The sequence below is a fragment of the Nocardioides antri genome (assembly GCF_008373765.1).
Lineage (GTDB): Bacteria > Actinomycetota > Actinomycetes > Propionibacteriales > Nocardioidaceae > Nocardioides > Nocardioides antri.
The window spans coordinates 1-56,991 of sequence record NZ_VUJW01000011.1 but is presented as its reverse complement, the minus strand read 5'-3'; the positions used below and the strand labels follow the sequence as shown (position 1 = coordinate 56,991).

Genomic DNA, 56,991 nt, shown 5'->3' with positions numbered 1-56,991 from the left:
CGTCGTACGACGCGGCGATCGCCGCCTGCAGGTCGGGCAGCCCGGCGGGGTAGTAGCCGTGGTTGCCGAGGTGGGCGGGGATGGCTGCCGCGGCCTCGGCGTAGACGGCGGCGATGCCGGGCGGGGCGGTCGCCGCCGCGCAGACCAGGTCGATCACGCCGGAGCTCACGTTGGTCGGCCACAGGGCGCGGTCGTGCGCGCGGGTCGGCCCGCCGGGGAGCCGGGTGAACGTGCCCGAGCCGTGCCGCGCCTCGGCGTAGCCGCTGTCCCGGAGCGTGGCGTAGGCCCGCGTGACCGTGGTGCGTGAGACGCCGAGGGCCGCAGTCAGGTCCCGCTCGCTCGGCAGCCGGGTCCCGTAGCCGATCCGCCCGTCGCCGATCAGCTCCCGCAGCGCGTCGGCCAGTCCGACGTACGCGGGGGAGCGGGGGAAGTCTCCGACGAGAGTGGACACCCGGGCGGCAGAAATGGACTGCGACATGCAGTCCAGTAGATCACAAGTGGCTATTTGAGACCAGACCACTGGCCGCCATGCTGGTGGGCATGACGACCGTTGCCGCCCACCCCCCAGCACGGGTCCTCGCCGACCTCGGCCCCGTCGCGCAGCTGCGCGCCGGCCGCCTGGGACGTCGGCTCCCGCAGCTGGTGATCGGCCTGGTCCTGTACGGCGTCAGCCTCGGCCTGATGGTGCGCGGCAACGTCGGCCTGGCGCCGTGGGACGTGCTGCACTCCGGCCTCATCGAGCACCTGCCGATGACGCTCGGCCAGGCCGTCGTGGTGATGAGCTTCGTCGTGCTGCTGCTGTGGATCCCGCTGCGCGAGCAGCCCGGCATCGGCACCATCGCCAACGCGCTGCTCGTCGGGCTCTCCGCCGACGCGACTCTCTGGGTGCTCGACGAGCCGTCCGCGCTGGCCGCGCGGATCGGCCTCATGGTGGGCGGGGTCGTGCTCTGCGGCCTCGCGACGGGCCTCTACATCGGCGCCCAGCTCGGCCGCGGCCCACGCGACGGGCTCATGACCGGCCTGCACCGCCGTACCGGCCTCTCGCTGCGGCTGGTCCGTACCCTGCTCGAGGTCGCGGTCGTGCTCGTCGGGCTGCTGCTGGGCGGCGTCCTCGGCGCCGGCACCGTCGTGTACGCCCTCACGATCGGCCCGCTCACGCAGCTGTTCCTGCCGTGGTGCCTGGTCGACATCGACGCGCCGGACCTGGGCGCCGCGCCGACCCTGGACTAGACCTGTTCGTTCTTCGGGGTGAGGTCGTGGCTTTCCCCGGTGTGCGTCGTGGTCCAAGTGGTTAGGCTCACCAGCATGACCACCGATGGTTCCGCTGCAGCACCCGAGCCGAGCCCGCTCGCTCCCCCTGAGCCCGTGCTGACCCTCACCGTCCCCGAGGCCCCCAAGCCCGTCGTCGAGACGCAGGCGCCGAAGATGGCGCCCCAGGTGTCGCCCGAGATGGTTCCCGAGCTCGACTCCAAGGTCGACAGCTTCCTCACCGCGCTCAGCAGCGAGCCGGTCGGCAGTCCGGGGTTCGCCGCCCAGGCCGAGAACGTCCGCACCATGGGCGACGCCGACATCCGGCGCGCCGCCGAGACCTCCAACCGGATGCTCGACAAGCCGGTGTCCGCGCTCAAGAACGGCGCGATCTCGCAGAGCTCCGACGTCGGAAAGACCTTGCTCGCGCTGCGCCGCACGGTCGAGGACCTCGACCCCGGCCAGGCCAAGGGCGCGAAGAAGTTCTGGGACATGCTCCCGTTCAACGACAAGGTCGAGGACTACTTCCGCAAGTACCAGTCGTCGCAGAGCCAGCTCAACGGCATCCTGCACAGCCTCCGCAGCGGCCAGGACGAGCTGACCAAGGACAACGTCGCGCTCAACCTCGAGAAGACCAACCTCTGGGCGGTGATGGGTCGTCTCAACCAGTACATCTACGTCGCCGAGCGGCTCGACGCGAAGCTCTCGGCGAAGATCGCGGAGATGGAGCTGACCGACCCCGAGGGAGCCAAGACGCTGAGCCAGGACGTGCTGTTCTACGTCCGGCAGAAGCACCAGGACCTGCTGACCCAGCTCGCGGTCTCGATCCAGGCCTACCTGGCGATCGACATCATCATCAAGAACAACATCGAGCTGATCAAGGGCGTCGACCGGGCGACCACGACCACCATGTCCGCGCTGCGGACCGCGGTCATCGTGGCGCAGGCGCTGACCAACCAGAAGCTGGTCCTCGACCAGATCACCGCGCTCAACACGACGACGTCGACGATGATCCAGCGGACCTCGGAGATGCTCAAGGAGAACTCCGCGAAGATCCAGGAGCAGGCCGCCTCCTCGACGATCGGCATGGAGCAGCTCCAGGCGGCGTTCGCCAACATCTACGCGACGATGGACTCGATCGACGAGTTCAAGCTCAAGGCGCTCGACACGATGTCGACCACGATCGGGGTCCTCGAGACCGAGGTCGAGAAGTCGAAGTCCTACCTCGAGCGGGTGCAGCGCCACGACCAGCGCAACGCTGCCGGCACCCTCGACATCCAGGCCTGACGAGTGGGTCTTGGGTCGTGGTTCCGGAAGCTCCGCGGCGAGGACGACAACAACGGTGCCGCCGGGTCCGCGGAGTACGTCGTCCCGCCTCCGCCGACCGACAAGGACATCCTGGCGGCCCTCAACCGCGTCAACGCGATGCTGCGTGAGGGCAACGCTCCACCGGTGGTGATCTCCCGGGTCGTGAAGATCGCGCGCACCATCCACCAGACCCTGCCGCGGCTGGACGACCTCGGCCTCGGCAGCCAGGACGGTTACTCGCTGATGGCGACGGCGACGGAGTACCTCCCCGAGGCAGTCGGTGGCTACCTCCGGCTGCCCCGAGAGTGGGCCGACACCCGGCCGATCGACGGCAACAAGACGTCCCTGATGGTGCTCATCGAGCAGCTCGAGCTGCTCGGGGTGACGATGGACAAGATCTTCGACGCCGCCAACCGCGCCGACGCCCAGGCGTTGATCGCGCACGGCCGATTCCTCGAGGCCAAGTTCGGCCACACCGCCGACGGCGGCCACGACCTCACCCTGGGAGCTCCGTGAACGCCTCGCTGGCCGACTGTCTGAACGCGCTCGTCGCCGCCGCCCGTGAGGCCGGTGTCGACGAGGCGACCGCCCGCGCCGAGGGAGAGGCCCTCGCCGCGACCGTCGCCGAGCGGTCCAAGGGCGCGTTCGTCGACTGGTGCGAGCAGACCGGGCGGCCCGGCGCGACGGAGGAGTTCTTCGTCGCGGCCAAGCAGGGCAACCGGTTCCGCGCCGGGCCGACACCGGCGATGTCCCAGCTCCACCTCGAGAAGTCGCCCCACGCGGCGTCGTACGCCGGTGCGCTCGCCGACGTCGCGCTCGCCGCCAGCCGTCTCGGCCAGGCCGGTCCCGACGCCGTCGGCGCCGCCGCCACCGTCACCACCGCCCAGCTCGGCAGCGGCGCCAACCTGTCGACCGGGCTGCCGCCGTCCGGCGGGGCATTCGACCTCCCCACCCGCCAACCGGTCCCCGGCGTCGGCGACGAGATGCTCGACCAGGTCCGCCGGGTGGGCGACCAGGTACGCCGCCAGCTCGAGGCGATGGGTGGGGCCAACCTGCCCGGGACCGGTGCCCCGGCCGGCGACGCGCCCACCTCCGACGCCCCTGCGCCGGGCGTCGAGACCGCCGGTGCCGACAACACCCGGACGGCGACGCAGGAGCCCGACAAGCCGACGGCCGAGGAGCCGAAGCCCGAGGAGCCGACCAAGACCGTCGAGGAGCTGCTCGCCGAGCTCGACGCGCTGATCGGACTGAAGAACGTCAAGGACGAGATCCACCGGCAGGCCGCCGTGCTGCGGGTCGAGGGGCTGCGGAAGAAGGCGGGCCTCGACACCCCGACGATCACGCGGCACCTGGTCTTCAACGGCAACCCCGGCACCGGCAAGACCACCGTCGCGCGGCTCGTCGCCGGCATCTACCGCGCCCTCGGGCTGCTCTCCAAGGGGCAGCTGGTGGAGGTCGACCGGTCAGAGCTGGTGGCCGGCTACCTCGGCCAGACCGCACAGAAGACGGCCGAGGTCGTGAAGTCCGCCGAGGGCGGTGTGCTCTTCATCGACGAGGCCTACTCACTCGCCGGCGACCAGTACGGCAAGGAGGCCATCGACACCCTGGTCAAGGAGATGGAGGACAAGCGCGACGACCTCGTCGTGATCGTCGCGGGCTACCCGCTGCCGATGGCTATCTTCATCTCCGAGAACCCGGGTCTCGAGAGCCGGTTCCGCACGATGATCGAGTTCCAGAACTACACCGACGACGAGCTGGTCGCGATCTTCGAGCAGATGGTCGGCAACGCCGACTACGACGCGGGGGAGGAGGTCCTCGCCCGGCTGCGCGAGATCCTCGCGGACGCGCCGCGAGGTCCGTCGTTCGGCAACGCCCGCTTCGTGCGCAACATGCTCGAGGCGGCCATCGGCCACCACGCCTGGCGGCTGCGCGACATCAAGGAGCCGACCCTCGAGCAGCTGCGGTCGCTCGAGGCCGACGACCTCGTCGTACCCGATGACGAGCCGGAGGAGCCCGCCGTCGAACCCGTCGCGGAGGACGGCACCCTGCTGCCGCCCGACGACGCGGAACCTGCCGAGGTCGTCGACGCGTTGGAGCCGGTAGCGGACGCGCAGGAGTCGCAGGAGGAGACCTCATGACCCAGCTCGCAGCGGCGCCTTCGCCGCGGATGAAGCCGGCGCCCGCCCGGTCCCGCCAGGGTTTCTGGCCCGCGCCCACCGGCAAGCCGGTGGGCGCCGGTGTCGAGGACACCCCTTCCCTCCTCAACCGGCTGCAGATCATCGGCATCGCGACCGTCCTGGCCTTCGGCCTGCTGAGCGCCCTCATCCAGTTCCTCTCCTACCAGTCCGACGGGCGCGCCGCCGACGACACCGAGCAGCTCGTGCGGGTGCAGGAGATCCAGTCCACGCTGCTGCGTGCGGATGCGATCGCGACCAACCTCGCCCTGATCGGTGGTTCGGGCGATCCGGAGCAGATCGCCGACCGGGACACCGAGTACGACGCCGCGATCGCGCGGGTCTTCACGCTCATCGCCCAGGCAGCCGAGGCCCAGCCGGCAGACGAGAACGCGCTGGCGGCGCTCAACGTCGAGGTGAGCGCCTACGCGACCGCCATCGCAGAGGCGAGATCGAACCTGCGTCAGAACTGGCCTGTCGGCAAGGAGTACCTGAGCGGAGCCAGCGCGGCGCTCAGGGCCGACGCCCTGCCGATCCTCGAGAACCTGGTCACGGCGAACTCCGAGCGCGCCGACGACTCGATGGGAGGCCAGCATCCGTTCTGGTTGCTGCTCGTCGGGCTCGCGGCCGTGGGGGTGCTCGTCTGGTTGAACCTGCAGCTCGCCCGACGGTTCCGCCGGTACGTCAACGTCGGCGTCGCCGTCGCGGGCGTGATCGTGGTCGTGACGACCCTGGTCGCAGCAATCGCCGCGTGGCGTGCTGACAGTCAGAACGACGGCCTCCAGGACGAGGAGCTGCGGATGGCGGTCGACCAGGCAGAGGCGCGGACGGCCGGCAACGACGCCAAGGCCTACGAGAGCCTGCGGTTGGTGAAGCGAGGGTCCGGCGCGACCTACGAGCCGTTGTGGCAGGAGTCCGCCGAGGTGGTCACCGACGTCGCCGATCGGTCGATCCTCGACGAGTGGGAGGCCTACGTGGCCAAGCACGAAGCCATCGTCCGGAGCGACAACGAGGACCTCCGAGGTCCCGCGCTCCGAGTCGCGACCGCGGCCGGTGCGAACGGCTCGAACGCGCCGTTCGATGCGTTCGACGCGGCCGCGCAGAAGCTCGTCGACGACAACGCCGCCACCACCACCGACGAGCTGCGCGCGGGCCGCACCCTGGCGTTGATCGGCTCTCTTCTCACCGTGGTCCTCGGTTTCGCCGCCGCCGTCGCCGTCGCCCGAGGAATCGGCGCGCGAAGGAGGGAGTACGCATGAGACTTTCGGCGAAGGTGGCCGCTGCGACCGCGGCGGTGGCGCTGCTCGTGTCCGCATGCGGATACGACGAGACCCCCCTCCCTGAGGAGAAGAAAGCGGTGGCTCCGGAAAGCAAACCGGACTGCGAGACGCCCGACGAGTCCGGTACCGATCCGGTCGCCTCCTACAACCCGGGCGAGGGCGTTCCCACCGGGCCGAAGCTCGACGAGATCCGTGGCCGCGAGCGGCTGATCGTCGGTGTGTCTGCCGACACCTACCTGATGGGTTCTGAGAACCCCGAGCTCGGCAACCGGATCGAAGGCTTCGACATCGAGTTCGCGAAGGCGATCGGTCGCGCCATCTTCGGCGACGAATTCGAAACCGGCCGCAACCTCGAGCTACGGGTGATCACGGCTGCTCAGCGGATCCCGCTGCTGGAGGAGGGCGAGCTCGACCTCGTGATCCGCAACTTCACGATCAACAGCGAGCGGTGGGGCTGCATCGCCTTCTCGGCGGAGTACTACCACGCGAGCCAGAAGGTTCTCGTCGGCACGTCGCTCGCCGACGGTGACGAGGAGAACGGGGAGTACCACGACCCCTCGGACCTGGCTGGTCTGCGGGTGTGCGCACCGACCGGGTCGACCAGTCTCAGCAGGATCCAGGATCTGGAGCCCGACGCGATCACCGAGCCCGCGTCCAACCACACCGGGTGCCTCGTGAAGTTCCAACGTGGCGAGGTGGACGCGATCACCGGTGACGACACGGTCCTGGCGGGACTCGCGGCACAGGACCCCTACGCCGTCGTGCCCGAACAACAGCCGCTGAGCGCCGAGCCGTACGGGATCGGGGTCAACCAGAACGACGTCGACCTGGTGCGCTTCGTCAACTACGTGCTGGAGGAGATGCAGACCGGAGCCTGGGACGCCGCCTACCGACGGTGGCTGCAGCCGTTGCTCGACCCCGAGCGTGACGACGACGTCGAGCAGCCGACGCCTGTCTACGGACGATAGGACCCACGAACGCTCCCATGACCACCGCACCCACCGCTCCCGGACGGCTCGGCGAGGCCATCGAGCCGGCGCTCATCCAGCGCTACCTCGCCGAGCTGGACTCCTGGCTGCGCACCCGCAAGGACGAGCTCGACGAGCTCGACCGGGCGGCGCTCGCGGCGGGGCGGGGTGAGGAGCTGGTGGGCGACATGTCGCTGACACTGGCTCTGTGGAAGGCGATCCACGACCGCTACCAGCTGGTCTTCGCCACCTGGGACGGCGGCCGGGTGCTCCAGCAGGAGCGGGAGCGGATCTCGACCCTGATCTGGGGGCGGCTCGACGGCGCGTCGGGCATGCCGGGCGGGCTCGCGGTGTCGCTGCCGGAGGCGTGCCGTCTCAACGACGCGCTCACCGGGCAGCTGCGCACCAAGCTGGCGCTGGCGCACGACGCGACCGAGCAGGTCGCCCGGATCCGTGCGCTGCGTGCGCAGCTGGAGCGGATCCGGGACCAGGTCGGGCTCGAGCCGGCGACGACCCGCGACCAGGCCGTGGACAGGCTCGCCGGCCTGATGGCGCGCCTCGCGCAGATCAGCGACCGCGCCGAGCGCGGCGCCGACGTCGGTGGCATGCTCGGCCCGCTCGAGATGGACGCGACGACGTACGAGCGCGACCTCATCGTCGGCAACGCCCGCCGCCGCGACGCGCGGTCCAAGGTGCTCTCGGCGCGCGAGCTGCGGACGGACCTCGAGGCCCGCGAGCAGGCCCTCGAGAAGCTCGCCGCCACCTGCGTGACGACCGTCGACACTGCGCCGCGCTACGCGATCCCCGACGTCGAGGCGCTCGGCCCGGTGCCGGTCACGCCGGACGAGATCGACGGGTACCTCCACCGGCTGGACCGGGTCTCGCAGGCGCTGGAGCTCGCGCAGCACAAGTACGCCGACGCGCTCGCCGAGCACACCGAGCTGGTCGCACTGCTCGACGCCTACGTCGCCAAGGCGAAGGCGCTGGGAGTGGCCGGCAAACCCGACCTGGTCGAGAGCGAGAAGCAGGCGCGCGCCGTGCTCGCCCGACGGCCCGCCCCCATGACCGTGGCCCACCAGCTGGTGGCGACCTACCAGACCTGGCTTCAGAAGGAGACTTCCCAGTCATGAGGCACCGATGAGCAGCTGCACGCAGCCGGGATGCACCGGGAGCATCCTCGACGGCTACTGCGACGTGTGCGGGGCGCCCGGTCCTGTTGGCGGGGCCGTCGGCGCCGCCACCAGCAACGTCCCCACCGCGACCGTGGGCGCCCCGGCGACCGGCGTCACGACAGGCCCGGCCACCGCTGGCCCGTCCGTCCGCAACGGCACGCCGTGCGCGCAGCCGGGCTGCAGCGGCAAGATCCTCGACGGCTACTGCGACGTCTGCGGTACGGCGGCCGGAGCGCCGGTCTCGACAGGCTCGACCAACGTCGGGGTGGAGGCGGAGCCGGTGTCCCAGGTCGAGGGCTCGGTCGCGACCTCGGCGAGCCGCGTCCAGTCGGCCGCGATCGGGTCCAAGCGCGCCGGCACCACCGGCACCGGCTCGACCCGGCGCACCCGCACCGGGTCGCAGCGGATGCGTGCGGCCCGGCTCGGCGCGGGCCTCACCACCGTCCCACCTGCGCCGCCGGTCGACGCCGCCAAGGCGATCATGCCCAACCCGCAGGTCCCCGAGGAGAAGCGCAGCTGCTCGCGGTGCGGCAACAAGGTCGGTCGCAGCATCGACGGCCGGCCGGGCCGGAGCGAGGGCTTCTGCCCTCACTGCGGCCAGGAGTTCTCCTTCACGCCGAAGCTCCAGGGCGGCGACCTGGTGGCAGGGCAGTACGAGGTCGCCGGCGCGCTCGCCCACGGCGGCCTCGGCTGGATCTACCTCGCCCGCGACCGCAACGTCTCCAACCGCTGGGTGGTCCTCAAGGGCCTGCTCAACTCCGGTGACCCGGACGCACTCGCGGCCGCGATCGCGGAGCAGCAGTTCCTGGCGCAGGTCGAGCACCCGGCGATCGTCGAGATCTACAACTTCGTGACCCACGAGGGCGCCGGCTACATCGTCATGGAGTACGTCGGCGGCAAGTCGCTCAAGCAGATCCTCAAGGACCGGATGCGGGCCAACAACGGGGCCTACGACCCGCTGCCGGTCGACCAGGCGCTCGCCTACATCCTCGAGCTGCTGCCGGCGTTCCAATACCTCCACGACCTCGGCCTGGTCTACTGCGACTTCAAGCCCGACAACATGATCCAGGTCGGCGACGCGATGAAGCTGATCGACCTCGGCGGGGTTCGGCGGATCGACGACCAGGAGTCGGCGATCTACGGCACGGTCGGCTACCAGGCGCCCGAGGTGGCGGAGGTCGGCCCGTCGGTGGCCTCCGACATCTACACGATCGGCCGGACGATCCTGGTGCTGACCATGGAGTTCCGCGGCTACCAGGGCACCTACCTGCACAGCCTGCCGCCCGTGGAGTCGACGCCGCTCTTCCAGCAGTACGACTCGCTCTACCACCTCGTCGCCAAGTGCTGCGCGCCCGACCCGGCCGACCGGTTCGCCTCGGTCGACGAGCTGCGGACGCAGCTCCTCGGCGTGCTGCGCGAGGTCGTGGCCCGGCGGCGCCAGGGGACGGCGCTCACGTCCGCCGCCTCCGTGCTCTTCGAGGCGCCGGCGGTCGCCCGCGCGATCGCGAGCTGGTCCCACCTGCCCGAGCTGCGCGAGGACACCACCGACCCGCAGTACGGCTGGCTCTCCACGATCAGCAGCGACGACCCGCGCCAGCGGCTCAAGGACCTCGACGCGGCGCCCGAGGACACCGCCGAGGTCTGGCTGGCCCGCTGCAAGGCTGCGCTGGAGCTGGGCGAGGCCGCCGCGGCGCGGAGCTACGCCGGCAACCTCCTCGCCGACGACCCGTGGGAGTGGCGAGCGCTCTGGATGGAGGGTCTGGCGGCCGTTCAGCAGGACGACTGGGAGACCGCGAAGGCGTCGTTCAACGCGGTCTACCAGCAGGTGCCCGGGGAGCTCGCGCCCAAGCTGGCGCTGGCGTTCGCGTGCGAGATGGGCGGCCAGCCCGAGGTCGCCGAGGGCCTCTACCAGACCTGCGCGGCGACCGACGCGACGTACGTCGCCCCGTCCGCCTTCGGGATGGCGCGGGTCCGGGCCGACCGCGGTGACACGGCCGGCGCGGTCGCCGCGCTCGACCTGGTGCCGACCACCAGCCGCGGCTACACCGAGAGCCGCCAGCAGCGGGCCGAGGTGATGCTCGCCGGCAGCGCGATGGACCTCGTGGTGCTGGACCAGGCACTGACCACCATCGAGAGCTCGTCGGTCGACGGCTCGACCCGCCAGCGCTACACCGTGCGGATCCTCAAGGAGGCCCTTCCGGTCGTGGCGAAGAACCCGCCCCGCAAGGGCGTGCGCATCGGCTCGATCCCGGCGTCCGAGCCGGACATCCGGAACGGCCTGGAGAACGCCCTGCGCCTGCTCGCCCGCGACGCCCGTGACCTCGACGAGCGCGTGGACCTGGTCAACCAGGCGAACGCCGTACGGAACTGGAGCCTGACATGACGGAGTCGACCACAGCGCCCGAGACCGCCTGCCCGTCCTGCGGAGCGGGGGTGCCCGGCGGCGCCCGCTTCTGCGAGTCGTGCGGCGCCCAGGTCGCGGCCGCCGCGCAGCCGCTGACGCCGCCGACGATGGTGCCGGCCGACGACCTCGGCGACGCACCGATCAGCGCGCCGACCCGTCGCCCGGTCGACGCGCTGCCGGACCCGCTGCCCGACCCGGGCCGGCGGCCGTGTGCCAACTGCGGGGGAGAGGTCGGGCCCGACCTCTACTGCCTCTCGTGCGGCACCAAGGCCCCGAGCGCGCGCGACCACTTCCGCGAGGACCCCGCGTCCTGGGTGGCCGGCGTGTGCGACAAGGGCGTCAAGAAGAGCCGCAACGAGGACGCGATGGCGCTGCTCGCCGGCGAGCAGCCGGGCTCGCGCGCCGTCCTGGTCGTGCTCGACGGGGTCTCGAACTCGATCGACTCCGACGTCGCCTCCCTCGCCGGCGCCCGCGCCGCACGCGAGGTGCTGCGCACGCCGCTCCCGGCCGGGATGGGCACCCCGCAGAGCCGCGAGGCGGCCGTGGCGAAGGTGCTGCAGGACGCGGTTGCCGCTGCCCAGAACGCGATCCTCGCCGTCACCGACCCCGACTCGCCGAACCCGGCCTCGGCCACCTGCACGATCGCGGTCCTCGAGGGGACCCGGATCTCCCACGCGCAGATCGGCGACTCCCGGGCCTACTGGTTCCCGGACGACGGGCCCGCCGTGAAGCTGACGGTCGACGACTCGATCGCCCAGCAGCAGATCTCCGAGGGCGTCGCGAAGGAGGTCGCCGAGACGGGGGAGTTCGCCCACGCGATCACCAAGTGGCTGGGCCGGGACTCCCACGACTTCGTCCCGACCGTCGGCTTCCTCGACATCGAGGGACCGGGCTGGCTGCTCGCCTGCTCCGACGGGCTGTGGAACTACGCGTCCGACCCGGCGGCCCTCGCGGCCCAGATCGCCGCCGCCGGGCCCGCCAACCCGGGGGACCTCGCGCTCAGGCTGGTGGCGTTCGCCAACGCGGCCGGCGGGCACGACAACATCACCGCCGCGCTCGCCCGCGTCGGACCGCTGCCCGAGCCGGCACCGGCCACCGTGGAGACGGCGGCCGCTCCGCCTCCGCCGCCGCCGACATCGGCCACGACCGGGCCCGCCACGCCGACCGAGCCCACGGGCGCCGTACCCCCGCCCCCACCGTCGGTGCAGAATGCCGGTACGCCGAACCAACCGACGTCCGCAGCAGGAGAGGGAGGGCCCACCGATGGCTGAGTTCACCACCGCCGTCTTCCAGAACGAGTTCCTGCCGGACGGCGGGACTGACGTCAACGCGATCGTCACCATCAGCTGCAAGGGCGCGGGCACCGCAGGCCAGTCGGGGAGCGGTGACGCCGGCGAGATCATCATCGTCGACACGTCCGGCTCGATGGGCCCCGCGACGATGGCGGCGGCCAAGGACGCAGCCCAGGCCGCGTTGGCCGAGATCGTCGACGGCACCTGGTTCGCCATCATCGCCGGCGCGGACCGGGCGATGCTGGCCTACCCGCCCGTGACGAGCGGGCCGGCGCTGGTGCAGATGACCCCCGAGGCCCGGCAGCAGGCGTCGGCGTCGATCGCCCGGTTCGTCGGCAGCGGCGGTACGGCGATCTCCACCTGGCTCGACCTCGCCGGCCAGGTCTTCGCCTCCGTCCCGCAGGTGACCCAGCGTCACGCGCTGCTGCTCACCGACGGAGAGAACCGCGAGCGGCCGGGCCGTCTCGACGAGGCGATCAACCGCGCGACCGGCTACTACCAGTGCGACTGCCGCGGCGCGGGCACCGACTGGCAGGTCGCCGAGATCCGCCGCATCGCCCAGGCGCTGCTGGGCACGGTCGACATCATCCCCAGGCCCGAGGAGATGCGGGCGCAGTTCCAGGAGATCATGCGGGCCTCGATGGCGCGCGGCGTCGCCGACGCCAAGCTCCGGGTCTGGACGCCCCAGGGCGCGCAGGTGCTGTTCGTGCGCCAGGTCGCGCCGACCCTGGAGGACCTCACCGACCGCGGGATCCCGGTCAACCCGCTGACCCGCGACTACCCGACCGGCGCGTGGGCCGACGAGTCGCGCGACTACCACGTCGCGGTCCGGGTCGCCGCCAAGGCGCTCGGCCAGGAGCAGCTCGCCGCCCGCGTCCAGCTCGCGCTCGGCGACAACGTGGTCACCCAGGGCCTGGTGAAGGCCACCTGGTCCAACAACTCCGAGCTCACGACGCGGATCGACAAGCAGGTCGCGCACTACACCGGCCAGACCGAGCTCGCCGCCGCGATCCAGGAGGGCCTGGCGGCGAAGGCCGCCGGCGACGAGGCGACGGCCACGACGAAGCTCGGGCGCGCGGTGCAGCTCGCCGCGGAGACCGGCAACGAGGAGGCCACCGCCAAGCTGCGGAAGGTGGTCGACGTCGACAACGAGGCCGAAGGCACGGTGCGGCTCAAGCGCGCGGTGGAGAAGGCCGACGAGATGGCGCTCGACACCGCCTCGACGAAGACGACCCGCGTCCGCAAGGGGTGACGAGAGTGGCCACCTGCCCGTCCGGGCACACCTCCGACTCCACCGACTACTGCGACGTCTGCGGACTGCCGATCCCGGCCGGGGGTGTCGCCGCTGCGCCCGATGAGCCGCAGCCCGCCGCCCAGCCGGCCGAGTCGACGGACCCGGGGCCGGCGGGGCCGACGGAGCCGGCTCCGCCGACCGCCGCGACCTGCCCGAACTGCGCGGCGGTCAACCCTGAGAACGCGCTCTTCTGCGAGGCGTGCGGCTATGACTTCACGACCGGTCAGGCGCCCCGGGCCGCGACGCCGTCGCCGCTCGACCTGGACGCGCCGGCGGACGGCGGTGGCAGCGGTACGGCGACGAGCCTCGACCCGCCGACGGCGGAGGCCCAGCAGTCGATCGCGCCGCCGCTCGCGGACGCGTGGGTGGCCGAGGTGTGGATCGACCCGGACTGGTACGCCGACCAGGACTCGTCCGACCCGCTCCCCTCGGCGGGGGTGCCGGTCGTCGTACCCCTCAGGGCGACGTCGGTCCTCGTCGGCCGCACCTCCCGCAGCCGCAACATCCATCCCGACATCGACCTCGCGACCGACAACGGCATCAGCCGCCGGCACTGCCAGTTCACGACCGACGGCCAGCGCTGGTGGGTCGAGGACCTGGGATCGTCCAACGGCACCTACGTCGGCGGACCGCTGGGCCCGCTCCCGACGACTCCGCTGAACCCGGGGGAGAAGCGGGAGGTCGCGCCGGACGAGCGGGTCTACCTCGGTGCGTGGAGCCGGATCGTCATCCGCCGTGCCTCGCCCGGCGAGGTGACCTGACGCCGGTCAGGGCGACCCAGGCGTCGAACATCCGCTCGCCGAGGGTCTGGAGGGCGCGGCCGTCGAAGTGGGCGGCGTCGCCGGTGTGGTCCAGGCCCTCCGACGACACGACGGCGTCGTAGGGGCCGTTGAGCGCCCCTGCGGTGTAGAAGTCGTTGCGCTGCGAGAGCCACCCGTCGCGCACCAGCTCGCCGGCGATGAACCGGGTGTCGTCGGCCCACCACGGCTGCCGCGCCAGCGTGGCCCGCATCCGCCCGAACGCCGCTCGGTAGTCCGCCAGCGTGGTGAGGCGCGGCCACGGCACCATTGTCGCGCCGGGCTCGTCGGTCTCGCCCTGGTGCCACAGCATCGTGTCGACGTGGTCGATACCGGCCGACCGGAGCTCGTCGCTGGTCAGGGCGTGGGTGCACTCGAGGATCAGCCGCCCCAGGTTGTCGGCGGTCTCGTCCTGCCACGACAGGATGCTGCTCCCGTTGACCGCGTGGCCCACCAGGTAGACCGGCTCGCCGGTCCGCTCCGCGAGCCGGACGGCGAAGTGGAGCGCGGCGTTGTTGGGCCGCTCGCCGACGGGGTTGAACGGCGCCCGGCCCAGCTCCGCGGGGTGCCAGCGGCCGCCGGGGCCGCTGTTGTCCCACGCGAGGACGTACGGCGACGTCGGCTTGTCGCCCTCCGTCGCCAGCCGGTGGCCGAGCATGTTCGACTGCCCGCCGAACAGAACCAGGCGTCCCTGCGCGCGACGGTCAGTCATCGTCCTCGCCGTCGGCGGAGTCGGTCTGCTGGCTCTCGAGCTTGTCGTGCCAGTTGCGCTCCTCCGGCGGGAGCAGCTGGAAGACGTCGATCGGCGGACGGGTGTCTCCGCGTCCCACCCACTGGAGCGGGCGCATCTTGGTGTAGATCGTGCCGTCGTAGCCGTGGAAGATCCGACCGGTGACGTTGGCCCGCATCGCGTCGATCGAGTTGTCCTCGATGCCGAAGGCCGGGAACAGGGGCTCGTCGACGAAGAAGGCGTTGCAGTTCGTGACCGCGACGAGCTCGTAGCGCTTCCGCTTGCCGAGCTCGACCATCGCCGCGAGCGATGCTCCCTGGTGGACCGCCAGGTCGCGGTCCTGCACGAACACGACGTCGTTGGGGACGGTCGGGTTGAACTCGATCACCACCACCCGGGGTCGGTACGCCTTCATCGACTGCCACAGGAAGTAGTCGGCGCCGTCGACGTCGATGCTGGCCAGGTCGGGCGCGTGGGGGCAGTCGGTCCCGGCCAGGACGTCGTCGAGCGCGTCGACGCCGTTGTCGAAGCCGACGACCGCCTGGACCGGGTGGGCGTTGGCGAGGCCTGCACAGTTCGTCTCGAGCTCGGCGAACTTGGCCGGGTCACCCTCGATCAGCACGCCGTTCCAGCCGAGGTCGTGCACGAGGTGGTAGGTGTTGCTCAGGTAGACGCCGTCCCAGGCGCCGTACTCGACGCACCAGCGGTTCGCCGGCGGGACGATCTCGAAGATCTTCTCGATGATCCCGTCCTCGCCGAACTGAGAGGTCACGTCGCGACGGGCGTCCTGGAGGTAACAGCTCTCCGGCTTGCGCCGGTCGAGGTCGATGACGCGCAGGATCGGCATGCCGACGACCCTAGCGCCGCGCTAGCGCCGGGTGGCGAGCACGACGGAGGAGTCGCTGGCGACCATGACCTCCACCGCGGTGAAGCGCTCGTCGGTGAGCCACTGCTCGCGCAGCGTGTCGACCCGGTTGCCGTCGAGCGGCGGCCACTGCTCGCACGGCCAGAAGTCGTCGAGCACGACGATGCCGCCGGTCTCGACCAGGTCGGCGATGGCGTCGACACCCACCTCGCTCGGCTGCTCGGAGTCGAGGAAGAGCAGCGAGTAGGGGCCCTTGTCCCTCAGCGTCGACCAGTCGGCGGTGAGGACGTCGACGAGAGGGTCCTCGGTGAAGATCTCGGTGGCGGCGCGGGCGAGCTTGGGGTCGCGCTCGGCGGTGAGGATCCTCGCCTCGTCGTCACGGACGCCGGAGCGCAACCACGCCGTGCCGACGCCGCAGCCGGTGCCGAACTCGGCCATGACCCCGTTGCGGGTCGCGGCCAGCGTGGCCAGCAGGCGGCCGGTCTCGTTGCGGCAGAACGACACGTAGCCCGCGCGGCGGCAGACGTCGAACGCGCGGAGGACCACGTCGGGCAGGTCGGGGGGCGCGCTCATGTAACGAGTCTTTCATCCGGTTGGTCCTGTCTCGGATAGCGAACACGGAACGGAAAGCGGGCGACAGGGAGCGCTGTCCGGCGTACCCTCGGATCACCATGCGGCAGTTCTTCGTACTTATCGAGCGCCGCGGCGGGGCCTGAGAGAGGCCACCTCGCCGCGGTGTCTGCGGCGTGCATCCCTCGCCTGCATGGGCTTCTCACTCACTCTGACGAGAAGCCCTGTTCACAGAAGGCGAGCACGACCATGTACGAGATGTATCCCGACTGGGGTCCGGCCAAGAACGACCCCGAGCACCCGCTGCACCGCACCCACACCGACGCCCTGCAGAGCGCGCTGAACCGGCCCGCCGGGACTGCCCTGCGAGACGAGGACGACCGTCGTCCTGACGACAACTAACGTCTTCGACCATGACCTCCGCCCCCACCACCCAGAGCACTTTCACGCCCGCTGACGGGAGCGTGGCCCTCGCTGTCGTCCCCGGCGACGGCATCGGCCCCGAGGTGACCGCCGAGGCGCTGAAGGTGCTGGAGGTTGCGGCCCCCGCATCCGTGAAGTTCGAACAGACCCGCTACGACCTGGGCGCCGAGCGGTACCTCGCCACCCAAGAGGTGCTGCCCGACTCCGTGCTCGCCGAGATCCGGCAGCACGACGCGATCCTGCTCGGAGCGGTCGGCGGCAAGCCGAACGACCCCAACCTGCCGCCGGGGATCCTCGAGCGCGGGCTGCTGCTGCGGCTGCGCTTCGAGCTCGACCACTACGTCAACCTGCGCCCGTCGCGGATCTACCCCGGTGCGGTGTCGCCGCTCTCGACCGAGATCCTCGGCAAGGGCGACGTCGACTTCGTGGTCGTGCGCGAGGGCACCGAGGGCCCCTACACCGGCAACGGCGGCGCACTGAGGACGGGAACCCCGGCCGAGGTCGCGACCGAGGTGTCGGTCAACACGGCGTACGGCGTGGAGCGGGTCATCCGCGACGCGTTCGCCCGTGCGCAGCGCCGGCCCCGCAAGAAGCTCACCCTGGTCCACAAGACCAACGTGCTCGTCAACGCGGGGTCGCTGTGGTGGCGGCTGTTCGAGGAGGTCGCGGCGGAGTACCCCGACGTCACGACCGACTACTGCCACATCGACGCGGTGATGATCTTCCTCGCGACGGACCCGCAGCGGTTCGACGTGATCGTCACCGACAACCTCTTCGGTGACATCGTCACCGACCTCGCCGCCGCGATCACCGGTGGCATCGGACTCGCCGCGTCCGGCAACGTCAACCCGGACCGCACGGCGCCGTCGATGTTCGAGCCGGTGCACGGCTCGGCGCCCGACATCGCCGGGCAGCTGGTCGCCGACCCGACGGCCGCGATCCTCAGTGGCGCCCTGCTGCTCGACCACCTCGGCCACCCCGAGGCGGCCGCGCGGATCGAGACGGCCGTGATCGAGGACCTCGCGGCTCGCACGCCGGGGGAGAAGCGTTCGACGCCCGCCGTGGGCGACGCGATCGCGGCGCGAGTAGCGGGCTGATCGTTCCGCGGAATACCCGGTCGACCGGGTATTCCGCGGGTTGTCCGCCTCTGCAATGGCCGACAACCCGTGGAAACAGCGGACAACCCCGCCCCCTCACTCGTCCGGATAGTAGGAACTGCGACTAAATTGACCGGCATGCAGATCAGCACCACGCTCACGTCGTCCCCGACCGACGACGCGCGGCTGGCCGAGATCCTCGCCAACCCCGGCTTCGGCACCAACTTCACCGACCACATGTTCACGGTCGAGTGGACGCCGGCCGACGGCTGGCACGACGCTCGGATCACCCCGTACGGCCCGATCACGCTCGACCCCGCGGCGGCAGTCCTGCACTACGCGCAGGAGACGTTCGAGGGCATGAAGGCCTACCGCCACCCCGACGACTCGGTGTGGATGTTCCGGCCGGAGGCGAACGCCGAGCGGATGGTGCGCTCGAGCCACCGGCTGGCGCTGCCGGTCCTCGAGGTCCCCGACTTCGTGCAGGCGGTCTCGGCGCTCGTCGAGGTCGACGCCCGCTTCGTGCCGGCCAACGCCGAGGGCGGCGAGAAGAGCCTCTACGTCCGCCCCTACATGTTCGCCTCCGAGAAGTTCCTCGGGGTGCGGCCTGCCGAGCACGTCACGTTCATGGTGATCGCCAGCCCGGCCGGCGCCTACTTCAAGGGCGGCGCCAAGCCGGTGAACCTCTGGCTCACCGAGGAGTACACCCGCGCCGGCCGCGGCGGCATGGGCGCGGCCAAGACCGGCGGCAACTACGCCAGCTCCCTCGTCGCGCAGCAGGAGGCCTACGCCAACGGCTGCGACCAGGTGGTCTTCCTCGACGCCCAGGAGGGGAAGTACGTCGAGGAGCTCGGCGGGATGAACATGTACTTCGTCTTCGACGACGGCTCCGTGGTCACGCCCGAGACCGGCACGATCCTCGAGGGCATCACCCGCGCCTCGATCATCGAGCTCGCCGGGAAGATGGGCCACCAGGTCACCGAGCGGAAGCTCGTGATCGACGAGTGGCGCGAGGGTGTCGCGAGCGGCCGGATCACCGAGATCTTCGCCTGCGGCACCGCGGCCGTCGTCACCCCCGTCGGCGAGCTGCGCACAAAGGACGGCGTCTCGCCCGCGCCGGCGAGCACCAAGCTGACCATGAAGATCCGGCAGGCGCTGGTCGACGTGCAGTTCGGGCGCGCCGAGGACACCTTCGGCTGGATGCGCCGGATCGTCTAACCGGCCGCCTTGCGGCGGAAGGCCGCGTTGGCCAACCGCGCCATCCGGGGATGAACCGCGAGCTCGGCGGCGGCGAAGACCACGTTGTACTGGTGGGGCCGCTGGACGTCGCGGAGCACAGGGACCAGGCCTCGCCCGGCGAGGAAGCGGGCCACGTCGAGGTCGAGCCACTGCCCGTCCCAGACCTGCTCGCTCTCGACCTCGATGTAGATCAGGGACGCCCGCGAGAGGACCTTCTCGCCGGAGGACAGCACCGGACCCGAGGCGCCCTCGACATCGATCCACGCGACCACGACGTCGTCGTCGGCGAGGCTGACGAAGTCGTCGAGCGGCACCGACGGGACGTCCACGGTTTCGGCCTTCTCCGCGTAGCGATGGTGGGAGAGGCTCGCCATCCGATTGGTCTTCTCCTTCTTGTACCGGCGCCCCTGCTCCGCATTGTGGAACTCGCGGGGGATGGCCAGCTCGACCGTCCCGCTCGTCGCGGAGATCGCGAGGTGGAGGTACTCCACGCCGGTGTCCGCCAGCAGCGGGCTGTACTTCTCGTGGACGTAGGGGTTGGCCTCGAACGCGACGCAGCGCGCCGGCGGCACCTCCCGCTTGATCCACTGGCTGAAGTCGGCCTGGTGGGCCCCGATCTCCAGGCTCACGGTCGGCGCGAGGTCGCGGCAGAGCTCGAGAAAGGTCTGCTCGACGCGCTGGGAGACCAGGTCGCGGTCGAGCCGGCGCGCGCGGTGCGCGAGCAGGTTGGCCCAGTAGCGATAGGCCGCGTCAGGTGCGGTCGAAGGGGTCGTTGTCACGTCGGCGTACCTTCCCGAGTGGTGGTGAAGTGCCTCGACGGTACCCGCAGCGCGCCGAGGCGTCGCACAGCACTCCGCTGGGTAGCCTTTCCGCGTGACGACCCAGCCGCAGCACGAGTCGCCCCCGCGCGTGGGCGACTACACGCTGCTGACCCGCCTCGGTGAGGGCGGCATGGGCATCGTCCACCTCGCCCGGAACGCCGACGGCCGGCGGGTCGCGCTCAAGGTGCTGCGGCCGCACATCGTCGGCGACGAGGAGGCGCGCGCCCGGCTGGCGCGCGAGGTCGACACGCTGACCCGGGTGCGCAGCCCCTGGATCGCGGAGTTCCTCGACGCCGACCCATGGGCGGACGTGCCCTACGTCGTCACCCGCTACGTGCCCGGGCTTTCGCTCCACGACCACGTGGTCGAGGAGGGCCCGGTCCGCGAGCGCGACCTGATGTGGCTCGCCGGCTGCCTCGCCGAGGGCGTCGCCGCCGTCCACCACGCAGGCGTGCTGCACCGCGACATCAAGCCGTCCAACGTGCTGATGGAGGGACGCACCCCGATCCTCATCGACTTCGGCCTCGCCCGCGTCGCCGACGACCCGCGGCTCACCCAGGCCGGCTGGCTGCTCGGGACGCCGGGCTACCTCGCGCCGGAGATCCTGTACGGCGACGACGCCACGCCCGCTGCCGACGTGCACGCCTGGGCGGCGACGGTTGCCTACGGCGCGACCGGGCGGCCGCCGTACGGCCGCGGGCCGTCGATGGCGATCATGGACCGCGCCCGCCGCGGCGAGCACGACCTGGCCGGCATCGAGGGACCGCTCGCGGCCGTCCTCGACGCCTCGCTCGACCCGGACCCGCTCGCGCGGCCGTCGCTCGCCGAGCTGCTCGCCTGGCTGCGGCCGCACAGCACCCAGCCCGACGCTCCGCTCGTGCCGCCTCCGGTCGAGGGCCACCTGGTCGACGACGACGACTTCACGCTGCCGGTGGCGCTGGCGAACGGCGGGAGCGTCGCGCCGCTCGCGCTGTCCGAGCCCCGCACGGCCGAGACCGTGTCCGAGCCCCGCCCCGTCACGCGCATGCTGACGACCCCGGTTGCCCCGGGCCCGGCCCCACCCCCCGCGCCTCCCACCATCGCGCCACCCGCGTGGGGCCAGCCCCCGCCGGCGGTCGAGCAGTGGGAGCAGGAGTGGGACGCCCGCCTGCTCGGCCACCCGAAGGTGGCGTTCGCCGAGCGGTTCCGACGGGGGGCAGCGGTCGCCTGCGGGGGACTCGCGCTCGGCGCGGCGACCGCCCTGGCGCCGTACCTCACCGGCGCGGCCGTCGTCCTCGGGGTCTGGCTGCTCCGCACGGGGTCGCTCGCCGCGTCGGCGGGCGCGCATCGTCGTACGACCCGCGGCACGAAGTGGTACGACGCACCGCAGGTCGCCTTCTCCACGCCCTGGCACTCGCTGCGGGCGATCACCGGCACCGCCGTCCTGCTGCTCTGGAGCCTCGGCCTGGCCCTCGCAGCGGCGCTGCTCTGCTACGCCGCGGCCCTCGACGGTGCCGCCACGCTCTTCACCGGCGGCTCGGTGCTCGGGATGGCCCTCTGGTCCGGGCCCGGCGCCAGCCGGTTCCGCTCGCCGCTGTCGCGGGTCGTCTACCCGCTGACGAGCACCTGGCGACGGTGGCTGCCGTTCTGCGCGGTGCTGCTCCTCCTCGCCGGGGTGCTCGGCCTGGTCGTCGTCGCCGAGGGCGTGCACTGGGTCCCGGCCTCCAGCCCGCCGTTCGGGATCTGAGCTGCACGGGCTTCGCCCGCGCCGCCGCTGGCGCGGCCGCCCCGAAGCCACCACCGGATGTCCTGTGGATGCGCTTGTCCGGCTCGATCAGGTGTTCTATTATGAACTCAACGTCGATGGTTGTCTCGGGAGGTGCCGTGGTCGCGCAGCTGATGCCCCGGCCGCATCCGATCACGGCCTGCGCCGACCGGGTCTCCGCCGTGCTCGCGGAGGTCGCGGCGGTGCCGGCGGTGTACATGAGCGCCGAGGACAAGCGTGCCGCGCTGTTGGCGTTGACCGATGGCGAGCGGAGGTTGGCGGAGCTGAGGCTGCGGGTGATCGCGGTTTCGGCCGACGTCGCCGACGCTGACGGCGCTCGGGATGTGGCGGCGTGGCTGGCGTCGCGGACGCAGGCCGACTCCGCGGGGCTGCGGGCTGATCAGGCGCTAGCGAACGCTCTGGACTGCCGGTGGGCGCGGGTGCGTTCCGGGATGGCCGCCGGGGTGGTGTCGGCCGAGCAGGCGCGGGTGATCGTCGCCGGCCTGGAGGCGTTGCCGGCCCGGGTCGGTCCGGAGGTGCTGGCACGCGCGGAGGAGCAGCTGGTCGCCTACGCGCGGGAGTTCAGGCCCAGCGAGCTGCGCCGTTTGGCCCGGCACATCCTGGACGTGGTCGCCCCGGAGATCGCCGAGGCCGAGGAAGCCAAGCGGATGGAGGACGAGGAACGCCACGCCCGGGAGAAGTGCCGGCTCTCCCTGCGGGCGCTCGGTGAGGGGTCCACCCGCCTGTCCGGGGTGATCCCGGACGCGGACGCGGCGCGGTTGCGGACCTACCTAGAGGCGTTCACCTCACCACGCAAGGCCGACGACGACGTGTCCGGGGAGGAGGACCGCATCCCCTACCCCCGGAAGCTCGGCCAGGCGTTCTGTGCTCTGCTGGAGCACCTCGACCCCGAGAGGCTTCCCGCCCACGGCGGGGATGCGACCACGGTGATGGTCACCCTCTCCCTGGAGTCGTTGAAGACCGACCTGGCGACCGCCGGTCTGCTCGACGGCGACCTCTCCTGCGGTGACAACCTGTCGGCGACCCAAGCGCGGCGACTCGCGTGCAACGCCAAGATCATCCCCGTGGTCCTCGGCGGGAAGGGCGAGATCCTCGACCTTGGCCGCACCCGCCGACTGTTCACTCCAGCCCAGCGCAAGGCGATGCGGCTCCGGGACAAACGCTGTCGCGCCGAGGGCTGCTCGATCCCCGCCACCTGGTGCGAAGCCCACCACCAGCAGCCCTGGTCCCAGGGCGGGAAGACCGACCTCGACGACGGCGTACTCCTGTGCTCCTGGCACCACCACCGCGCCCACGACCGAAGATTCGCCGCCGACAAGCTGCCCAACGGCGACATCCGCTTCCATCGCCGCAGGTAGGGCGCTGAGACAGCGCTGCAGTGGCACGATCGGAGCCGTGCCGGCTCGCGCGCTTCCCTATCCCGAACCCACGCTGAGCGACGGGCGATATGGCTTGCGACCATGGGCCGAGACCGACCTGGACTGCGTGCGCGAGGCCAGTGCCGATCCGGAGATCCCGCGAGGGACCACCGTTCCCGCGACGTTCACGCCGGACGAGGGCAGGGCCTTCATCCGCAGGCAGTGGCGCAGGGCCGCCGACGGCGCCGGGGTGTCTCAGGCCGTCGTGGACCTCGGAGCCGACCGCGCGATCGGCCTGGTGATCGTCAGCCTGAGACCGCAGCCCGGCGTGGGCGGTCTGGGGTACTGGATCGTGCCGGCGGCGCGCGGCCGCGGTGCGGCGAGCGCGGCGTTGCGACTGATCGTGCCGTGGGCGTTCCGCGGGCTCGGACTCCGACGTCTGGAAGCATGGGTCGACCCGGACAACCACCCGTCGCAACAGGTGCTGCTGAGGTCCGGGTTCCAGCTGGAGGGGCGGCTGCGGAACTTCCTCACCGCGGAGGGGCAACCGTCCGACGCGCTCGTCTTCTCGGCCATCCCGCCCGACCCGCAGCCAGACCGCGCCCTTCCCTGATCTCTGCCCCCGCCCGCTCGCTCGCCGAGCATTGCACGCGGCCTGTCTCCGCCACCGGTCATCGGCGGCGGCCGGACAGGGAGGTGTGGCAGACTGGATGTGTGCTGCAGCACGTGATCCTCATTAGATAGCGCGTCGAGCCGGGGCCGCCCCGGACCGACGCGCCAGCCTCTCGTTGTCGAGAGGCTTTTGTTTTGCCCGGGTACGACCGCCCGACCACCGAAAGCGAAGACGATGAACCAGCCAGCAGACGCACCCGATAGCTCCGTCGATCTGCACGGTGCGTTCCACGTCTACGACACCACCCTGCGTGATGGCATGCAGCAGGAGGGCCTCAACCCGACGGTGGCGGACAAGCTGGCGATCGCCCGGCAGCTCGACGGTCTCGGCGTGGGCTACATCGAGGGCGGTTGGCCGGGCGCGAACCCCAAGGACACCGAGTTCTTCCGCCGCGCTGCGGCCGAGCTCGACCTGCGGCACGCGAAGCTGGCGGCATTCGGCGCCACCCGGCGGGCCGGCGTCAAGGCGGCGGACGACCCGCTGGTCGCGGCGCTGCGGGACAGCGGTGCCGGCGTGGTGACGCTGGTCGCGAAGTCCCACGTCGGGCACGTCGAGAAGGCGCTGCGGACCACGCTCGAGGAGAACCTCGCGATGGTGCGCGACACCGTCAGCCACCTACGCGCCGAGGGCCAGCAGGTCTTCCTCGACGCCGAGCACTTCTTCGACGGCTACCGCCTCGACCGCGCCTACGCGCTCGAGGTGCTGCGGACGGCGTACGACGCCGGGGCCGATGTCGTCGCCCTCTGCGACACCAACGGCGGGATGCTGCCCGGCTGGGTCGCCGACGTCGTCCACGACGTCGTGCAGACGACCGGTGTCCGGGTCGGCATCCACTGCCACAACGACACCGGCTGCGCGGTCGCCAACACCCTGGCTGCGGTCGACGCCGGCGCGACCCACGTGCAGGGCTGCATCAACGGTTACGGCGAGCGCACCGGCAACGCCGACCTCGTCAACGTGGTCGCCAACCTCGAGCTCAAGCTCGACCGCCAGGTGCTCCCGCCCGGCCTCCTCCAGGAGGCCACGCGCATCGCGCACGCCGTCGCCGAGGTCACCAACGTGCCGCCCGCGTCACGGCAGCCGTACGTCGGCGTCTCGGCCTTCGCGCACAAGGCCGGCCTCCACGCGAGCGCGATCAAGGTCGACCCCGACCTCTACCAGCACATGGACCCCGCAGGCGTCGGCAACGACATGCGGCTGCTGGTGTCGGAGATGGCGGGGCGTGCGTCGATCGAGCTGAAGGGCAGGGAGCTCGGGTTCGACCTCTCCGAGCACCCCGAGGTCGTCAACCGGGTCACCAGCCGGGTCAAGGAGATGGAGGCCGGCGGCTACACCTTCGAGGCGGCCGACGCCTCGTTCGAGCTGCTCCTCATCGAGGAGGTCGAGGGCCGGCGGCCGTCGTACTTCGACGTCGAGTCGTGGCGCGTCATCACCGAGACGCTCACCCACGCCCAGCCCGGCGAGGAGGCGGTCTCCGAGGCGACCGTGAAGCTGCGGGCCGCGGGCGTGCGCTACGTGGTGACGGGGGAGGGGAACGGCCCGGTCAACGCGCTCGACCAGGCGCTGCGGACCGCGATCGTCCAGGCCTACCCGGCCATCGCGAAGTTCGAGCTGATCGACTTCAAGGTGCGCATTCTCGACCAGGGCCACGGCACCGACGCGATCACCCGCGTGCTCATCGAGACCAGCGATGGAGAGTCGTCGTGGGTCACCGTCGGCGTCGGCGCCAACGTCATCGAGGCGTCGTGGGAGGCGCTGGTCGACGGGTTCACGTTCGGACTGGTGCGCCACCACGTGGAGTGAGGCGGCTCACCGGGCTCGGTCGCCTCACTCGCGGCAGCCGGTGGCGAGCGCGTCCACCCGCTCGAGGAGGGCCGGGTCAGGGTCGCCGCCCGCCCGCAACGCGGTCAGCTCCTCGATGGTGAGCTCGCGGACGAGCGCTGCGGAGAAGCAGCGGGCCTCGTCCTCGCTCGCGCCGCTCTTGAGCACCTGGACCGCGAGCGCGGTCCGTGCGGCAGCCAGACCGAGCGCCTCCTGCGAGCCGCCGCTCCCCGTGGTGGCTGCGCGGCCGGGGTCGCACGACTCGAAGCGCAGCCCCTTCCCGCGCTCGCGGACGGTCGCCGTGTCCGCTGGGCCGTGGTCGATCCACTGCCGCAGGGCGGTGCGCAGCTCGGCGACGTCCCGGCGGGTGTCGCCGAGGTAGTCGACGCGGATGCAGGAGCGGTCGCCACGCTCGAACGCGACGTACTGGTCGCCGCCCCAGCCGTCCGCCGCGACCAGCGCCTGACGGACGCCGATCCGCTCCGCCAGCACGAAGAGCAGGCTGGGCGCCCCGAACGTGCCGGAGTCGAACTCGTCCTCGTCGTCCGTCAGCTCCGGCTCCGCCACCTCCTCGGCGTCCTCGTCGTCGGCCAGCAGCGTCCACGGGTCGAGGAGGTGCTCCTCGGTCGTCGGTGGGTGGTCGAACAGGTCGTCGACGGCGTCCTCACCCGAGAGCTCGATGGCGAGGCCGAGCAGCGCCTCGCCGAAGACGTACGACGACCCGAGCTGCGTCCGGAGGAACGGCGGGACGTCCTTGATCTTCTTCGCCACCCCCTTGCCCTGCTTCTCCTGGTCCTTCTCGAGCGCCTTCTTGTCCCGCGCGGACAGGTCCTCGACCCACGCCGTCTCGATCCGGTCGGCGTCGCCCTCGACGAGAGCCTCCCAGGCCGCGGAGGCGCTGGAGTCGTCGGAATCCTCGAGCTCCTCGGACTTTCCCTCGAGGTCGAAGTGCTGGTCCTGGAGGACGTGGGTGAGCTCGTGGACCAGGGTGGCCTCGACGGTCGGGGTCAGCTCCTCGCCCCGCATCCGAATCCGCTCGTCGTCGTGGTCGTAGAGACCGACCACCGCGCCGCCCCGGAGCGCGTTGACGGCGTCGAGCAGGTCGACGTCGTGGGCGATCAGCCCGAGCGCCCGCATCAGCCCGGTGGCCTGCTCGATCTCCTCCATGTCCTCCTCGGTCAGGTCCGACTCCTCCGAGGTGATCTCCTTCTCGAAGTCCTCCTCGGAGAGGAAGTCGACGTAGACCGGGTGCTCGAACTCGAGGCCGCGCTCCTCCTCGACGAAGGCGACGAGGTCCTCGACCCGGGGGTCCCACTCGTCGGGGTGGTCGGGCTCGCGGTCCAGCCACCACCAGCCTCCGACGACGGCGGCGCCGACGAGGAGGACCCCCGCCAGCAGGATCGGCATCGGACGCCTCATGGCAGCCGTACCCCCCGACGCCCGCTCCGGGACTGGGATGTCAGCAGGGGGAGCAGTCGGGCACCGAGAAGCACGGGCGCGACCTTACGTCATGCCGACCACCCGTCTCGTCAGATCCGACCAGCCGGCGACCAGGCGGTCGATCGGGGCAGAGCCGGGTTCGACCTGCTCGCGGAGCACGATGATCTCGAGCGGCGCGATGAGCGCGGTCGCGAGGTAGCCGAGATCGCCCTCGACGCGGAGCTGGCCGAGCAGGTAACGCACGTGCATCGTCGTGAACGACACCGCGGCGACACTCCGCGCGCCCGGGTTGCCGGCCGCCTCGATCAGCTCGGCATGCCGCAGGTTGAGCAACATCCGCGACTCGCCGAACGCCAGCAGCCGCTCCAGCGGGGGAGCGCCCGGCCCAAGCGGGGGTGGCCCGCCCATCACCGCGGCCTGCCACTCGGTCTCGGAGTGGTTGAGGAGTGCGGCCATCAGGCCCTCGCGGCTGCCGAAGCGCCGGAAGACGGTGCCCTTGCCGACCCCTGCGCGGCAGGCCAGGGCGTCCATGGTCACCCCGCGCACGCCGACCTCCGCCACGAGCGCAGTCGCAGCGCTCATCAGCGCCTCCCGGTTGCGGGCCGCGTCGCGGCGCTCCGGCGCGGGGTTGGTCAGGAGAGGAAGGGGCTTGGCCATGGCGCTGGCCACTCTAGGGGGAGGCGCCGACGGGCCGCCCCGGAAAATAATCGGCGAGGGCGGAATAGAAGCGGACTGTGGTCCGTTTCGACCGGCATGACTGACACCACTCGCGTTCTCGTCCTCGTCGGCAGCCTCCGCGCCGACTCCCACAACCGCCGGATCGCCGAGGCGATCCGCCTGCAGGCGCCGGCCGGCGTCGTCGTCGACATCGCCGAGGGTCTCGGCGAGCTCCCGTTCTACAACGAGGACATCGACGGCGACCACGTGCCCGAGGCCGCTGCCCGGTTCCGCGAGCAGGTCGCTGCCGCCGACCGGCTCCTCGTCGTCACGCCCGAGTACAACGGCACGATGCCCGCCGTCCTCAACAACGCCATCGACTGGGCGTCCCGCCCGTACGGCGAGGGCGCCATCACGGGCAAGCCGCTCGCCGTCGTCGGCACCGCGGTCGGCCAGTACGGCGGCCAGTGGGCCCACGAGGACACCCGCAAGTCCGCGCGCGTGGCCGGTGCCACCGTCGTCGACGGCATCGCGCTCTCGCACGCCTACGCGTGGGGCAGCGACCCCTCCGCCGAGGCCGAGACGGTCGAGAAGTTCCTCGCCGCCGTGGCCGAGCTGGCGTCGTACGACGCGGGGACCGTCGCCGCCTGACCGCTCCACCAGGGCCGCCCACTAGGTTGGCCGGGTGGCAGAGCTGCACGACCTCACGGCGCTCGAGCAGGGCGCGCTGGTCCGCTCCGGCGAGATCGGCGTCACCGAGCTGACCGACCACTACCTGGCCCGGATCGAACGCGCCGACCACGACTTCGTGGCCGGCGCGTTCGCCTTCCTGGATGCGGACCTCGCCCGCGAGCGTGCCCACGACGTCGCCGCCGTCGGTCCGGTCGGCGACGGGGCGTCGCCGCTGGCCGGTGTGCCGACCGCGATCAAGGACCTCAACCTGACAGCCGGTGTGCCGACCGCGTTCGGGTCACCGGCGTTCGCGGGCAACGTGCCCGAGGTGTCGGACGCGGTCACGCTCGCGATCGAGGCTGCCGGGCTGGTGAGCCTCGGCAAGACGAGCACTCCCGAGTTCGGCTCGCCCTGCTACACCGAGCCCGAGGGACGGCCGCCGGCAGTGACGCCGTGGGACACCACCCGGATGGCCGGTGGCTCCTCGGGCGGCGCCGCCGCGGCGGTCGCCGCCGGTCTGGTCCCGGTCGCGCAGGGCTCCGACGGCGGCGGCTCGATCCGGATCCCGGCGTCCTGCTGCGGGCTGGTGGGCCTCAAGCCGACCCGCGGCCGGATCAGCGGGTTCCCGCTCTACGGCGACCCGGTCGGCCTCGCCACCTCCGGCTCGATCGCCCGCTCCGTGGGCGACGCCGCGGCGCTTCTCGACGTGCTCGCCGGGCACCGTGCGAGCGACCCCTATTGGGCGCCGGAGCCGTCCGGCACCTTCCTCGACGCGACCCGGCGCGATCCCGGCCGGTTGCGGATCGCGCGGTTCGTCCAGCCGATCATCGCCGAGGCCGAGGTCAGCGCCGAGAGCAGGCAGGCCTACGACGACGCGTCGCGCCTCCTCGCCGATCTCGGCCACTTCATCGAGGACGTGCCGGTGCCGCTGCCGCAGGAGGCCGTGCCGACGTTCGAGATCTGCTGGTCGGTGCTCACGGCGCTGTCGGTGACGCCGCTCCCGCCGGAGAAGCGGGCGATGCTCCGCCCGCTCACGCTCTGGCTGGGGGAGCGCGGGGCAGCCGTCAGCGCGCCCGACTTCGGGCTCGCGATCGGGCGCCTGCGGCAGTTCGCGGCGGACGCACTGGTCGCGCTGGCGCCGTACGACGCGGTGCTGACGCCGACGCTCGCCACCCCTCCGCTCCCGGTCGGCGACATCCGCGACGACGCGGACCCGGCAGCCGACTTCGAGGCGCAGAAGCGGTTCACGCCGTGGACCTCCGCGTGGAACGTCACCGGCATGCCCGCGATCTCCTTGCCGCTGCACTGGACCGACGACGGCCTGCCGGTCGGCGTGATGCTCGCCGGCCGGCCGGCGGACGAGGAGACGCTGCTCGCCCTGGCTGCGCAGGTCGAGGCCGCCGCACCCTGGAGCGACCGACGGCCACCGGGTTGGTGAGCGGGTCGCGGCGTTCGCGCCACAGAGGGCCTGACTTTCTGGTGTCATGTCGTGGTGAGTGACGAGTCCCCGGTCCGGATCGTCGTCGCGGACGCTGACGCCGGGGCGCGCGCCGTCGCCGTCGCGGCCCTGGTTGCCAACGGGTGCGACGTGTGCGGCGAGGCCGGGTCGCGCGACGAGGTCGTGGCGGTCGCGGTCGAGCAGCGCCCCGACGTGGTCCTCCTCGACGTCGACCTGCCGGGTCACGCCCTCACCGCGGCTCGGGAGCTTGCGCGCCGCCTGCCGACCACCGCACTCGTGATGATCGCGTCGACCGCCGACGACGAGGAGCTCCTCGACTCCCTCCGCGCCGGTGCGGCCGGCTACCTGCTCAAGGACACCGACCCGGACCGGCTGGGCTTCGCGCTGCGCGGGGTACTCAACGGCGAGGCCGCGATTCCGCGCCAGCTCGTGCGGCGCCTCACCGAGGAGCTCCGCTCTCCGGCGCTCCCCAAGTTCGTGAAGAACGCGCCGGCGGCGGCGAAGCTGACCGCACGCGAGTGGCAGGTGATGGAGCTGCTCGGGGAGGGGCTGACGACCGACCAGGTGGCACGGCGCCTGTTCCTGTCGCGCTCGACCGTGCGGGTGCACGTCTCGGCCGCGCTCCGCAAGCTCCGGGTCGACGACCGGGAGAGCGCCTTCGCCGTCCTGCGCGGCGAAGGAGCCTGAGCGCGAGGGGGTAGACGCCGCACGTGGTGCTCGTCCCCCACCAGGCGAGCACCACGTGACGTTCCGTCATACCCCCGATGACGATGGATCCACGCTAGGCACACTCGGGGCCGGCTGGGAAGGGGTGGCCGCCTACTGATCGTTCAGATCCCTCAGCGCCCAGCCACCGGGGTGCGGCGGCGACGAACTCGTCACGGCTCATTCCGCCCACCCCCTCGGGGAGCACGGCCAGCACGGGCACCCCGGTCACGCGGGGCAGGTCGGTGCGGTTGCAGGTCTCGGCGAGGCCGGGCTCGGCGGGCCACGACCCGATGACGAGGCCGGCTGGCTCGATGCCGCGGGCCCGGAGCGCACCGACGGTGAGCTCGGTGTGGTTGAGCGTGCCGAGCCCGGCGCGGCAGACGACGACCACCTCGAGCCGTACGTCGGCCGGCAGTGTCCTCGCGAGCGCGGCTGCGAGGTCCAGCAGCGTGCCGCCGTCGGTGTCGAGCCGCACCAGCAGGCCGCCGGCTCCCTCGACGAGGACGGTGTCGTGCCGGTCGGTGAGGGACCGGATCCGCTCGACGTGCTCCGACACCGGGGGGATGGCGACACCCTGCCGGCGCGCGGCGGTGTCGGGCGCGAGCGGGTCGTCGAGCGCGACGTACTCCTCCACCGGCCGGCCGGTCAGTCGCTGCACGGTCCCCACGTCACGGTCCGGCTCGTCGGCGATCCCGGTCTGCACCGGCTTCACGACCACCACGTCGCCGGCAGTCGTCGCTGCGAGGGCGGCGGTCGCGATCGTCTTGCCCACGCCGGTGTCCGTGCCGGTGACGACGACCACCCGCCGTCGGGTCACTGGTGCTCCTTGGCGACCGCCACGATCACGTCGACCGCGCGGTCCCAGTCGGCGGCGACGATGCCGGCGCTCGCGGTGACCCGCAGCCGGGAGATGCCGTCGGGCACCGAAGGGGGACGGAAGCAGCCCACCCGGATGCCGTCGGCGAACGCCGCGGACTGGGCGGCGATGGCCGTCTGCGGCGACGGCATCGGGATCGACAGGACCGCCCCGTCCGGAGCCACGACGCCGAGGGCGTCGGCCAGCGCGCGGACCCGGTCGCGAACGAGGTCCGAGAGGCCAGGCCGCGACCGGAGCACGCGCAACGCCGCCTGAGCGGCTGCGGTCGGTGCGGGCGCCAGCGCGGTGTCGAAGATGAACGGCCGCGCCCGGTTGACCAGGTGCTCGCGCAGCGCGCTCGGGCCGAGCACCGCGCCGCCCTGGCTGCCGAGCGACTTCGACAGGGTCGCGGTCACGGCCACGTGGGGGTGCCCGGCGAGACCGGCCTGCGCGACCAGGCCGGGACCGTGCACCCCGAGGCCGTGCGCCTCGTCGACGACGAGCAGGGCGTCGTACGTCGCACACAGTTCGGCCAGGTCGGCGAGCGGGGCCGCGTCGCCGAGGACCGAGTAGACCGACTCCGCGAGCACCAGCGTGCGCTCGCCCTCGGATGCCTCCAGCGCGGCGCGGACCGCGTCGACGTCGCTGTGCGGCACCACCGTCAGCCGGGCCCGGGACAGCCGGGCGGCGTCGACGAGCGAGGCGTGGATGTGGGCGTCGGAGATGATGTGCGCGGACCGGTCGGCGAGCGCGGTGACGACGGCGAGGTTCGCGGCGTAGCCGGAGGACAGCACGAGAGCCGACGGCTGGCCGAGGTAGTCGGCGAGCTCGCTCTCGAGCTGTGCGTGGAGGTCGAGGGTCCCGGTCACCAGCCGCGACGCCCCGGCGCCGCCGCCCCAGGTGAGCGCGGCGTCGGCAGCGGCCCGCCGGACCTCGGGGTCGCGGGACAGGCCGAGGTAGTCGTTGCCCGCGAGGTCGATGGTGGAGTCGTCCGCGGCGCGCGGGCGCAGCCGCCGGGTGAGGCCCGCCTCCTCGCGCTTCGCCGCCTCGGCCGCGAGCCAGTCGTGCCACGTGTTTCGCGGGGTGGAGGTCATCCGGCCTTCACCGCCTCGGTGATGCCACCCAGCAGGCGGTCCAGCTCCTCGGTGCCGATGGGGTACGGCGGCATCGTGTAGATCAGGTCGCGGAACGGCCTCAGCCACACGCCTGCCGCGAGGGCCGCGTCCGTGGCGGCGACCACGTCGACGGGATGGTCGAGCTGGACCACCCCGACGGCGCCTATCGTGCGGACGTCCACCACGCCGGGGAGATCGCGCAACGGCGCGAGCCCGGCCGTCAGCCGCTCGTTGACGTGGCCCACCCGGCCCAGCCAGTCGCCGGACAGCAGGAGGTCGATGCTCGCGAGCGCCACCGCGCACGCGAGCGGGTTGCCCATGAACGTGGGGCCGTGCATGAGCACGCCCGACTCCGACGCCGAGATGCCGCGGGCGACCGCATCCGTGGTGAGCACGGCGGCGAGCGTGAGGTAGCCGCCCGTCAGCGCCTTGCCGAGGCAGAGCACGTCGGGCGTCACCAGCTCGGAGACGAAGAGGTGGCCGGTGCGACCGAAGCCGGTGGCGATCTCGTCGAAGACGAGGAGCAGGCCGTGCTCGTCGGCAACCTCGCGGAAGACGGCCAGGCACTCGGCCGGATAGGGGTGCATCCCGCCGGCGCCCTGGAGCAGCGGCTCGACGATGAGCCCGGCCAGCTCGTGGGCGTGCTCGGCGGCGACCGCCCGGAGCTGTGCGCTCCACGCCGCGATGTCGTCCGGACCCGCGTCGTGGCGCGGGGGCCGCGGCCCGAAGACCTGCTCCGGCAGCAGCCCTGACCACATCGAGTGCATCCCACCGACCGGGTCGGTCACCGACATGCAGTCGAAGGTGTCGCCGTGGTAGCCCCCGAGCACGGTCAGCATCCGGGTGCGCTCGGGCCGACCGACGCCGCGCTGGTACTGCAGCACCATCTTCATCGCCACCTCGACCGACACCGAGCCGGAGTCGGCGAGGAACACCCGTTCCAGCGCGGCCGGCGTGATGTCGACCAGCCTCCGGCCCAGCGCGACCGCGGGCTCGTGGGTGAGGCCGCCGAACATCACGTGGCTGAAGCGGGCGGCCTGCTCACCGAGCGCGCGGTCGAGCTCCGGGTGCCGGTAGCCGTGGATCGCCGACCACCACGACGACATGCCGTCCACGACGGAGCGGCCGTCGACCTCGATCTCGCACCCGCGGGCGCCGGTGACCAGCCGGACCGGCGTCGGGTCCGTCATCGAGGTGTAGGGATGCCAGAGGTGCTCGCGGTCGAACGCGAGCAGCTCCTCCGGCCGGGTCGTGCTCACGCGTTCGCAGGCACCTCGGTGCCGGCGCCGCGGTGGCGGATGGCGGGGTCGGGGGTCTCGACAGGCTCGACCACCGGGGAGCCGTCCTCGAAGGCATCCTCGGCACCCAGGATCACGAAGCCGTTGTCGCGGATCATCTCGATGTCGGCCTTCGCCTCCTGGCCCTCGGAGGTGAGGTAGTCGCCGAGGAAGATCGAGTTGGCGACCTGGAGGGCCATCGCCTGGAGCGAGCGCAGGTGCATCTCGCGGCCACCGGCGATCCGGACCTCCTTGTCGGGGCACACGAAGCGCGCCATCGCGAGGATCCGCAGGCAGCGGCCGGGGGTGAGCTCCCAGGTGTCCTCGAACGGGGTGCCGTCGAACGGCATGAGGAAGTTGACCGGGATCGAGTCGGCGTCGAGCTTCTTGAGCGCGAAGAGCGCCTCGACCAGCTGCTCGTCGGTCTCGCCGAGACCGGCGATCAGCCCGGAGCAGGGGGAGAGGCCGGCCGACTTGGCCTTGCCGATGGTCTCGACGCGGTCGTCGTACGTGTGCGTCTGGACGATGGTGTCGTGGTGGGACTCGGCGGTGTTGATGTTGTGGTTGTAGGCATCGACGCCGGACGACTTGAGGCGCTCGGCCTGGCCGTCCTTGAGCAGGCCGAGGCAGGCACAGACCTCGACATCGGGGTACTCCGACTTGAGCGCCTCGGTCATCTCGGTGACCTTGTCGATGTCGCGGTCCGACGGGCCCCGGCCGGAGGACACCATGCACACACGGGTCGCGCCGCCGGCGAGGCCGGCGCCCGCCTGCTTGAGGGTCTCGTCCTTCGACAGCCAGGAGTACTTGAGGATCGGCGCCTGCGAGCCCAGCGCCTGGCTGCAGTAGTTGCAGTTCTCCGGGCACAGACCGGACTTGAGGTTGACCAGGTAGTTGACCTTGACGGTGTTGCCGAAGTACTCGCGGCGCAGTCGGCTGGCCGCGGCGACGAGGCTCATCAGCTCGCTGTCATCGGCACGGAGCACGGCGAGCGCGTCGGCCTCGGTGGCTCCAGAGTCCGGCCCGCCCTCGAGGATCCGGGTGGCGATCTGGTCGAACTGCGCGCTCATGGCACTCCTAGACACGTTAAGTTGAACCTCAAGTTGAACACTGTTCAGGCGTCACGATAGACGGTCAGGCAGGGAGTGTCACATGGGCTACCACCGTTCGGAAGTCGTCGAGCGCGCGATCGGCGTCCTCGACGAGACCGGCCTCGAGGCGCTCTCCATGCGCAGGCTCGCGGCCGACCTGGGGGTTCAGGCGGGCGCGCTTTACCACCACTTCGACAACAAGGCCGCGCTGCTCGCGGCGGTCGCCGACGAGATCCTGCGCCGCGGCCGCCGTCCGGCCGAGATCGTCGCCTGGGACGCCGAGGTCCACCTGCTGTGCGTCGGCCTGCGCGACGCGATGCGCCGGCACCGCGACGGCGCTGCACTGATCGCCCAGGTGCACCGGTCCGACTCCGCGGCGCTCGAACGGCCGATGCGGTCGGCGCTCGAGCGGGGCGGCGCGGACCAGCGCCTCGCGCGGGTGGGCGCCCGGAGCCTGGTGCGGTTCGTGCTCTCCCACGAGAGCGACGACGACGCCGACTTCGCACTCGGCCTGGGGATCGTCCTGGACGGGCTCGCCGCTCGGCTCGAATCGTTAGAGTCGTAGCAACAGGCGGGAGGCACAGTGGAAGACATGAAACCTGTGACGGTCGTGCTCTTCGGAGCCACGGGCGACCTGTCGCGGCGCAAGCTGCTGCCCGGTCTTCTCCATCTGTTCGAGTGCACGCTCATCCCCGACCTGCAGATCATCGGCACGTCGCTGGACGAGTACACCGAGGAGTCCTTCATCGACTTCGTGCACGAGGCGGTGCAGGAGTTCTCGGGCAACGACGGCGACATGGCCGCCTGGTCGGAGTTCGCCAAGCGCCTGCACTGGGCGCCGGGCGCGGAGGGTCCGGCCGGGCTCCGGTCCGCGGTCGAGAAGGCCGAGGCCACGTCGGAGGGCGAGCGCACGAGGCTGCACTACCTCAGCGTTCCGCCGAAGGCGGCCCTCTCCGTGGTGAACACCCTGCAGGAGGCCGACCTGGCCAAGGGCAGCCGGATCATCATGGAGAAGCCGTTCGGGGTCGACCTCGCCTCCGCGCAGGAGCTCAACGGCAAGCTGCACCGGGTCTTCGACGAGTCGCAGATCTACCGCATCGACCACTTCCTCGGGAAGGAGGCGGCACAGAACATCCTGGCCTTCCGGTTCGCGAACGGGCTCTTCGAGCCGATCTGGCACCGCAACAACATCGACCACGTCCAGATCGACGTACCCGAGGAGCTCGGCCTCGACCAGCGTGCGGCGTTCTACGAGTCCACCGGCGCCTACAAGGACATGGTCGTGACGCACCTGTTCCAGGTGCTGGCCTTCATCGCGCTCGAGCCGCCGACCTCGCTGTCGCCGGACGCGATCAACGAGGAGAAGAACAAGGTCTTCCGGTCGGTGCTCCCGATCGACCCCGCGGACGTCGTCCGCGGCCAGTACCAGGGCTACCGCGACATCAAGGGGGTGGCGCGCGAATCGGAGACCGAGACGTTCATCGCCCTCAAGTGCTACATCGACAACTGGCGCTGGGCCGGCGTGCCGTTCTATCTGCGCACCGGCAAGCGGATGGCCGAGGGCGCACGGATCATCTCGATCGCGTTCAAGGAGCCGCCGCGGTCGATGTTCCCGAGGAACTCCGGTGTCGGCGACCACGGCCCCGACCACCTGACCTTCGACCTCGCCGACAAGGCGAGGATGTCGCTGTCGTTCTACGGCAAGCGGCCGGGGCCGGGCATGAAGCTCGACAAGCTCTCGATGCAGTTCGCGATGCAGGACACCACCTGGGCGGGCTCGGTGCTCGAGGCCTACGAGCGGCTCATCTACGACGCAGCCCGGGGTGACCAGACCCTGTTCACCTCCGCCGAGGGCATCGAGCGACTGTGGGAGGTCTCGGCCCCGCTGCTGGACGACCCGCCGATCGTCCGGCCGTACCGCCAGGGCAGCTGGGGGCCCAACCAGATCCACCAGCTCATCGCGCCGTTCGCCTGGCGGCTCCCCTTCGAGCGCCAGTGGCGGGACCCGAACGCGATGGACGGCTAGGTCTCAACCAGCGGCGGGGAGGGGCTGCTTCGCCGTACGGAACGTGTAGTCGTCGATCGGGAACCGCGCCGCCTCGCGGTGCGCGCTGATCGTCGAGGTGGGACGGAGCAGGACGGCCTCGCCGTGCTGGTTGAAGTAGTAGCTCCGCGCGGTGGCGCAGCTGCCGGCGCTGAAGACGGAGTTGCCGAGGAGCTCGGTCATCCGGTCGAGGAACGCGTCGTTGGCCTCCTCGGTCACCTCGAACACCTCGGCGTCCCGCTCACGCATCGCCGTGAGCAGTCGCTCCATGTGGGCCATCTGGGTCTCGATGGTCGTGAAGTAGGACAGACCTGAGTAGGAGTAGGGACTGTTGAGGGAGAGGAAGTTCGGGAACTTCGGGACCGTGATGCCCTCGTAGGCGCAGAACCGGTTGTCCCGCCACCACTTGCCGAGGTCGCGGCCCTCGCGGCCGACCACCCGGATCGCCGGGAAGTTGGCTTCCCAGAGGTTGAAGCCGGTGGCGAGAACCAGGACGTCGAGGTCGACCCGCCGTCCGTCCGTGGTGACGATTCCGCTCTCGTCGACGTGGTCGATCGCGGTGGTCTCGAGGTCGACGTGCGGCTTGAGGAAGGTCGGGTAGTAGGTGTTGGAGAAGGTCGGGCGCTTGCAGCCGAAGTCGTAGTCGGGTGTCAGCTTGGCGCGCAGCTCGGGGTCCTTGACCTGGCGCTTGAGGTGGCGCTCGCACGCGGCCTTGCCGATGGCGTTGGCCCACGGCATGTTCCGGTAGTGCAGCACGCCGGCGACCATCATCACCTCGAGGATCGACGTGCCCGCCAGGCGTGCGGCCTTCTGGGTCAACGGGACCTTCGCGAACGCGGCGCGCACCGGTCCGGGCACCTTGCCGTCGATCTTGGGGCTCACGTAGATGGGGGTGCGCTGGAAGACGGTGAGGTGACCGGCGACGTTGCCCAGCTTCGGGATGAGCTGTACGGCGGTCGCGCCGGTGCCGATGACGCCGATCCGCTTGCCCTCGAGCTCCACGTCGTCGTCCCAGCGGGTCGTGTGGACGACGTCGCCGGCGAACTCCTCGATGCCCGCGATGTCGGGCATCCGCGGCTGTGAGAGGAAGCCGGTCGCGGTGAGCAGGTAGCGGCCGCGCTCGACGGTGCCGTCCTCGAGAGTGACCTCCCAGACGGATGTGTCCTCGTCCCAACGTGCACCGTCGACGACCGTGCCGAAGCGCATGTGCCGGCGCAGGTCGTACTTGTCCGCGACGTGGGTCGCGTAGGCCTTGAGCTCCGCACCCGGCGCGAACAGCCGGGACCAGTGCGGGTTCGGCTCGAACGAGTAGGAGTACGTCGACGACGGGATGTCGACTGCCAGGCCGGGGTAGCGGTTGACGTGCCAGGTGCCGCCGAGGTCGTCCTCGCGCTCGAGGATCAGCAGGTCGTCGTACCCCATCCGGCGGAGCTGGATGGCCGCCCCCATGCCGCCGAAGCCGGCGCCGACGATGACCGCGTCGTGAACATGCGTCATGCCTTCGGAGGGTACGGCGTCATCGCGTCGCGCGGATCCGACTGTGGTCGCAATCTCGCAGTCCGATCGGTCAGCAGGCGCTCACACTCCTCGATCAGCCGTTTCCGCAAGGGCGCTCCGCGCTCGGCGAAGGCGCGCTGGGCGGCGACGTACTCCGCCTTGCCCTCCGGCGTCTCAATCCGCACGGGATCGAAGCCGAGCTCCGCGAGGTCGTAGGGCGCCGCCCTCATGTCCATCACCCGGATGTCCCACGCCAGCTCGAAGCAGTCGGCGACGAGGTCGGACGGGACCATCGGTGAGAGCCGGAAGGCGTGCTTGTAGAGGTCCATGCCGGCGTGCAGGCACGCCGGCTGCTCGTACGACGGCCGGTCGTCGCGGCCGGGGGAGAGGGTGTTGAGCGGGCGGGCCGGCTCGGTGAAGAAGCGGTAGGCGTCGAAGTGGGAGCAGGCGATCCGGTGCTGCTCGACGACGGCGTCGGTGCCGGCCGGGCCGAGCCGGAGCGGCCAGTCCGCGTGCCGGGTCTCGTCCTCGGTGAGCCGGTAGACCATCGCCCACTCGTGCAGGCCGAAGCAGCCGAAGTGCCCGGTGCGTCCGGCGGTCGCGGTGAGCAACCGGTGCAGCGAGCGGATGAGCGGAGCGCGTTCGGCGACGTACTCGGCGGTCACGGCCGGGTCCTGCCCGAACCCCGGCGTCCAGCGCCGCAGCTGCGACGGTCGGAACGAGTAGTAGGTGAAGAGGAAGTCGAAGACGGGGTGCTTCAACCCCGCGGAGCGGCGCTGCAGGTGCGGCGCCAGGTAGCGGTCGACGCGGGCGGCGTGAGCAGCGGCGCGCTCCCGCCAGACCGTCTCGCTCAGCACCTGCACGTCCCGCACCTCCACGAGGAGCCAGCCTAGGGACCGCGCCTCAAGTCGCGCTCAAGTGCCACCCAACCGGCCTTGGCAACGGTGGGCCTACCAGCCCTTCCGGCCCGGAAGGGAGCCCATCGTTCCGAGGGATGAATCTTCGGCGGAGCTCGCGCTCGGAGCCGTCCAAGTGGGATGCGACGTCGACCTTCGTCTGTTTGCCTCGGCACGCGCGCCCGACTCGGTGACGGGCTCGGCAACTTCCGTCAGCTCTGGAGATCACACGATGAACCCCCGTTCCACCGCCAGGTCGCGTTACCGCGCGGCCCTCGCGGCCGGCGCCGTCACCGCCGTCGTCGGCACGCTGCTGGCTCTCGCGCCGACCCCGGCCGAGGCCGCCGGCCGGGCCGACCTCCGCGTCTCGAAGGCCAGCGTCGACAAGACGACGGTCGTCGAGGGCGCCCAGGTCACGGTCACCCACACCGTCCAGAACCGCGGCCGGCGCAAGGCCGGCCCGACCACGACCCGCGTCTACCTGACACCCGACGCCTCGGCGAGCCTGGAGGAGCGGCGCCGGAGCCGCACCAACCCGCGCTCCGCGCTCACCGACCTCCGCCTCGTCGGCAGGGCGACGGTCCGGTCGATCGTCCCCGGCGCCCGGCGCCGCGTGGCTGCGGTCAGGTTCACGGTGCCGGCCGGCGTCCCCGCCGGCAGCTACACGGTGCTCGTCTGCGCCGACGACTACGGCAAGGTCCGTGAGTCGGAGGAGGGCAACAACTGCCTGCCGGCGACGAGGACGCTGGCGGTCAGGGAGGCCGTGGGCACCGAGGGCGACCTCTCGGTCCAGACCTTCGCCGAGACCTACCGCTGGCCGGACGACGAGCAGGACTCGCTCAGGTTCGTCAAGATCTTCTGCAACAGCACCTACCCGGTGAAGCGGTACACCCTCGACGGCGCGCTCGGAAGCGTGCGCGCGTTCCTCGAGGCGAAGGCGCCCGGCGGGATCGCCGACCTGCGGTCGTCGGGCCAGGCGGACACGCCCGAAGAGGCGCAGAAGACCGCCGCAGGCGCCCTGACCGGCGGCTCGCCGGGGCTCGCCCTCGCCGCGCTGCTCGAGGCGCACCGGCTCCAGCCGAGCCGGGGAACCCACCTCGTCAACGCCGCAGCCCTGGCCACGTCCGTCGGTCTCCCGAACGAGGCGATCGCCCTCCTCGACGCGGCGATCGGCCGCGACTTCCTGCGGGCGCCGCTCGGCATCCCGCACGAGGCGACGGCTGCCGTCATCCGCGGCCAGGCGCTGGTGATGACCGGCCGCCTCGACGCCGCCGACAGGCTGTTCCTGGCCGCCAAGCAGCTCGCCCCCCTCCTCTCGGAGGCGGACGCCGGCCTCGCCACGGTGGCTGCGTGCAAGGGCAAGGACGCGATCGCGACGCGCTACATCCGGCGCAGCCGGCAGCGTTCCGACGAGGAGGTCCCCACGACCCCGCCGACCAAGGACCCCGTCCGGCCCGATCCCGACATCGACATCACCCGGGGCGAGGCCGTGCCGCTGCGCCAGCTCCCGATCGCGGAGACGCCGGCCCAGGCGGCGCGGATGCGCGACGTCTACTGGGGCATCGCGCAGGGCTTCCAGGCCGAGATCCAGGCCAACATCGACGAGGCCAACCGCCTCGAGCGACACCTCCGGGACACCGACGACGCGCGCACCCGCGCGGAGATCGACCGGCGGGACTCGATCTTCAGCCTCCTCTACAGCACCCACCTCGAGGGAGAGGTGGAGACCGCCCAGCAGGCGCTCTTCGGCGAGATCGACAAGCTCACCGAGATCAACGAGGACTTCTGGGGCGGCGGCACAGGGGAGGTGCCGTACACCTACCGCGAGCTGAGCGAGGACGCCTGGGCCGCCTGCGAGGGCTCCAACGACCCGAACTGCTTCGAGATCGAGATCAACAGGACGTGTCGACCGGCGCTCAGTTCGGCGCACGTCCGGTGGCGGACACGGATCCTCGCGGCACAGGACAGGGCGAACACGTACTTCGAGATCTGGTCGAAGCTGATGACCGGGTACGCCGCCAACCTCATCGACGAGGAGGCGCACCAGCTCGCGCTGAACCGCATCGACGGTCTCGAACGGGGCGTCTACGCCCTGCTGGTCCAGCAGGCCCAGTTCTGGTCGCACAACGTGAACCTCCACAAGGACCACTGCGTCGAGCCGGTCCCTGCCGAGATCCTCAGCCCACCGCCCAACGTGGACGTGCAGTCGCCGGGGGCGTGCGAGGCAGGCCTGAAGAACCTGTCGCTGAAGGCGTCGCTCGGTCCGACGTCGCTCAAGGTCAGCTGCGAGCGGATCGAGCAGTCGTTCTCGGCGGAGATCCTGCCGCTGCTGAACGTGTTCGTGGACGTGAAGTTCGACTTCCGCACGGGCAACGTCTCCTTCTGGGCCGGCGCGAAGGGCGGTGGCAAGCTGGGCAACGTCGTCGACGCAGGGTTCAAGTCCGGCATCTACGTCAAGGTCGACCAGCAGGGCGAGCTCGTCGACACCGGCTGGCGGGTAGGCCCCAGCGTCAAGGTCGTCGGCGGGAACGCCGAGTTCACCGCCTACAAGGACGAGATCGACCTGTCCTTCACCTCCAGCCTGACCCCGGGGTACTGACGGCACTACTGGTCGGGGACGCACCGGGCGAGCCGGATAGGCTCGCCCGGTGCGCATCGCGAGATTCACGGCAGCCGACCACGGGCAGAGCGAACCGGCGTACGGGGTGGTCACCGGCGACCTGGACCAGTTCGGCCAGCCGACCGAGGACGCGGTGGTCGTGGAGCTGGCCGGCGACCCGATGTACGTCGGCATGAGGGTGCTCGAGAAGGAGCACCGGTTCGCCGACGTGAAGCTCCTCGCGCCGGTGCTGCCGCGCAGCAAGGTCGTGGGCGTCGGCAAGAACTACGCCGCGCACGCCGCGGAGATGGGCGGTGACCAGCCCGCCGAGCCGCTGCTGTTCCTCAAGCCCAACACCAGTGTGATCGGGCCGAACGACGACATCCTCTACCCGCCCCAGACCTCGCACCTCAGCTACGAGGGCGAGGTCGCGGTCGTGATCGGCAGGATCTGCCGCGACGTACCTGCGGAGCAGGCGACCGACGTCATCTTCGGCTACACGATCGCCAACGACGTGACGGCCCGCGACCTGCAGAAGACGGACAACCAGTGGGCCCGGGCGAAGGGGATGGACACCTTCTGCCCGCTCGGCCCTTGGATCGAGAACGACCTCGACCCGCAGGCGTTCATCGACGGCCGGCGGGTGCAGACCTTCCTCAACGGCGACGTGGTCCAGGACGGCACCACGGCCGACATGTCGTGGAACATCCCGGACCTCGTCGCCTACATCTCCGCAGCGATGACGCTGCTCCCGGGCGACGTCATCCTGACCGGGACGCCGGAGGGCGTGGGCTCGATGGACCCCGGCGACGAGGTCGAGGTCTTCGTGGAAGGACTAGGAGCACTGACGAACAAGGTGGAACGACGATGAGCCCCATGAGCGCAGTCAGGGTGCGGATGGCACCCTCGCCGACCGGCAGCCCGCATGTCGGTCTGGTGCGCACCGCCCTCTACAACTGGGCGTTCGCGCGACACCACGGCGGCACGTTCGTGTTCCGGATCGAGGACACCGACGCGGCTCGCAACACCGACGAGTCCTACGACGCGCTCATCGAGCTGATGCGCTGGCTCGGTCTCGACTGGGACGAGGGGCCGGAGGTCGGCGGTCCCCACGCGCCGTACCGCCAGAGCGAGCGGGGCGACCTCTACGCCGACGCGCTCGACCGGCTCCGCGCGTCGTCGTACACCTATGAGTGCTACTGCACCAACGAGGAGGTCGACGCCCGGCGCAAGGCCTCCGGCTCCAAGGTGATGGGCTACGACGGTTTCTGCCGCGAGCTCACGTCCGAGCAGGTCGCCGCGTTCCAGGGCGAAGGCCGAAAGCCCATCGTGCGGTTCCGGATGCCGGACGGCACCATCACCTGGGACGACCTGGTGCGCGGCGAGATCAGCTTCGAGACCCAGTTCGTCCCGGACTATGCCCTGTGCCGCGCCAACGGCGAGCCGCTCTACACGCTGGTCAACCCGGTCGACGACGCCCTGATGGGGATCACCCACGTTCTCCGGGGCGAGGACCTGCTGTCGTCGACGCCGCGCCAGCTCGCGCTGTACGACGCGCTGATCGCCCTCGGCATCACCGACTCCACGCCGCGCTTCGGCCACCTGCCCTACGTGATGGGGGAGGGCAACAAGAAGCTGTCCAAGCGGGACCCGCAGGCGCACGCGCTGGCCTACCGGGACGGCGGCTTCCTCCCCGAGGGGCTGCTCAACTACCTCGCCCTGCTCGGGTGGGCGATCGCCCCGGACCGCGACGTCTTCTCGATGGCGGAGATGGTCGAGAAGTTCGACATCGGCGACGTCAACCCCAACCCGGCCCGCTTCGACCTCAAGAAGGCCGAGGCCATCAACGCCGCCCACATGCGGCTGCTGTCGGTCGAGGAGATCACCCACCGGGCGCTGCCGTTCCTCAAGCGCGACGGCGTGGTCGGCGACCCGGTCCACGACGCCGACGCGCAGCTCCTCGAGCTCGCCATGCCGCTCGTCGCCGAGCGCATCAACAAGCTGACCGAGGCCTCGGACATGCTCGGCTTCCTGTTCGTCGACGACGACGCGTTCGCCGTCGACCCGGCCGATGCCGAGAAGCTGCTCGACGACCAGGGCTTGGAGGTGGTCAAGGCGTCGTACGACGCGCTGGCGGACCTCCACCCGTGGTCGACCGACGCGATCCAGACCGCGCTCCAGCAGGCGCTGGTGGAAGGTCTCGGGCTCAAGCCGCGCACCGCGTTCGGTCCGGTGCGGGTCGCGGTGACCGGCAGGCGGGTGTCCCCGCCGCTGTTCGAGTCGATGGAGCTGCTGGGCCGCGACCGCAGCCTGGGTCGCCTGCAGCGTGCCCTCGGCTGACGCCGGCGCGCGACTGCGCTACCACCAGCTGCACCGCCTCGGCCGGGCCGGCTGGGGCCGGGCCCTGCTGGGCGTGCTCGGGATGGTGGTGGCGCTCCTGCTCGTGGTCCCGGGGCTCCTCGTCCAGGGCTACGACCTGATCGGTGAGCCGTACGGCCAGGACAGCATCGACCCGTTGACGCCGGTCGGCCTGGTCGTGGTCTGCCTGAGCCTGGCGGCGGCCGTGCCGGTCGTGATCCTCGCCACCCGGCTGGCGCAGGCACTGGACGGAGGTTGGGTCGCGTCCGTGGTCGGCCGGATCCGCTGGCGCTGGCTCCTCGTCTGCGTGGTCCTGTCGGTCGTGGCACTCGGCGCGGCCCTGGCGGTGGCGATGGTGCTGCCCGAGAGCGGTGGTGCCGCAGTCGACGGCGGTGTCAACGAGATGACCGACCGGACGGTCGCGTTCGCCCTCATCGTGCTGCTGCTGATCCCGCTCCAGGCAGCGGGGGAGGAGTACGCGTTCCGCGGCTACCTCACCCAGGCCGTCGGCGGCGTGGTGCCGGGCCGGGTGGGCACGGCGGTCGCGGTCGGCGTACCAGCGCTGCTGTTCGCCCTCGCGCACGGCGTCCAGGACCCACCGGTGTTCATCGACCGGTTCGCGTTCGGGCTGGTGGCCGGGGCGCTGGTGATCGTGACCGGCGGGCTGGAGGCGGGCATCGCCATGCACGTCCTCAACAACTGGGCGTTCTTCGGCCTGTCGCTGCTCTTCGGCGACATCACCGAGGCTCTCGCGCCGGTCGCCGGCACGTGGTGGCTGTTGCCCGGGACCCTCGTCCAGTCGCTGACCTACCTCGGCCTGGTCGCCTGGATCGCCCGCCGGCGGCGCCTCGAGACGTCCGCGCCGGTGGGCGTTTTGGAGGCGAAACGACCCCGCGTGTAAGGTTTCTCGTCGGCTCCCGGAGCTTCGGGGAAGGGCGCTGAACACCAGTAAAACAATGGTCTATGGTGTAATTGGCAGCACGACTGGTTCTGGTCCAGTTAGTCTAGGTTCGAGTCCTAGTAGACCAGCGAGTTCTCGCGTGAACAGGCTCTGGACGGCTCCGATTTGGCCGGTCCGGACGGGGATCGCTAGAGTTCCGCAGGTTGCTCACGAGCAACCACGCCCCCGTTGTGTAGCGGCCTAGCACGCCGCCCTCTCAAGGCGGTAGCGCCGGTTCGAATCCGGTCGGGGGTACCAACGAAGGATCCGGACCTGACTCAGGTCCGGATCTTCTTCGTTTTTACGGCCGCCCGATGAGTGACCCATCTGACTATGGCTTCTCCAAGTCAGGTCCGCTACGCTGGCAGCATGGCGGTCTCGACGAACTCCGAACCTGCCACCTCCGCGTCGCTGTTGGTCGAGGAGGAGTGGCTGGCCTGGCCCGGCATGCACGGCGGGCGCGTCATGGCGCTGTCCGCCGGAGTGGCGACCGGGCTGGTGGACGGTCTACCACTGCGCGCCATGAGCACTCGCTTCCTCGGCGCCGTCCGACCCGGCCCGGTCGAGGCGGCGGCGGTGCTCGACCACGCCTCGCGGTCGTCGGCCACGGTGACGGTGTCCCTGTCGCAGGACGGAAGGATCACCACGCTCTCGACCTGCTCGTTCACGGCGAGCACCGGAGAGATCGTCGTGCCCGCGCGTCCGGCTCCCGAGGTGCCGCCTGCGGAGGAGTGCAACGACTTCCGCGAGGCGGAGCTGCTGTATCCCTTCGCCCGCAAGCTCGACATCAGGCCTGCGACCGACATCCTGCCGTTGAGCGGCGCGTCTCGTGCTGAGCTGACCGCATGGCTTCGCCTGCGAGAGCCAGAGAGCCCCCTGTCGACGATGCTCACGCTGGCGGACGCGATGCCTCCGGGCGTCTACGCCGTGCTCGACATGCCGGTGCCGGTGCCCTCGCTCGAGATCTCGGTGCACCTCCACCGGCCGCCGACGACGGAGACCCTCCTCACGGGCTGGACGCTCGCCCAGCAGAGGAACGTGCAGACGGGTGCGGGCATCTCGATCGACGAGTGCGACATGTGGGACGAGGACGGTCGGCTCGTCGCCCAGAGCCGTCAGCTCAGACGCGTGCTCGAGAACGGCAGCCTCACGTGAGCTGCACCTGGAGCGCGGCATGAAGGCGGTCGTCTACCGACAGAACGGTCCGTCTTCGGTGCTCGAGGTGTGCGAGCGCCCGCAGCCCCGGGTCGCCCACGACGAGGTCCTCGTGCGGCTGGCGCGGGCAGGCGTCAACCCGACTGACTGGAAGGGTCGCCTCCTCTCCCCGCCGGCGTTCGACGAGGTCACGCCGGGCGAGGACGGCGCTGGCACCGTCGTCGAGGTCGGACCCGGCGTCGGCAGCCATCAGGTCGGAGACCGGGTCTGGGTCATGCTCGCCCAGCACGAGCGCCCCTACGGGACCGCCGCCGAGCTGGTCGCGATCCCGGAGCGGCGGGCGGTTCCGCTGCCTGACGCAGCCTCGTTCGACCTCGGTGCATCGCTCGGGATCCCCGCCGTCACCGCGCACTGCGCGTTGACGAGCGGTCGCGTCTCCGAGCTCGGTCCCGACGCCTTGCGCGACCAGTGGGTCCTCGTCGCCGGCGGTGCCGGAGCGGTGGGCAACGCGGCGATCCAGCTCGCCCGATGGGCGGGTGCAACCGTCATCGCAACGGTGAGCAGTCCCGCGAAGGGCGCACTCGCGACTGCTGCGGGCGCCCACCACGTGCTGGACTACCGCGAGCCCGACACCACGGCGGAGATCGCGGCCCTCGCCCCGAGCGGCATCGACCTCGTCGTGGAGGTCGCGCCGGAGGTGAACCGCGATCTCGACCTGCAGGTGATCGCCAACGGCGGCACGATCGCTGTCTACGGCACCGAGGGCGGCCCGACGGTGTCCATCCCCGTCCGGGACGCGTGGTCGAAGAACTGTCGCTACCGCTTCCTCCTCGTCTACGAGCTCGAGGAGCGCGACTTGAGGGCGGCCGCCGACGCCATCAACGCGGCGATCGCCGACCAGGCGTTCGACGTCGGCGAGCACCACGGCCTGCCGCTGCGTCACTTCGACCTGGAGCAGACCGCAGACGCCCACGACGCCGTCGAGGCCGGCGTGGTCGGCAAGGTCCTCATCGATCTCGACTCAGCTCCTCGGTCGAGCTGAGGTCCCACGACCCGGTGGTCGAGCTCCCCTCGGGGAGCCGTTGTGGATAGTCCTCGAGGACGATGCCGATTCTGGTGTGCGCATGAAATCTTCGGGGTAGACATGACCCGTCCGGGTCCTCGAGGCCCGGGCTTCTCGGGGTCTGACCACCGTCATCCCACCAGAAGTGAGACACCCCCATGCGCAGTGATCTGTTCGCCCAGGAGAACCACGAGGTCGAGGGCCCGGGCAACTTCGTCAAGCAGAACTCGAAGATGATGAAGATCGAGCTCTCCCAGGGCAGTGTGAAGGCGCTGCAGGGAGCGATGGTCGCCTACCAGGGCGACGTCCGGTTCGACGCCCAGGGCGCCGGCGGCGTCGGCAAGTGGATCAAGCAGAAGGTGACCGGCGAAGGCCTGCCGATCATGCGGATGCAGGGCACCGGCGAGATCTTCCTCGCGAAGCTCGGCATGGACGTGCACGTCATCGAGCTCGAGAACGACTCGATCTCGGTCAACGGGGCGAACATCCTGGCCTACTCCGAGTCGCTGCAGGACGACATCCAGCTCGTCCGTGGTGCGGGCATGATGTCCGGCGGCCTCTTCAACACCACCCTGAGCGGCACCGGTCAGGTCGCGCTCGTCACCGACGGCCCGCCGCTGCTGCTGCAGACCCACGAGGCTGCGACCTTCGTCGACCCCGACGCCGCGGTGTGCTGGTCGGCCGGCCTCCAGATCCAGCTGAAGACCGACATCGGGATGAAGGCGCTGATCGGGCGCACGTCGGGCGAGGAGTTCCAGCTCGGCTTCCACGGCCAGGGCTTCGTGATCGTCCAGCCGAGCGAGAACATGCGGTTCGGCGGTGCCCAGGACGGCGGTCAGCAGGTCCAGCAGCAGAGTCCGCTCGGCGGTCTCGGCAACCTCCTGCGCTGACCCGCTCGTCGGCCCTGGCCGCAGTGCCTGCCGGGTCCGCTAGGAGTCGGCCTTCTTCGCCGGAGCCTTCTTCGGAGGTGCCGGCTTCACGGGCGCGTTCTTCGTCGCGGCGGCCTCGGCCCTGGCCGTCACCCGGGAGGCACGCGTCTTCGGGGGAGTGGGGTCGGTGCCGACCACGGCGAAGACCGGTGCGGTGACCCGCTCCAGGGCGGTGACCGCGTCGGCATGGCGCTCGGCCAGCGTGGCGACGACCGAGGCGAGCTCCGACTGGGCCTCGGCCAGGGTCGCCACCGTCTCGGCGAGCTCGCGCTGGCGCACGATGAAGTCCTGCAGCGGCTGGGCGGTCGCGCCGGCCAGGCCGGTGATGGCGCCGGCCATGCCGGCCACCGCGCCGGCGAGGTCGCCGACCTGGCGCACCAGCTCGTCGGGCTGGGTGACGCCCGTGACGGCGGTGTTCCGCACGGTGCGCAGGGTGTCTCCGGCGAGCTTGAGTGCGACCTGCTGCGACTTGACGAGCAGGTCGATCGGGTTCTCCACCATGGGCCCAGGGTGGCAGAAGTGCGCGTCGCTGCGCGGGACGTCGCTCGATCGCCTCCGTGAGGCTGCCCCAACGGCTGTGTCCGATTTCCGCGAGAAGATGTCGGCGGCGCCGTACAGAATGAACGCATGACGACGACCATCGCTGGGATTCCGGGGCTCGACACCGAGTCCTGCTACGCCGCGGTGAAGTCGCGCGACCGCCGCTTCGACGGGGTGTTCTACATCGCCGTCCGGACCACCGGGATCTACTGCCGCCCGTCGTGCCCGGCCCGGACGCCGGGGCTGCAGAACGTGACCTTCCACCGCAGCGCCGCGTCGGCGCAGGCGGCCGGCTACCGCGCGTGCAAGCGATGCCTCCCCGACGCGACGCCTGGCAGCCCCGACTGGGACGTCGCCGCCACGGTGGCCGGACGCGCGATGCGGCTGATCGCCGACGGCGTCGTCGACCGGGAGGGCGTGGACGGCCTGGCCCGGCGCCTGGGCTACACGACGCGTCACCTGTCGCGGGTGCTCACCGCCGAGCTCGGGGCGGGTCCGCTCGCCCTGGCGCGTGCCCAGCGGGCACAGACCGCGCGGGTGCTGGTGGAGACGACCGAGCTGTCGTTCGCCGACGTCGCGTTCGCGTCGGGATTCGCCAGCGTCCGCCAGTTCAACGACACCATCCGCGAGGTGTACGCCGCCACGCCGACCCAGCTGCGCGGCCGGCGTGGCGGGGCACGGACGCCAGGCGCGATCGAGCTGCGGCTGGCGGTGCGGACGCCGTTCGCCGGTGCCGCACTGCTGCGTTTCCTCGCGCCTCGCTCGGTCGACGGCGTGGAGGTGGCCGGTGACGGCTGGTACGCGAGGACCCTCGACCTGCCGCACGGCCCGGGCACGGTCCGGGTCGAGCTCAGCGACGTGCTCGACCCCGGGCAGACGGCGATGGTCCCGGCACGGTTCGTCCTCCACGACCTCCGCGACACCGCGGCCGCGGTCGCCCGGGTCCGCCGGCTGCTCGACGGGGACTGCGACCCGGTCGCCGTCGCCGACCACTTCGCGGGCGACCCCGTCATCGGGCCGCTCGTCCGGCGCCGCCCCGGCCTCCGGGTCCCCGGTCACGTCGCGGGCGACGAGGTGGCGGTCCGGGCCGTGCTCGGGCAGCAGGTGAGCGTCGCCGGTGCGCGGACGGTCGCGAGCAGGCTCGTCGCCGCCCACGGACGCCCGATTGACAGCGACGTGCCCGGGCTCACCCATCTCTTCCCCGACGCCGCGACGATCGCCGCGCTCGACCCCGAGCAGCTGCCGATGCCGCGAGCACGCGGCCGGGCGCTCACCGGCCTCGCCGCGGCGCTCGCCACGGGCGAGGTCTCCCTCGATCGTGGCCCCGACCGCGACGCCGTACGCGATGCCCTGCTGGCGCTTCCCGGCATCGGGCCGTGGACGGCCGACTACATCGCGCTGCGCGCGCTCGGCCACCCCGACGTGTTCCTGCCGACCGACCTCGGCGTGCGCCACGCCGTCACCGCACTCGGTGCGACGGCCGCCGACCCGGCGGCCTGGGCGCCGTGGCGCTCCTATGCCCTGCTACACCTGTGGACCTCACTGGAGGAGAGCTCATGACCTGGACCGTGATCGACTCACCGATCGGCGAGCTGCGGCTCGTGGCGCGCGGCGGCGCCCTGACCCAGATCGAGTTCACGCCGTTCCGGAACTCCGACGGCCGGCCGAAGGGCGACCGGGCCGACGACGACCCGGTCCTCGTCGAGGCCGCCCGACAGCTGCGCGACTACTTCGCCGGCGACCTCAAGGACTTCGACCTGCCGCTGGCGCCCGTCGGCAGCGCATGGCAGCAGTCGGTGTGGGACCAGCTGACGAGGATCGGCTACGGCGAGACGGCGTCGTACGGCCAGATCGCCGCCCGCCTCGGCAAGTCGAACGCCGCCTCCCGTGCCGTCGGCCTCGCCAACGGCGCCAACCCGATCCCGATCGTCATCCCGTGCCACCGGGTGATCGGGGCCAACGGCACGCTCATCGGCTACGCCGGCGGCATCGAGCGCAAGCAGGCGCTGCTGTCGTTGGAGCAGGACGCGTTGTTCTGAGCTCGGGCGGGAGACAGTTTCACCGGCCGGCCGGTGAAACTGTCGCTGGGAGTACGAAGGTTCATCGGCCAAGCGACAGTTTTGTACGCCCAGTAGTGGCTCGCCAAGCCAGAGGGCGCCCGTCGAGGGCTCGCCGCGTCAGGCGGACGGGACGATGTACCTCTGCAGCCGTCGGCGCTTGTAGCCATTGAAAGCCGAGCCCCACCACATGCGGCCGGAGAAGGTGTGCACCTGCCAGGTCGCGGTCTCGACAACCACGGGCTGCGTGCGGGACAGCCACTCAATGGCCGGCTGTGCGGACGCGGCCACGGTGGCGTCGGGTGGTGCGGTGTCGCACGCGATCACGGCGAAGGCTTCGATGGTCACCCAGCCTGCGGCCTTGCCGGCGCGCTCGATCGCATAGCTCGAGACATCGCGGGCGAACTGGCCGACGGAGAACGCGTCCGGCGGAAACGCTGCCACGACAGTGGTCAGGTGGATCCTCAAGAGCCTGAAGTCCTTGCGGTGGCCGACGAGCGCTCGCACCGGACCGACCTGTCCCCAGGTCACGTCGCAGCCGTCGGCCGCCATCCGCTGACCGACCTGTTCGACGTACTCCACCGGCGTCATGCGCGGAGGCTAACGAGGCAGCGAAGTCACTCCGCGGCGGCCCGCCGCAGTGACTCGGAGAGCCGCTCCGCGGCTGCGAGTACGGCGGGGGCGTGCATCCGGCCCGGCTGGCGGGACAGGCGCTCGAGCGGTCCCGACACCGACACCGCGGCGATGACCTTGCCGCCGGGGGAGCGGACCGGGGCGGACACCGAGGCCACGCCCTGCTCGCGCTCGCCGACGGACTGCGCCCAGCCCCGGCGGCGGATCGCGGAGAGCTCGGCCGCGGAGAACGCCGCGTTCTGCAGGCCGCGGTGGATGCGGTCCGGGTCGTCCCAGGCGAGCAGCACCTGGGCGGCCGACCCCGCGCGCATGGTCAGCTGCGATCCCACGGGGATGGTGTCGCGGAGGCCGGAGGGGCGCTCGGCCGCGGCGACGCACACGCGGTGGTCACCCTGGCGGCGCCAGAGCTGGGCGGACTCGCCGGTGATGTCGCGCAGGCGCGCGAGCACCGGGCCGGCGGTCGCGAGCAGGCGGTCCTCGCCAGCGGCGGCGGACAGCTCGGCGAGCCGGGGGCCGAGCACGAACCGGCCCTGCATGTCCCGCGCGACCAGACGGTGGTGCTCCAGGGCGACGGCCAACCGGTGCGCCGTCGGGCGCGCCAGACCGGTGCCGGCGACCAGGCCGGCGAGTGTTGCGGGCCCGGACTCCAGGGCCGTGAGAACCAGGGCGGCCTTGTCCAGCACGCCCACACCGCTCGAGTTGTCCATATGGCAATACTGCCGTCTCAGATCATGGGATGCAAGCGTAGGCTTGCCACAGCGAGCTGTGAGGGAGGTGAGACCCGTCACCCGAACGGCCGAGAACGAGTCGACAAGACAGGAGCGAGTCATGGGCAAGACCCTGGCGGAGAAGGTGTGGGACGAGCATGTCGTCCGATCGACGGCGGGGGAGCCTGACCTCCTCTACATCGACCTCCACCTGATTCACGAGGTGACCAGTCCCCAGGCCTTCGACGGCCTGCGGTTGGCGAACCGGAAGGTACGACGGCCCGACCTCACCCTCGCGACCGAGGACCACAACGTCCCCACGCTCGACTGGGACAAGCCCATCGCCGACCCGGTGAGCAAGACCCAGGTCGACACGCTTCGCAAGAACGCCGCCGACTTCGGCGTCCGCCTCCACCCGCTCGGTGACATCGAGCAGGGCATCGTGCACGTCGTCGGCCCGCAGCTGGGGCTCACCCAGCCCGGCATGACGATCGTCTGCGGCGACAGCCACACCAGCACCCACGGTGCGTTCGGCGCGATCGCGTTCGGCATCGGCACGTCCGAGGTCGAGCACGTGCTCGCCACCCAGACGCTGATGCAGGCCAAGCCGAAGACGATGGCGGTCACCGTCAACGGCAGCCTGCCGGAGGGCGTCACCGCCAAGGACCTCGTCCTCACCCTGATCGCCCACACCGGCACCGGCGGTGGGCAGGGCTACATCGTCGAGTACCGCGGCCAGGCCATCGAGGAGCTCTCGATGGAGGGCCGGATGACGGTCTGCAACATGTCGATCGAGTGGGGCGCGAAGGCCGGCATGATCGCGCCCGACCAGACCACCTTCGACTACATCGAGGGCAAGCCCGAGGCGCCGAAGGGTGCTGACTGGGGCGCCGCCGTCGCCCACTGGAAGACGCTGGTCACCGACGCGGACGCGGAGTTCGACAAGGAGATCGTGCTCGACGCCTCCACCATGACGCCGTTCGTCACCTGGGGCACCAACCCCGGCCAGGGCGTGCCGCTCGGCGCGAACGTCCCGAGCCCCGACGACTTCGAGGACCAGACCGACAAGGTCGCGACCGAGAAGGCGCTCGAGTACATGGGCCTCGAGGCCGGCACCCCGATGCGCGAGATCAAGGTCGACACCGTCTTCGTCGGCTCGTGCACCAACGGCCGTATCGAGGACCTGCGGCTCGCGGCCGAGATCATCAAGGGCCACAAGGTCGCCGAGGGCACTCGCCTGCTCGTCGTCCCGGGCTCGGTCCGGGTGCGCAACCAGGCGATCGAGGAGGGCCTCGACAAGGTCTTCATCGAGGCCGGCGCCGAGTGGCGGGGCGCGGGGTGCTCGATGTGCCTCGGCATGAACCCCGACCAGCTCGCGCCGCAGGAGCGCAGCGCCTCGACGTCCAACCGCAACTTCGAGGGCCGGCAGGGCAAGGGCGGTCGCACGCACCTGGTGTCGATCCCCGTCGCCGCCGCCACCGCGGTCCGGGGCACCCTGTCCTCGCCCGCCGACCTCTGAGAGGGACCAGTCCGATGGAGAAGTTCACCAGCCACACCGGCGTCGGCGTACCGCTCAAGCGCAGCAACGTCGACACCGACCAGATCATCCCCGCGGTCTACCTGAAGCGGGTGACGCGCACCGGGTTCGAGGACGGGCTCTTCGCCGCCTGGCGCAACGACCCGGCCTTCGTGCTCAACCAGGACTCCTACAAGAACGGTTCGGTGCTCGTCGCCGGCCCCGACTTCGGCACCGGCTCCTCGCGCGAGCACGCGGTGTGGGCGCTGCAGAACTACGGCTTCAAGGTCGTCCTGTCCGCCCGGTTCGCCGACATCTTCCGTGGCAACTCCGGCAAGGCCGGCCTGGTCGCCGCGCAGGTCGACGAGAAGGTCGTCCAGGCGCTGTGGGACTACCTCGAGGACAACCCGGGTGGCGAGATCACCGTCGACCTCGAGGCGCAGACCGTCAGTACGCCGGGCGGCGAGGTGCAGGACTCGTTCGACATCGATCCCTACACCCGCTGGCGCCTGCTCGAGGGCCTCGACGACATCGGGATCACCCTCGGCCACGACGACGCCATCACGGCGTACGAGGCGACCCGCCCGAGCTGGAAGCCCGTCACCCAGCGCGCCTGACGCCCAGACGGCCCACGCTGGCGACGCTCGCCGTCCGCCAGGGCACGAGCCTGCCGGTCTCGCTGCAGGTGCGCGAGCTGCACGCCGCGCTGCTGGCGCGGGCCGGGGAGTGCCGCGCGGCACAGGCGTCCTGAGCGATCCGGAGGCGACGCGCGACCTCTCGCCGATTCCTGTGGGACACCGGGTCGCAACTTACGATTGGCCGCGTGTCCACCTCCTCCGTCGCCGACCCGCCTGCGGAGGCAGGCAGCGACGACGAGGTCGACTCCGCGGTGATCGAGCCGTCGACGAGCGAGCCGGCCGAACCTACTGATCAGCCGCACCGCCCCACTGTCGTGGTGCGGCGGGGCGCGTTGTTGTCGCTCCTCGTGGCGGTGGTGCTGACCCTGGTGCTGGAGGTGTCGACCCTGTGGAGGGGCGAGCCGCAGTGGGTAGCGGACCAGTTCGTCATCTATGTCGGCTTCTACGTCGACACGTTCGTCGTTTGGCTGGCGTTGATGTTCCTGTGGTCGCTGATCGGGCGGCTGTGGTGGTCGATCGGCGTGCTCAGCGGGATCGTGCTGCCGATCGCCGCTGCCAACCGGGTCAAGATCCACCTCCGTGAGGAGCCGATCTATCCCAGCGACATCGACTTCCTGAGCGAGCCGGGGTTCCTGAGCGCGTTCGTCTCGCCGACCACGGCCGTGCTGATGGTGCTGGCGATCGCCCTGCTGGTCGGCGGTTGCGTGCTGGTCGGGCGGCGTCTCGCGCGGCGCTACCCCCGGCCGTCGTTGCGCAGCCTGCCGCGGGCGCAGGCTGTGGGGCTCGGGGTGACCCGCGCCGTCGTGCTCCTGGCGACGGCGACCCTGCTCTTCCAGACCACGAGGTTCAACGAGCCGGGCAACCTGTGGCGCGAGGTCTACGAGGTCCGTGGCGAGCACTGGCGCTACTGGAACCAGAAGACCAACTACCGCAGCAACGGCTTCCTCGGCGGCTTCTTCTACAACATGCCGATCTCGGCAATGGCCGAGCCTCCGGGCTACGACGAGGCCGCGATGGAGCGGATCACCGATCGCTACACGCAGGTCGCGGCGCGCATCAACCGCGGTCGCGCCGGCAGCCTCGACGACGTCAACGTCATCCTCGTGCTGAGCGAGTCCTTCACCGACCCGACGCAGCTCGACGGCTTCGAGCTGGAGCGCGACCCGATCCCGCGGATCCGGGGGACGATGGACGCGACGACGTCCGGCACGATGCTCGCCCACCTGTACGGCGGCGGCACGGCCAACATGGAGTTCGAGACGCTGACCGGGCAGTCGATCGCCCTGTTCCGGCCGCAGATGGTGTCGCCGTACCAGATGCTCGTCTCCGACTACGAGGACTACCCGTCGGCCGTCGGCTGGTTCAAGTCACAGGGCCACCAGGCGATCGCGATCCACCCCTACATGGTGGGGCTCTACAAGCGCGAGCAGGTCTACCGGACGTTCGGGTTCGAGGAGTTCATCCACGACACGTCGATGCAGTCGCAGGAGACGATCGACGACAACCCCTACATCGACGACGCCGCGGCGTTCGACGAGGTGCTGCACCAGATCGACGACAACGACGACCCGCTGATGATCAACCTCGTCACGATGCAGAACCACATCCCGGTCGACGGTCACTACGACGACCCGATCGGCGTGAATGGCATCGACGGCGACCAGGCCGACCGGATCGGCCAGTACGCACGGGGGCTCGAGCACACCGACGTCGCGCTGGAGGGCTTCCTCTCCGACCTCGAGGCCAGCGACGAGAAGTCGGTCGTGCTGTTCTACGGCGACCACCTGCCGGGCATCTACGACTCCGAGGTGAAGAGCGAGAACGACGACGACCTCAGGCTCTACCAGACGCCGTTCTTCGTGTGGAGCAGCGAAGGCAACGCGCACCGGCCGATGCCGTTGACGAGCCCGTCGTTCTTCCTTCCGCTCATCTACCAGGTCGCCGATGCGCCGGTGCCGCCGTACCTCGCGCTGCTCGACCGCGTGCACGCCCACGTGAGTGCGTTGCAGCAGGGCCGGATCATCACCAGCGATGGTGCCGAAACCCCCGCAGATGCGCTGGATCCGCGGTCCGCAGATTTGCTGGAGGACCTGCGTCTCGTGCAGTACGACTTCTCGATCGGCCAGCGCTACGCGACCGAGGATCTTTGGCCCGGCGCCGTCGATTGAGCCCAATTGGGCGCAAATTCGGTGAATTCGGCCCATTTCGAAGAAAAAACCCGCCGCATTGACGGCGTGGTCATTGTGAGGTCGGCCACGAATGCCTAGCGTGCCGAGGAAGGATGCCGGGCGGGGGCCCGGCACTAGACGGCCCCGGACCGGTCCAAAGCCGGGCCCAGGCGGAAGGACAGGTAGTGAACAAGTCTCAGCTCGTCGATGAGCTCGCGAAGCGCTACGACGGCAACCGGAAGGCTGCTGCCCACGCGCTCGACTCCGTGCTCGACACCATCACCCGCCAGGTCGCGAAGGGCGAGAAGGTCGCCATCACCGGCTTCGGATCGTTCGAGAAGGCCGTGCGCAACGCCCGTTGGGTCCGCAACCCGCAGACCGGCGACCGGGTCAAGACGAAGAAGAAGGCGGTGCCGAAGTTCAGCCCGGGCGCCGACCTCAAGAACGTCGTCTCCGGCGCCAAGAAGCTCCCGGCCCTGAAGAAGGCTGCGGCCCCGGCCAAGAAGGCTGCCGCTCCCGCGAAGGCCGTTGCGGCCAAGGCTGCGGCTCCTGCCAAGGCAGCGGCGAAGAAGACCACTTCCGCTCCGGCGAAGAAGACGTCGGCCAAGAAGACCAGCACCGCGAAGAAGGCGCCGGCCAAGAAGACCAGCACCGCGAAGAAGGCGCCGGCCAAGAAG

52 protein-coding genes and 2 tRNA genes (1 of these 54 only partly in view) are annotated in these 56,991 nt (G+C 71.1%); 38 read left to right on the top strand and 16 right to left on the bottom strand.

Annotated features, from left to right (window positions below; translation table 11 throughout):
- Positions 1–478, bottom strand: partial view of a MocR-like transcription factor YczR gene (gene yczR, locus F0U47_RS17590; protein ID WP_149751789.1) — the start only. Its footprint begins 977 nt before the window's first position; 478 of the gene's 1,455 nt are visible here — the first part of the coding sequence; its start codon is at positions 476–478; the stop codon falls past the left edge of the window.
- Between the two features lie 62 nt (positions 479–540).
- Here yczR and yczE point away from each other — a divergent pair, with 62 nt between their 5' ends.
- The 11 genes from yczE (at position 541) to F0U47_RS17535 (ending at position 13,901) form a co-directional block, all read left to right on the top strand.
- On the top strand, positions 541–1,230 hold the full coding sequence (yczE, locus tag F0U47_RS17585; RefSeq protein WP_149751788.1) for a membrane protein YczE: 690 nt from the start codon (positions 541–543) through the stop codon (positions 1,228–1,230).
- A gap of 75 nt (positions 1,231–1,305) precedes the next feature.
- Entirely contained in the window at positions 1,306–2,535 is a 1,230-nt protein-coding gene (locus tag F0U47_RS17580; protein ID WP_149751787.1) for a toxic anion resistance protein, read from the top strand.
- A 3-nt stretch (positions 2,536–2,538) separates the two neighbouring features.
- Positions 2,539–3,072 carry a hypothetical protein gene (locus tag F0U47_RS17575; RefSeq protein ID WP_149751786.1) on the top strand — a complete coding sequence of 178 codons (534 nt, stop codon included), beginning with the start codon at positions 2,539–2,541 and terminating at the stop codon, positions 3,070–3,072.
- Positions 3,069–4,694, top strand: coding sequence for an AAA family ATPase (locus F0U47_RS17570; protein ID WP_246159682.1), 1,626 nt, complete (start codon positions 3,069–3,071; stop codon positions 4,692–4,694). Before F0U47_RS17575 ends, F0U47_RS17570 begins: the two co-directional genes overlap by 4 nt.
- Positions 4,691–5,989: a GlnX family signal transduction membrane protein gene (locus tag F0U47_RS17565; RefSeq protein WP_149751785.1), complete on the top strand. Its 1,299-nt coding sequence runs from the start codon at positions 4,691–4,693 to the stop codon at positions 5,987–5,989. Before F0U47_RS17570 ends, F0U47_RS17565 begins: the two co-directional genes overlap by 4 nt.
- Positions 5,986–6,978 (top strand): glutamate ABC transporter substrate-binding protein, encoded by a 993-nt coding sequence (locus F0U47_RS17560; RefSeq protein WP_149751784.1) that lies wholly within the window; start codon positions 5,986–5,988, stop codon positions 6,976–6,978. Before F0U47_RS17565 ends, F0U47_RS17560 begins: the two co-directional genes overlap by 4 nt.
- A 17-nt stretch (positions 6,979–6,995) precedes the next feature.
- A complete protein-coding gene (locus F0U47_RS17555; protein ID WP_149751783.1) occupies positions 6,996–8,108 on the top strand; it encodes a hypothetical protein in 1,113 nt (370 codons plus the stop codon).
- 7 nt (positions 8,109–8,115) lie between these two features.
- A complete protein-coding gene (locus F0U47_RS17550) occupies positions 8,116–10,533 on the top strand; it encodes a serine/threonine-protein kinase (protein ID WP_149751782.1) in 2,418 nt (805 codons plus the stop codon).
- A complete protein-coding gene (locus F0U47_RS17545) occupies positions 10,530–11,825 on the top strand; it encodes a protein phosphatase 2C domain-containing protein (protein ID WP_149751781.1) in 1,296 nt (431 codons plus the stop codon). Before F0U47_RS17550 ends, F0U47_RS17545 begins: the two co-directional genes overlap by 4 nt.
- A complete protein-coding gene (locus F0U47_RS17540) occupies positions 11,818–13,098 on the top strand; it encodes a vWA domain-containing protein (RefSeq protein ID WP_149751780.1) in 1,281 nt (426 codons plus the stop codon). The genes F0U47_RS17545 and F0U47_RS17540 overlap by 8 nt, the downstream gene beginning before the upstream one ends.
- Before the next feature lie 5 nt (positions 13,099–13,103).
- Positions 13,104–13,901, top strand: coding sequence for an FHA domain-containing protein (locus F0U47_RS17535; protein WP_149751779.1), 798 nt, complete (start codon positions 13,104–13,106; stop codon positions 13,899–13,901).
- Here the strand turns inward: F0U47_RS17535 and F0U47_RS17530 are convergent.
- Genes F0U47_RS17530 through F0U47_RS17520 form a run of 3 tightly spaced genes read right to left on the bottom strand, consistent with a single transcriptional unit; the run spans position 13,867 to position 16,105 of the window.
- Positions 13,867–14,649 (bottom strand): sialate O-acetylesterase, encoded by a 783-nt coding sequence (locus tag F0U47_RS17530; RefSeq protein WP_149751778.1) that lies wholly within the window; start codon positions 14,647–14,649, stop codon positions 13,867–13,869. The two genes, F0U47_RS17535 and F0U47_RS17530, sit on opposite strands and share 35 nt — an antisense overlap.
- Positions 14,642–15,514, bottom strand: coding sequence for an FkbM family methyltransferase (locus F0U47_RS17525; RefSeq protein WP_149751777.1), 873 nt, complete (start codon positions 15,512–15,514; stop codon positions 14,642–14,644). The genes F0U47_RS17530 and F0U47_RS17525 overlap by 8 nt, the downstream gene beginning before the upstream one ends.
- A gap of 21 nt (positions 15,515–15,535) precedes the next feature.
- Positions 15,536–16,105, bottom strand: a complete 570-nt coding sequence (locus F0U47_RS17520) for an O-methyltransferase (RefSeq protein ID WP_149751776.1) — start codon at positions 16,103–16,105, stop codon at positions 15,536–15,538.
- 255 nt (positions 16,106–16,360) lie between these two features.
- Between F0U47_RS17520 and F0U47_RS21340 the strand changes: the two genes are divergently transcribed.
- The 3 genes from F0U47_RS21340 to F0U47_RS17510 all read left to right on the top strand — a co-directional run bounded on the left by F0U47_RS21340 (position 16,361) and on the right by F0U47_RS17510 (position 18,840).
- The gene (locus F0U47_RS21340) at positions 16,361–16,504 is read left to right on the top strand and encodes a hypothetical protein (RefSeq protein WP_188111406.1); all 144 of its coding nucleotides are present in this window, start codon (positions 16,361–16,363) and stop codon (positions 16,502–16,504) included.
- Between the two features lie 11 nt (positions 16,505–16,515).
- Entirely contained in the window at positions 16,516–17,622 is a 1,107-nt protein-coding gene (locus tag F0U47_RS17515) for a 3-isopropylmalate dehydrogenase (protein WP_149751775.1), read from the top strand.
- 138 nt (positions 17,623–17,760) lie between these two features.
- On the top strand, positions 17,761–18,840 hold the full coding sequence (locus F0U47_RS17510; RefSeq protein WP_149751774.1) for a branched-chain amino acid aminotransferase: 1,080 nt from the start codon (positions 17,761–17,763) through the stop codon (positions 18,838–18,840).
- Here the strand turns inward: F0U47_RS17510 and F0U47_RS17505 are convergent.
- Positions 18,837–19,640, bottom strand: a complete 804-nt coding sequence (locus F0U47_RS17505) for an FkbM family methyltransferase (RefSeq protein WP_149751773.1) — start codon at positions 19,638–19,640, stop codon at positions 18,837–18,839. The genes F0U47_RS17510 and F0U47_RS17505 overlap by 4 nt on opposite strands.
- A gap of 94 nt (positions 19,641–19,734) precedes the next feature.
- Between F0U47_RS17505 and F0U47_RS17500 the strand changes: the two genes are divergently transcribed.
- The 4 genes from F0U47_RS17500 to cimA all read left to right on the top strand — a co-directional run bounded on the left by F0U47_RS17500 (position 19,735) and on the right by cimA (position 25,281).
- A complete protein-coding gene (locus F0U47_RS17500) occupies positions 19,735–21,408 on the top strand; it encodes a serine/threonine-protein kinase (RefSeq protein WP_149751772.1) in 1,674 nt (557 codons plus the stop codon).
- Between the two features lie 101 nt (positions 21,409–21,509).
- Positions 21,510–22,805 (top strand): HNH endonuclease signature motif containing protein, encoded by a 1,296-nt coding sequence (locus F0U47_RS17495; protein ID WP_188111405.1) that lies wholly within the window; start codon positions 21,510–21,512, stop codon positions 22,803–22,805.
- Positions 22,806–22,842: 37 nt separating this feature from the next.
- On the top strand, positions 22,843–23,418 hold the full coding sequence (locus F0U47_RS17490) for a GNAT family N-acetyltransferase (RefSeq protein ID WP_149751770.1): 576 nt from the start codon (positions 22,843–22,845) through the stop codon (positions 23,416–23,418).
- A gap of 234 nt (positions 23,419–23,652) precedes the next feature.
- On the top strand, positions 23,653–25,281 hold the full coding sequence (gene cimA / locus F0U47_RS17485) for a citramalate synthase (RefSeq protein ID WP_149751769.1): 1,629 nt from the start codon (positions 23,653–23,655) through the stop codon (positions 25,279–25,281).
- A 24-nt stretch (positions 25,282–25,305) separates the two neighbouring features.
- Here the strand turns inward: cimA and F0U47_RS17480 are convergent, their stop codons facing one another.
- Positions 25,306–26,706 carry a hypothetical protein gene (locus F0U47_RS17480; RefSeq protein WP_149751768.1) on the bottom strand — a complete coding sequence of 467 codons (1,401 nt, stop codon included), beginning with the start codon at positions 26,704–26,706 and terminating at the stop codon, positions 25,306–25,308.
- A 96-nt stretch (positions 26,707–26,802) separates the two neighbouring features.
- Positions 26,803–27,396, bottom strand: a complete 594-nt coding sequence (locus tag F0U47_RS17475; RefSeq protein ID WP_149751767.1) for a TetR/AcrR family transcriptional regulator — start codon at positions 27,394–27,396, stop codon at positions 26,803–26,805.
- A 96-nt stretch (positions 27,397–27,492) separates the two neighbouring features.
- Here F0U47_RS17475 and F0U47_RS17470 point away from each other — a divergent pair, with 96 nt between their 5' ends.
- Genes F0U47_RS17470 through F0U47_RS17460 form a run of 3 tightly spaced genes read left to right on the top strand, consistent with a single transcriptional unit; the run spans position 27,493 to position 30,214 of the window.
- Complete coding sequence (locus tag F0U47_RS17470) at positions 27,493–28,047, top strand: NAD(P)H-dependent oxidoreductase (RefSeq protein WP_149751766.1); 555 nt, start codon at positions 27,493–27,495, stop codon at positions 28,045–28,047.
- A gap of 34 nt (positions 28,048–28,081) precedes the next feature.
- Positions 28,082–29,506: an amidase gene (locus F0U47_RS17465; protein WP_149751765.1), complete on the top strand. Its 1,425-nt coding sequence runs from the start codon at positions 28,082–28,084 to the stop codon at positions 29,504–29,506.
- 54 nt (positions 29,507–29,560) lie between these two features.
- The gene (locus tag F0U47_RS17460; protein ID WP_149751764.1) at positions 29,561–30,214 is read left to right on the top strand and encodes a LuxR C-terminal-related transcriptional regulator; all 654 of its coding nucleotides are present in this window, start codon (positions 29,561–29,563) and stop codon (positions 30,212–30,214) included.
- Positions 30,215–30,308: 94 nt separating this feature from the next.
- Here F0U47_RS17460 and bioD read toward each other — a convergent pair whose 3' ends face one another.
- The 4 genes from bioD to bioB are packed head-to-tail and all read right to left on the bottom strand — an operon-like array spanning position 30,309 to position 34,553.
- Positions 30,309–31,052 carry a dethiobiotin synthase gene (bioD, locus tag F0U47_RS17455; RefSeq protein ID WP_149751763.1) on the bottom strand — a complete coding sequence of 248 codons (744 nt, stop codon included), beginning with the start codon at positions 31,050–31,052 and terminating at the stop codon, positions 30,309–30,311.
- Positions 31,049–32,185 carry an 8-amino-7-oxononanoate synthase gene (locus F0U47_RS17450; RefSeq protein WP_149751762.1) on the bottom strand — a complete coding sequence of 379 codons (1,137 nt, stop codon included), beginning with the start codon at positions 32,183–32,185 and terminating at the stop codon, positions 31,049–31,051. The genes bioD and F0U47_RS17450 overlap by 4 nt, the downstream gene beginning before the upstream one ends.
- Positions 32,182–33,465 (bottom strand): adenosylmethionine--8-amino-7-oxononanoate transaminase, encoded by a 1,284-nt coding sequence (locus F0U47_RS17445; RefSeq protein ID WP_149751761.1) that lies wholly within the window; start codon positions 33,463–33,465, stop codon positions 32,182–32,184. Before F0U47_RS17445 ends, F0U47_RS17450 begins: the two co-directional genes overlap by 4 nt.
- A complete protein-coding gene (gene bioB, locus F0U47_RS17440; RefSeq protein WP_149751760.1) occupies positions 33,462–34,553 on the bottom strand; it encodes a biotin synthase BioB in 1,092 nt (363 codons plus the stop codon). Before bioB ends, F0U47_RS17445 begins: the two co-directional genes overlap by 4 nt.
- An 82-nt stretch (positions 34,554–34,635) precedes the next feature.
- On the opposite strand from bioB, the gene F0U47_RS17435 reads away from it, so the two are divergent.
- Both F0U47_RS17435 and zwf read left to right on the top strand, forming a co-directional pair.
- Positions 34,636–35,139, top strand: coding sequence for a TetR family transcriptional regulator (locus F0U47_RS17435; RefSeq protein WP_149751759.1), 504 nt, complete (start codon positions 34,636–34,638; stop codon positions 35,137–35,139).
- A gap of 27 nt (positions 35,140–35,166) precedes the next feature.
- Positions 35,167–36,600, top strand: a complete 1,434-nt coding sequence (gene zwf, locus F0U47_RS17430; protein WP_149751758.1) for a glucose-6-phosphate dehydrogenase — start codon at positions 35,167–35,169, stop codon at positions 36,598–36,600.
- Between the two features lie 3 nt (positions 36,601–36,603).
- Here zwf and F0U47_RS17425 read toward each other — a convergent pair whose 3' ends face one another.
- Both F0U47_RS17425 and F0U47_RS17420 read right to left on the bottom strand, forming a co-directional pair.
- Complete coding sequence (locus F0U47_RS17425; protein WP_149751757.1) at positions 36,604–38,115, bottom strand: flavin-containing monooxygenase; 1,512 nt, start codon at positions 38,113–38,115, stop codon at positions 36,604–36,606.
- Positions 38,112–38,993, bottom strand: coding sequence for a 3-methyladenine DNA glycosylase (locus F0U47_RS17420; protein ID WP_306439309.1), 882 nt, complete (start codon positions 38,991–38,993; stop codon positions 38,112–38,114). The genes F0U47_RS17425 and F0U47_RS17420 overlap by 4 nt, the downstream gene beginning before the upstream one ends.
- 250 nt (positions 38,994–39,243) lie before the next feature.
- On the opposite strand from F0U47_RS17420, the gene F0U47_RS17415 reads away from it, so the two are divergent.
- The 9 genes from F0U47_RS17415 (at position 39,244) to F0U47_RS17375 (ending at position 48,016) form a co-directional block, all read left to right on the top strand.
- Entirely contained in the window at positions 39,244–41,610 is a 2,367-nt protein-coding gene (locus F0U47_RS17415; RefSeq protein WP_149751756.1) for a CARDB domain-containing protein, read from the top strand.
- A 49-nt stretch (positions 41,611–41,659) separates the two neighbouring features.
- The gene (locus F0U47_RS17410) at positions 41,660–42,481 is read left to right on the top strand and encodes a fumarylacetoacetate hydrolase family protein (RefSeq protein ID WP_149751755.1); all 822 of its coding nucleotides are present in this window, start codon (positions 41,660–41,662) and stop codon (positions 42,479–42,481) included.
- A 5-nt stretch (positions 42,482–42,486) separates the two neighbouring features.
- Positions 42,487–43,950: a glutamate--tRNA ligase gene (gene gltX / locus F0U47_RS17405; protein ID WP_438362083.1), complete on the top strand. Its 1,464-nt coding sequence runs from the start codon at positions 42,487–42,489 to the stop codon at positions 43,948–43,950.
- On the top strand, positions 43,937–44,869 hold the full coding sequence (locus F0U47_RS17400; RefSeq protein ID WP_246159680.1) for a CPBP family intramembrane glutamic endopeptidase: 933 nt from the start codon (positions 43,937–43,939) through the stop codon (positions 44,867–44,869). Before gltX ends, F0U47_RS17400 begins: the two co-directional genes overlap by 14 nt.
- A 56-nt stretch (positions 44,870–44,925) precedes the next feature.
- Positions 44,926–44,997: transfer RNA gene (locus F0U47_RS17395), tRNA-Gln, on the top strand.
- A 93-nt stretch (positions 44,998–45,090) separates the two neighbouring features.
- Positions 45,091–45,166, top strand: a tRNA-Glu gene (locus F0U47_RS17390).
- A 111-nt stretch (positions 45,167–45,277) separates the two neighbouring features.
- Positions 45,278–46,063 (top strand): acyl-CoA thioesterase, encoded by a 786-nt coding sequence (locus F0U47_RS17385; RefSeq protein WP_188111404.1) that lies wholly within the window; start codon positions 45,278–45,280, stop codon positions 46,061–46,063.
- 19 nt (positions 46,064–46,082) lie between these two features.
- Entirely contained in the window at positions 46,083–47,105 is a 1,023-nt protein-coding gene (locus tag F0U47_RS17380) for an NADPH:quinone reductase (RefSeq protein ID WP_149751752.1), read from the top strand.
- Positions 47,106–47,284: 179 nt separating this feature from the next.
- On the top strand, positions 47,285–48,016 hold the full coding sequence (locus tag F0U47_RS17375; RefSeq protein ID WP_149751751.1) for an AIM24 family protein: 732 nt from the start codon (positions 47,285–47,287) through the stop codon (positions 48,014–48,016).
- Between the two features lie 39 nt (positions 48,017–48,055).
- Here F0U47_RS17375 and F0U47_RS17370 read toward each other — a convergent pair whose 3' ends face one another.
- The gene (locus F0U47_RS17370) at positions 48,056–48,556 is read right to left on the bottom strand and encodes a hypothetical protein (RefSeq protein WP_149751750.1); all 501 of its coding nucleotides are present in this window, start codon (positions 48,554–48,556) and stop codon (positions 48,056–48,058) included.
- Positions 48,557–48,682: 126 nt separating this feature from the next.
- Between F0U47_RS17370 and F0U47_RS17365 the strand changes: the two genes are divergently transcribed.
- Both F0U47_RS17365 and F0U47_RS17360 read left to right on the top strand, forming a co-directional pair.
- Entirely contained in the window at positions 48,683–50,155 is a 1,473-nt protein-coding gene (locus F0U47_RS17365; protein ID WP_149751749.1) for an AlkA N-terminal domain-containing protein, read from the top strand.
- Positions 50,152–50,634, top strand: coding sequence for a methylated-DNA--[protein]-cysteine S-methyltransferase (locus F0U47_RS17360; protein WP_149751748.1), 483 nt, complete (start codon positions 50,152–50,154; stop codon positions 50,632–50,634). The genes F0U47_RS17365 and F0U47_RS17360 overlap by 4 nt, the downstream gene beginning before the upstream one ends.
- Before the next feature lie 138 nt (positions 50,635–50,772).
- Here F0U47_RS17360 and F0U47_RS17355 read toward each other — a convergent pair whose 3' ends face one another.
- On the bottom strand, positions 50,773–51,243 hold the full coding sequence (locus F0U47_RS17355) for a hypothetical protein (RefSeq protein ID WP_149751747.1): 471 nt from the start codon (positions 51,241–51,243) through the stop codon (positions 50,773–50,775).
- 26 nt (positions 51,244–51,269) lie between these two features.
- Positions 51,270–51,992, bottom strand: a complete 723-nt coding sequence (locus F0U47_RS17350; protein ID WP_109696101.1) for an IclR family transcriptional regulator — start codon at positions 51,990–51,992, stop codon at positions 51,270–51,272.
- Positions 51,993–52,113: 121 nt separating this feature from the next.
- On the opposite strand from F0U47_RS17350, the gene leuC reads away from it, so the two are divergent.
- From leuC to F0U47_RS17330, 4 genes are all read left to right on the top strand, one after another.
- Positions 52,114–53,511 (top strand): 3-isopropylmalate dehydratase large subunit, encoded by a 1,398-nt coding sequence (leuC, locus tag F0U47_RS17345; protein ID WP_149751746.1) that lies wholly within the window; start codon positions 52,114–52,116, stop codon positions 53,509–53,511.
- Positions 53,512–53,525: 14 nt separating this feature from the next.
- Entirely contained in the window at positions 53,526–54,125 is a 600-nt protein-coding gene (leuD, locus tag F0U47_RS17340) for a 3-isopropylmalate dehydratase small subunit (protein ID WP_149751745.1), read from the top strand.
- Between the two features lie 206 nt (positions 54,126–54,331).
- A complete protein-coding gene (locus F0U47_RS17335) occupies positions 54,332–56,314 on the top strand; it encodes an LTA synthase family protein (protein WP_149751744.1) in 1,983 nt (660 codons plus the stop codon).
- Positions 56,315–56,499: 185 nt separating this feature from the next.
- On the top strand, positions 56,500–56,991 hold a 492-nt coding region (locus F0U47_RS17330), incomplete at its 3' end, for an HU family DNA-binding protein (protein WP_149751743.1).

Bases quoted from the DNA above. Each gene is read 5' to 3' on its own strand.
- F0U47_RS17530 (WP_149751778.1), bottom strand. From the start codon at position 14,649: ATGACTGACCGTCGCGCGCAGGGACGCCTGGTTCTGTTCGGCGGGCAG.
- F0U47_RS17555 (WP_149751783.1), top strand. From the start codon at position 6,996: ATGACCACCGCACCCACCGCTCCCGGACGGCTCGGCGAGGCCATCGAG.
- F0U47_RS17385 (WP_188111404.1), top strand. From the start codon at position 45,278: ATGGCGGTCTCGACGAACTCCGAACCTGCCACCTCCGCGTCGCTGTTG.
- F0U47_RS17525 (WP_149751777.1), bottom strand. From the start codon at position 15,514: ATGCCGATCCTGCGCGTCATCGACCTCGACCGGCGCAAGCCGGAGAGC.
- F0U47_RS17360 (WP_149751748.1), top strand. From the start codon at position 50,152: ATGACCTGGACCGTGATCGACTCACCGATCGGCGAGCTGCGGCTCGTG.
- F0U47_RS17550 (WP_149751782.1), top strand. From the start codon at position 8,116: ATGAGCAGCTGCACGCAGCCGGGATGCACCGGGAGCATCCTCGACGGC.
- F0U47_RS17375 (WP_149751751.1), top strand. From the start codon at position 47,285: ATGCGCAGTGATCTGTTCGCCCAGGAGAACCACGAGGTCGAGGGCCCG.
- F0U47_RS17520 (WP_149751776.1), bottom strand. From the start codon at position 16,105: ATGAGCGCGCCCCCCGACCTGCCCGACGTGGTCCTCCGCGCGTTCGAC.
- leuC (WP_149751746.1), top strand. From the start codon at position 52,114: ATGGGCAAGACCCTGGCGGAGAAGGTGTGGGACGAGCATGTCGTCCGA.
- F0U47_RS17425 (WP_149751757.1), bottom strand. From the start codon at position 38,115: ATGACGCATGTTCACGACGCGGTCATCGTCGGCGCCGGCTTCGGCGGC.
- yczE (WP_149751788.1), top strand. From the start codon at position 541: ATGACGACCGTTGCCGCCCACCCCCCAGCACGGGTCCTCGCCGACCTC.
- F0U47_RS17355 (WP_149751747.1), bottom strand. From the start codon at position 51,243: ATGACGCCGGTGGAGTACGTCGAACAGGTCGGTCAGCGGATGGCGGCC.
- zwf (WP_149751758.1), top strand. From the start codon at position 35,167: ATGAAACCTGTGACGGTCGTGCTCTTCGGAGCCACGGGCGACCTGTCG.
- cimA (WP_149751769.1), top strand. From the start codon at position 23,653: ATGAACCAGCCAGCAGACGCACCCGATAGCTCCGTCGATCTGCACGGT.
- F0U47_RS17580 (WP_149751787.1), top strand. From the start codon at position 1,306: ATGACCACCGATGGTTCCGCTGCAGCACCCGAGCCGAGCCCGCTCGCT.
- F0U47_RS17510 (WP_149751774.1), top strand. From the start codon at position 17,761: ATGCAGATCAGCACCACGCTCACGTCGTCCCCGACCGACGACGCGCGG.
- F0U47_RS17495 (WP_188111405.1), top strand. From the start codon at position 21,510: ATGAACTCAACGTCGATGGTTGTCTCGGGAGGTGCCGTGGTCGCGCAG.
- F0U47_RS17415 (WP_149751756.1), top strand. From the start codon at position 39,244: ATGAACCCCCGTTCCACCGCCAGGTCGCGTTACCGCGCGGCCCTCGCG.
- F0U47_RS17350 (WP_109696101.1), bottom strand. From the start codon at position 51,992: ATGGACAACTCGAGCGGTGTGGGCGTGCTGGACAAGGCCGCCCTGGTT.
- F0U47_RS17545 (WP_149751781.1), top strand. From the start codon at position 10,530: ATGACGGAGTCGACCACAGCGCCCGAGACCGCCTGCCCGTCCTGCGGA.
- F0U47_RS17565 (WP_149751785.1), top strand. From the start codon at position 4,691: ATGACCCAGCTCGCAGCGGCGCCTTCGCCGCGGATGAAGCCGGCGCCC.
- F0U47_RS17540 (WP_149751780.1), top strand. From the start codon at position 11,818: ATGGCTGAGTTCACCACCGCCGTCTTCCAGAACGAGTTCCTGCCGGAC.
- F0U47_RS17380 (WP_149751752.1), top strand. From the start codon at position 46,083: ATGAAGGCGGTCGTCTACCGACAGAACGGTCCGTCTTCGGTGCTCGAG.
- F0U47_RS17480 (WP_149751768.1), bottom strand. From the start codon at position 26,706: ATGCCGATCCTGCTGGCGGGGGTCCTCCTCGTCGGCGCCGCCGTCGTC.
- F0U47_RS17365 (WP_149751749.1), top strand. From the start codon at position 48,683: ATGACGACGACCATCGCTGGGATTCCGGGGCTCGACACCGAGTCCTGC.
- F0U47_RS17450 (WP_149751762.1), bottom strand. From the start codon at position 32,185: ATGACCTCCACCCCGCGAAACACGTGGCACGACTGGCTCGCGGCCGAG.
- F0U47_RS17435 (WP_149751759.1), top strand. From the start codon at position 34,636: ATGGGCTACCACCGTTCGGAAGTCGTCGAGCGCGCGATCGGCGTCCTC.
- F0U47_RS17470 (WP_149751766.1), top strand. From the start codon at position 27,493: ATGACTGACACCACTCGCGTTCTCGTCCTCGTCGGCAGCCTCCGCGCC.
- leuD (WP_149751745.1), top strand. From the start codon at position 53,526: ATGGAGAAGTTCACCAGCCACACCGGCGTCGGCGTACCGCTCAAGCGC.
- bioB (WP_149751760.1), bottom strand. From the start codon at position 34,553: ATGAGCGCGCAGTTCGACCAGATCGCCACCCGGATCCTCGAGGGCGGG.
- F0U47_RS17370 (WP_149751750.1), bottom strand. From the start codon at position 48,556: ATGGTGGAGAACCCGATCGACCTGCTCGTCAAGTCGCAGCAGGTCGCA.
- F0U47_RS17560 (WP_149751784.1), top strand. From the start codon at position 5,986: ATGAGACTTTCGGCGAAGGTGGCCGCTGCGACCGCGGCGGTGGCGCTG.
- F0U47_RS17475 (WP_149751767.1), bottom strand. From the start codon at position 27,396: ATGGCCAAGCCCCTTCCTCTCCTGACCAACCCCGCGCCGGAGCGCCGC.
- F0U47_RS21340 (WP_188111406.1), top strand. From the start codon at position 16,361: ATGTATCCCGACTGGGGTCCGGCCAAGAACGACCCCGAGCACCCGCTG.
- gltX (WP_438362083.1), top strand. From the start codon at position 42,487: ATGAGCGCAGTCAGGGTGCGGATGGCACCCTCGCCGACCGGCAGCCCG.
- F0U47_RS17515 (WP_149751775.1), top strand. From the start codon at position 16,516: ATGACCTCCGCCCCCACCACCCAGAGCACTTTCACGCCCGCTGACGGG.